Origin of the sequence: Actinoplanes palleronii, assembly GCF_016862315.1 — a bacterium.
GTDB classification, from domain to species: Bacteria; Actinomycetota; Actinomycetes; order Mycobacteriales; family Micromonosporaceae; genus Actinoplanes; species Actinoplanes palleronii.
Genome location: NZ_BOMS01000110.1, coordinates 53,432 through 105,780 on the forward strand (window position 1 = coordinate 53,432; position 52,349 = coordinate 105,780).

General features: G+C 70.8%; 70 protein-coding genes and 1 pseudogene. 12 read left to right on the top strand and 59 right to left on the bottom strand.

Features of this window, described 5'->3' with window-relative positions; translation table 11 throughout:
* Positions 1–268: 268 nt before the first annotated feature.
* The 37 genes from Apa02nite_RS34175 to Apa02nite_RS34355 all read right to left on the bottom strand — a co-directional run bounded on the left by Apa02nite_RS34175 (position 269) and on the right by Apa02nite_RS34355 (position 15,487).
* Positions 269–595: a DUF6221 family protein gene (locus Apa02nite_RS34175; RefSeq protein ID WP_203828748.1), complete on the bottom strand. Its 327-nt coding sequence runs from the start codon at positions 593–595 to the stop codon at positions 269–271.
* 5 nt (positions 596–600) lie between these two features.
* Positions 601–804 carry a hypothetical protein gene (locus tag Apa02nite_RS34180; protein WP_203828749.1) on the bottom strand — a complete coding sequence of 68 codons (204 nt, stop codon included), beginning with the start codon at positions 802–804 and terminating at the stop codon, positions 601–603.
* 4 nt (positions 805–808) lie between these two features.
* Complete coding sequence (locus tag Apa02nite_RS34185) at positions 809–1,756, bottom strand: hypothetical protein (protein ID WP_203828750.1); 948 nt, start codon at positions 1,754–1,756, stop codon at positions 809–811.
* A gap of 2 nt (positions 1,757–1,758) precedes the next feature.
* On the bottom strand, positions 1,759–2,046 hold the full coding sequence (locus Apa02nite_RS34190; protein WP_203828751.1) for a hypothetical protein: 288 nt from the start codon (positions 2,044–2,046) through the stop codon (positions 1,759–1,761).
* Positions 2,043–2,288: a helix-turn-helix domain-containing protein gene (locus Apa02nite_RS34195; protein ID WP_203828752.1), complete on the bottom strand. Its 246-nt coding sequence runs from the start codon at positions 2,286–2,288 to the stop codon at positions 2,043–2,045. The genes Apa02nite_RS34190 and Apa02nite_RS34195 overlap by 4 nt, the downstream gene beginning before the upstream one ends.
* On the bottom strand, positions 2,285–2,512 hold the full coding sequence (locus Apa02nite_RS34200; RefSeq protein WP_203828753.1) for a helix-turn-helix domain-containing protein: 228 nt from the start codon (positions 2,510–2,512) through the stop codon (positions 2,285–2,287). The genes Apa02nite_RS34195 and Apa02nite_RS34200 overlap by 4 nt, the downstream gene beginning before the upstream one ends.
* On the bottom strand, positions 2,509–2,973 hold the full coding sequence (locus Apa02nite_RS34205) for a helix-turn-helix domain-containing protein (protein ID WP_203828754.1): 465 nt from the start codon (positions 2,971–2,973) through the stop codon (positions 2,509–2,511). Before Apa02nite_RS34205 ends, Apa02nite_RS34200 begins: the two co-directional genes overlap by 4 nt.
* Positions 2,970–3,413, bottom strand: a complete 444-nt coding sequence (locus Apa02nite_RS34210) for a hypothetical protein (RefSeq protein ID WP_203828755.1) — start codon at positions 3,411–3,413, stop codon at positions 2,970–2,972. Before Apa02nite_RS34210 ends, Apa02nite_RS34205 begins: the two co-directional genes overlap by 4 nt.
* Complete coding sequence (locus Apa02nite_RS34215; RefSeq protein ID WP_203828756.1) at positions 3,410–4,309, bottom strand: hypothetical protein; 900 nt, start codon at positions 4,307–4,309, stop codon at positions 3,410–3,412. Before Apa02nite_RS34215 ends, Apa02nite_RS34210 begins: the two co-directional genes overlap by 4 nt.
* 2 nt (positions 4,310–4,311) lie before the next feature.
* Entirely contained in the window at positions 4,312–4,536 is a 225-nt protein-coding gene (locus Apa02nite_RS34220; protein ID WP_203828757.1) for a hypothetical protein, read from the bottom strand.
* Complete coding sequence (locus Apa02nite_RS34225; RefSeq protein ID WP_203828758.1) at positions 4,533–5,153, bottom strand: DUF6248 family natural product biosynthesis protein; 621 nt, start codon at positions 5,151–5,153, stop codon at positions 4,533–4,535. Before Apa02nite_RS34225 ends, Apa02nite_RS34220 begins: the two co-directional genes overlap by 4 nt.
* Positions 5,150–5,335: a hypothetical protein gene (locus Apa02nite_RS34230; protein ID WP_203828759.1), complete on the bottom strand. Its 186-nt coding sequence runs from the start codon at positions 5,333–5,335 to the stop codon at positions 5,150–5,152. Before Apa02nite_RS34230 ends, Apa02nite_RS34225 begins: the two co-directional genes overlap by 4 nt.
* The gene (locus tag Apa02nite_RS34235; RefSeq protein WP_203828760.1) at positions 5,328–5,597 is read right to left on the bottom strand and encodes a hypothetical protein; all 270 of its coding nucleotides are present in this window, start codon (positions 5,595–5,597) and stop codon (positions 5,328–5,330) included. Before Apa02nite_RS34235 ends, Apa02nite_RS34230 begins: the two co-directional genes overlap by 8 nt.
* Positions 5,597–5,854: a hypothetical protein gene (locus Apa02nite_RS34240; RefSeq protein WP_203828761.1), complete on the bottom strand. Its 258-nt coding sequence runs from the start codon at positions 5,852–5,854 to the stop codon at positions 5,597–5,599. Before Apa02nite_RS34240 ends, Apa02nite_RS34235 begins: the two co-directional genes overlap by 1 nt.
* On the bottom strand, positions 5,851–6,273 hold the full coding sequence (locus tag Apa02nite_RS34245; protein WP_203828762.1) for a hypothetical protein: 423 nt from the start codon (positions 6,271–6,273) through the stop codon (positions 5,851–5,853). Before Apa02nite_RS34245 ends, Apa02nite_RS34240 begins: the two co-directional genes overlap by 4 nt.
* Entirely contained in the window at positions 6,270–6,488 is a 219-nt protein-coding gene (locus Apa02nite_RS34250) for a hypothetical protein (RefSeq protein ID WP_203828763.1), read from the bottom strand. The genes Apa02nite_RS34245 and Apa02nite_RS34250 overlap by 4 nt, the downstream gene beginning before the upstream one ends.
* A complete protein-coding gene (locus Apa02nite_RS34255) occupies positions 6,488–7,093 on the bottom strand; it encodes a hypothetical protein (protein ID WP_203828764.1) in 606 nt (201 codons plus the stop codon). Before Apa02nite_RS34255 ends, Apa02nite_RS34250 begins: the two co-directional genes overlap by 1 nt.
* A gap of 66 nt (positions 7,094–7,159) precedes the next feature.
* The gene (locus tag Apa02nite_RS34260) at positions 7,160–7,585 is read right to left on the bottom strand and encodes a hypothetical protein (protein ID WP_203828765.1); all 426 of its coding nucleotides are present in this window, start codon (positions 7,583–7,585) and stop codon (positions 7,160–7,162) included.
* Complete coding sequence (locus tag Apa02nite_RS34265; RefSeq protein WP_203828766.1) at positions 7,582–7,848, bottom strand: hypothetical protein; 267 nt, start codon at positions 7,846–7,848, stop codon at positions 7,582–7,584. Before Apa02nite_RS34265 ends, Apa02nite_RS34260 begins: the two co-directional genes overlap by 4 nt.
* Positions 7,845–8,198, bottom strand: coding sequence for a hypothetical protein (locus Apa02nite_RS34270; RefSeq protein WP_203828767.1), 354 nt, complete (start codon positions 8,196–8,198; stop codon positions 7,845–7,847). Before Apa02nite_RS34270 ends, Apa02nite_RS34265 begins: the two co-directional genes overlap by 4 nt.
* Positions 8,198–8,368 carry a hypothetical protein gene (locus tag Apa02nite_RS34275; protein ID WP_203828768.1) on the bottom strand — a complete coding sequence of 57 codons (171 nt, stop codon included), beginning with the start codon at positions 8,366–8,368 and terminating at the stop codon, positions 8,198–8,200. The genes Apa02nite_RS34270 and Apa02nite_RS34275 overlap by 1 nt, the downstream gene beginning before the upstream one ends.
* Positions 8,365–8,604 (bottom strand): hypothetical protein, encoded by a 240-nt coding sequence (locus Apa02nite_RS34280; RefSeq protein ID WP_203828769.1) that lies wholly within the window; start codon positions 8,602–8,604, stop codon positions 8,365–8,367. The genes Apa02nite_RS34275 and Apa02nite_RS34280 overlap by 4 nt, the downstream gene beginning before the upstream one ends.
* Positions 8,601–8,966 (bottom strand): ArsR/SmtB family transcription factor, encoded by a 366-nt coding sequence (locus Apa02nite_RS34285; RefSeq protein ID WP_203828770.1) that lies wholly within the window; start codon positions 8,964–8,966, stop codon positions 8,601–8,603. The genes Apa02nite_RS34280 and Apa02nite_RS34285 overlap by 4 nt, the downstream gene beginning before the upstream one ends.
* Positions 8,963–9,826: a hypothetical protein gene (locus tag Apa02nite_RS34290; protein WP_203828771.1), complete on the bottom strand. Its 864-nt coding sequence runs from the start codon at positions 9,824–9,826 to the stop codon at positions 8,963–8,965. Before Apa02nite_RS34290 ends, Apa02nite_RS34285 begins: the two co-directional genes overlap by 4 nt.
* A complete protein-coding gene (locus tag Apa02nite_RS34295) occupies positions 9,819–10,043 on the bottom strand; it encodes a hypothetical protein (protein WP_203828772.1) in 225 nt (74 codons plus the stop codon). Before Apa02nite_RS34295 ends, Apa02nite_RS34290 begins: the two co-directional genes overlap by 8 nt.
* Positions 10,043–10,264, bottom strand: a complete 222-nt coding sequence (locus Apa02nite_RS34300) for a hypothetical protein (RefSeq protein WP_203828773.1) — start codon at positions 10,262–10,264, stop codon at positions 10,043–10,045. Before Apa02nite_RS34300 ends, Apa02nite_RS34295 begins: the two co-directional genes overlap by 1 nt.
* Positions 10,264–10,767, bottom strand: a complete 504-nt coding sequence (locus Apa02nite_RS34305; protein ID WP_203828774.1) for an AP2 domain-containing protein — start codon at positions 10,765–10,767, stop codon at positions 10,264–10,266. The genes Apa02nite_RS34300 and Apa02nite_RS34305 overlap by 1 nt, the downstream gene beginning before the upstream one ends.
* Positions 10,767–11,612 carry a PD-(D/E)XK nuclease-like domain-containing protein gene (locus Apa02nite_RS34310; RefSeq protein WP_203828775.1) on the bottom strand — a complete coding sequence of 282 codons (846 nt, stop codon included), beginning with the start codon at positions 11,610–11,612 and terminating at the stop codon, positions 10,767–10,769. Before Apa02nite_RS34310 ends, Apa02nite_RS34305 begins: the two co-directional genes overlap by 1 nt.
* A complete protein-coding gene (locus Apa02nite_RS34315) occupies positions 11,609–12,049 on the bottom strand; it encodes a hypothetical protein (RefSeq protein ID WP_203828776.1) in 441 nt (146 codons plus the stop codon). The genes Apa02nite_RS34310 and Apa02nite_RS34315 overlap by 4 nt, the downstream gene beginning before the upstream one ends.
* Positions 12,050–12,248: 199 nt before the next feature.
* Positions 12,249–12,614, bottom strand: a complete 366-nt coding sequence (locus Apa02nite_RS34320) for a hypothetical protein (protein ID WP_203828777.1) — start codon at positions 12,612–12,614, stop codon at positions 12,249–12,251.
* Positions 12,611–12,829 carry a hypothetical protein gene (locus tag Apa02nite_RS34325; RefSeq protein ID WP_203828778.1) on the bottom strand — a complete coding sequence of 73 codons (219 nt, stop codon included), beginning with the start codon at positions 12,827–12,829 and terminating at the stop codon, positions 12,611–12,613. Before Apa02nite_RS34325 ends, Apa02nite_RS34320 begins: the two co-directional genes overlap by 4 nt.
* Positions 12,829–13,176: a hypothetical protein gene (locus tag Apa02nite_RS34330; protein ID WP_203828779.1), complete on the bottom strand. Its 348-nt coding sequence runs from the start codon at positions 13,174–13,176 to the stop codon at positions 12,829–12,831. The genes Apa02nite_RS34325 and Apa02nite_RS34330 overlap by 1 nt, the downstream gene beginning before the upstream one ends.
* Positions 13,177–13,297: 121 nt before the next feature.
* Complete coding sequence (locus Apa02nite_RS34335) at positions 13,298–13,552, bottom strand: hypothetical protein (RefSeq protein WP_203828780.1); 255 nt, start codon at positions 13,550–13,552, stop codon at positions 13,298–13,300.
* Positions 13,552–14,106 (bottom strand): hypothetical protein, encoded by a 555-nt coding sequence (locus Apa02nite_RS34340; protein WP_203828781.1) that lies wholly within the window; start codon positions 14,104–14,106, stop codon positions 13,552–13,554. The genes Apa02nite_RS34335 and Apa02nite_RS34340 overlap by 1 nt, the downstream gene beginning before the upstream one ends.
* A 72-nt stretch (positions 14,107–14,178) precedes the next feature.
* The gene (locus Apa02nite_RS34345; protein ID WP_203828782.1) at positions 14,179–14,961 is read right to left on the bottom strand and encodes a phage antirepressor N-terminal domain-containing protein; all 783 of its coding nucleotides are present in this window, start codon (positions 14,959–14,961) and stop codon (positions 14,179–14,181) included.
* Positions 14,958–15,230 carry a hypothetical protein gene (locus tag Apa02nite_RS34350; protein WP_203828783.1) on the bottom strand — a complete coding sequence of 91 codons (273 nt, stop codon included), beginning with the start codon at positions 15,228–15,230 and terminating at the stop codon, positions 14,958–14,960. Before Apa02nite_RS34350 ends, Apa02nite_RS34345 begins: the two co-directional genes overlap by 4 nt.
* Entirely contained in the window at positions 15,230–15,487 is a 258-nt protein-coding gene (locus Apa02nite_RS34355; protein ID WP_203828784.1) for a helix-turn-helix domain-containing protein, read from the bottom strand. Before Apa02nite_RS34355 ends, Apa02nite_RS34350 begins: the two co-directional genes overlap by 1 nt.
* Before the next feature lie 144 nt (positions 15,488–15,631).
* On the opposite strand from Apa02nite_RS34355, the gene Apa02nite_RS34360 reads away from it, so the two are divergent.
* Positions 15,632–16,084, top strand: coding sequence for a helix-turn-helix domain-containing protein (locus tag Apa02nite_RS34360; protein ID WP_203828785.1), 453 nt, complete (start codon positions 15,632–15,634; stop codon positions 16,082–16,084).
* Positions 16,085–16,464: 380 nt separating this feature from the next.
* Here the strand turns inward: Apa02nite_RS34360 and rlmB are convergent, their stop codons facing one another.
* The 5 genes and pseudogenes from rlmB to Apa02nite_RS51335 all read right to left on the bottom strand — a co-directional run.
* A complete protein-coding gene (gene rlmB / locus Apa02nite_RS34365) occupies positions 16,465–17,592 on the bottom strand; it encodes a 23S rRNA (guanosine(2251)-2'-O)-methyltransferase RlmB (RefSeq protein ID WP_067700197.1) in 1,128 nt (375 codons plus the stop codon).
* Positions 17,592–19,001 carry a cysteine--tRNA ligase gene (gene cysS / locus Apa02nite_RS34370; protein ID WP_203828786.1) on the bottom strand — a complete coding sequence of 470 codons (1,410 nt, stop codon included), beginning with the start codon at positions 18,999–19,001 and terminating at the stop codon, positions 17,592–17,594. Before cysS ends, rlmB begins: the two co-directional genes overlap by 1 nt.
* Positions 19,002–19,071: 70 nt before the next feature.
* On the bottom strand, positions 19,072–20,724 hold the full coding sequence (locus tag Apa02nite_RS34375; protein WP_203828787.1) for a S8 family serine peptidase: 1,653 nt from the start codon (positions 20,722–20,724) through the stop codon (positions 19,072–19,074).
* A gap of 80 nt (positions 20,725–20,804) precedes the next feature.
* Positions 20,805–22,160 carry a class II fumarate hydratase gene (locus tag Apa02nite_RS34380; RefSeq protein WP_239164752.1) on the bottom strand — a complete coding sequence of 452 codons (1,356 nt, stop codon included), beginning with the start codon at positions 22,158–22,160 and terminating at the stop codon, positions 20,805–20,807.
* 489 nt (positions 22,161–22,649) lie between these two features.
* Positions 22,650–23,429: pseudogene (locus Apa02nite_RS51335) on the bottom strand (AfsR/SARP family transcriptional regulator); the annotation flags it as partial.
* A gap of 156 nt (positions 23,430–23,585) precedes the next feature.
* On the opposite strand from Apa02nite_RS51335, the gene Apa02nite_RS34390 reads away from it, so the two are divergent.
* Positions 23,586–24,089 (top strand): hypothetical protein, encoded by a 504-nt coding sequence (locus tag Apa02nite_RS34390; RefSeq protein WP_203828788.1) that lies wholly within the window; start codon positions 23,586–23,588, stop codon positions 24,087–24,089.
* Positions 24,090–24,125: 36 nt separating this feature from the next.
* Here Apa02nite_RS34390 and Apa02nite_RS34395 read toward each other — a convergent pair whose 3' ends face one another.
* From Apa02nite_RS34395 to Apa02nite_RS34405, 3 genes are all read right to left on the bottom strand, one after another.
* Positions 24,126–25,799: a fumarate hydratase gene (locus Apa02nite_RS34395; RefSeq protein ID WP_067700270.1), complete on the bottom strand. Its 1,674-nt coding sequence runs from the start codon at positions 25,797–25,799 to the stop codon at positions 24,126–24,128.
* A gap of 71 nt (positions 25,800–25,870) precedes the next feature.
* Positions 25,871–27,151, bottom strand: a complete 1,281-nt coding sequence (locus Apa02nite_RS34400; RefSeq protein ID WP_203828789.1) for a PQQ-binding-like beta-propeller repeat protein — start codon at positions 27,149–27,151, stop codon at positions 25,871–25,873.
* 62 nt (positions 27,152–27,213) lie between these two features.
* Positions 27,214–27,699 carry an Lrp/AsnC family transcriptional regulator gene (locus Apa02nite_RS34405; protein ID WP_203828790.1) on the bottom strand — a complete coding sequence of 162 codons (486 nt, stop codon included), beginning with the start codon at positions 27,697–27,699 and terminating at the stop codon, positions 27,214–27,216.
* Positions 27,700–27,833: 134 nt separating this feature from the next.
* On the opposite strand from Apa02nite_RS34405, the gene hppD reads away from it, so the two are divergent.
* Genes hppD through hisC form a run of 3 tightly spaced genes read left to right on the top strand, consistent with a single transcriptional unit; the run spans position 27,834 to position 31,149 of the window.
* Positions 27,834–28,952: a 4-hydroxyphenylpyruvate dioxygenase gene (gene hppD, locus Apa02nite_RS34410; RefSeq protein WP_157441799.1), complete on the top strand. Its 1,119-nt coding sequence runs from the start codon at positions 27,834–27,836 to the stop codon at positions 28,950–28,952.
* A 50-nt stretch (positions 28,953–29,002) separates the two neighbouring features.
* On the top strand, positions 29,003–30,070 hold the full coding sequence (locus Apa02nite_RS34415) for an RDD family protein (protein ID WP_203828791.1): 1,068 nt from the start codon (positions 29,003–29,005) through the stop codon (positions 30,068–30,070).
* A complete protein-coding gene (hisC, locus tag Apa02nite_RS34420; RefSeq protein ID WP_203828792.1) occupies positions 30,067–31,149 on the top strand; it encodes a histidinol-phosphate transaminase in 1,083 nt (360 codons plus the stop codon). The genes Apa02nite_RS34415 and hisC overlap by 4 nt, the downstream gene beginning before the upstream one ends.
* A 94-nt stretch (positions 31,150–31,243) precedes the next feature.
* On the opposite strand, the gene Apa02nite_RS34425 is transcribed toward hisC, so the two are convergent.
* Positions 31,244–32,464, bottom strand: coding sequence for an MFS transporter (locus Apa02nite_RS34425; RefSeq protein ID WP_239164750.1), 1,221 nt, complete (start codon positions 32,462–32,464; stop codon positions 31,244–31,246).
* A 46-nt stretch (positions 32,465–32,510) separates the two neighbouring features.
* Between Apa02nite_RS34425 and Apa02nite_RS34430 the strand changes: the two genes are divergently transcribed.
* A complete protein-coding gene (locus tag Apa02nite_RS34430) occupies positions 32,511–33,650 on the top strand; it encodes an ROK family protein (protein WP_203828794.1) in 1,140 nt (379 codons plus the stop codon).
* 6 nt (positions 33,651–33,656) lie between these two features.
* On the opposite strand, the gene Apa02nite_RS34435 is transcribed toward Apa02nite_RS34430, so the two are convergent.
* From Apa02nite_RS34435 to Apa02nite_RS34460, 6 genes are all read right to left on the bottom strand, one after another.
* Positions 33,657–34,805 (bottom strand): outer membrane protein assembly factor BamB family protein, encoded by a 1,149-nt coding sequence (locus Apa02nite_RS34435; RefSeq protein ID WP_203828795.1) that lies wholly within the window; start codon positions 34,803–34,805, stop codon positions 33,657–33,659.
* 33 nt (positions 34,806–34,838) lie between these two features.
* Complete coding sequence (locus Apa02nite_RS34440; RefSeq protein WP_203828796.1) at positions 34,839–35,777, bottom strand: hypothetical protein; 939 nt, start codon at positions 35,775–35,777, stop codon at positions 34,839–34,841.
* Between the two features lie 238 nt (positions 35,778–36,015).
* Positions 36,016–37,146 carry a tetratricopeptide repeat protein gene (locus Apa02nite_RS34445; RefSeq protein ID WP_239164751.1) on the bottom strand — a complete coding sequence of 377 codons (1,131 nt, stop codon included), beginning with the start codon at positions 37,144–37,146 and terminating at the stop codon, positions 36,016–36,018.
* 336 nt (positions 37,147–37,482) lie between these two features.
* A complete protein-coding gene (gene ispF, locus Apa02nite_RS34450; protein ID WP_067700156.1) occupies positions 37,483–37,971 on the bottom strand; it encodes a 2-C-methyl-D-erythritol 2,4-cyclodiphosphate synthase in 489 nt (162 codons plus the stop codon).
* A gap of 937 nt (positions 37,972–38,908) precedes the next feature.
* A complete protein-coding gene (gene ispD, locus Apa02nite_RS34455) occupies positions 38,909–39,613 on the bottom strand; it encodes a 2-C-methyl-D-erythritol 4-phosphate cytidylyltransferase (RefSeq protein ID WP_203828797.1) in 705 nt (234 codons plus the stop codon).
* Between the two features lie 46 nt (positions 39,614–39,659).
* Positions 39,660–40,145, bottom strand: coding sequence for a CarD family transcriptional regulator (locus Apa02nite_RS34460; protein ID WP_014447856.1), 486 nt, complete (start codon positions 40,143–40,145; stop codon positions 39,660–39,662).
* A gap of 335 nt (positions 40,146–40,480) precedes the next feature.
* Here Apa02nite_RS34460 and Apa02nite_RS34465 point away from each other — a divergent pair, with 335 nt between their 5' ends.
* Positions 40,481–41,254: a hypothetical protein gene (locus Apa02nite_RS34465; protein ID WP_067700153.1), complete on the top strand. Its 774-nt coding sequence runs from the start codon at positions 40,481–40,483 to the stop codon at positions 41,252–41,254.
* A 157-nt stretch (positions 41,255–41,411) separates the two neighbouring features.
* On the opposite strand, the gene Apa02nite_RS34470 is transcribed toward Apa02nite_RS34465, so the two are convergent.
* The 3 genes from Apa02nite_RS34470 to Apa02nite_RS34480 are packed head-to-tail and all read right to left on the bottom strand — an operon-like array spanning position 41,412 to position 43,695.
* Positions 41,412–41,867, bottom strand: a complete 456-nt coding sequence (locus Apa02nite_RS34470; protein WP_203828798.1) for a DUF6023 family protein — start codon at positions 41,865–41,867, stop codon at positions 41,412–41,414.
* Entirely contained in the window at positions 41,864–42,934 is a 1,071-nt protein-coding gene (locus tag Apa02nite_RS34475; RefSeq protein ID WP_203828799.1) for a type III polyketide synthase, read from the bottom strand. Before Apa02nite_RS34475 ends, Apa02nite_RS34470 begins: the two co-directional genes overlap by 4 nt.
* Before the next feature lie 8 nt (positions 42,935–42,942).
* Entirely contained in the window at positions 42,943–43,695 is a 753-nt protein-coding gene (locus Apa02nite_RS34480; RefSeq protein WP_203828800.1) for a methyltransferase domain-containing protein, read from the bottom strand.
* Between the two features lie 122 nt (positions 43,696–43,817).
* On the opposite strand from Apa02nite_RS34480, the gene Apa02nite_RS34485 reads away from it, so the two are divergent.
* The 5 genes from Apa02nite_RS34485 (at position 43,818) to Apa02nite_RS34505 (ending at position 49,553) form a co-directional block, all read left to right on the top strand.
* Positions 43,818–44,645, top strand: a complete 828-nt coding sequence (locus Apa02nite_RS34485) for a UbiA family prenyltransferase (RefSeq protein ID WP_203828801.1) — start codon at positions 43,818–43,820, stop codon at positions 44,643–44,645.
* 103 nt (positions 44,646–44,748) lie between these two features.
* Positions 44,749–45,429: a hypothetical protein gene (locus Apa02nite_RS34490; RefSeq protein ID WP_203828802.1), complete on the top strand. Its 681-nt coding sequence runs from the start codon at positions 44,749–44,751 to the stop codon at positions 45,427–45,429.
* Positions 45,430–45,462: 33 nt separating this feature from the next.
* Positions 45,463–46,881: a DNA repair protein RadA gene (gene radA / locus Apa02nite_RS34495; RefSeq protein ID WP_067700136.1), complete on the top strand. Its 1,419-nt coding sequence runs from the start codon at positions 45,463–45,465 to the stop codon at positions 46,879–46,881.
* Positions 46,882–47,045: 164 nt separating this feature from the next.
* Positions 47,046–48,146 (top strand): DNA integrity scanning diadenylate cyclase DisA, encoded by a 1,101-nt coding sequence (disA, locus tag Apa02nite_RS34500; RefSeq protein ID WP_373873075.1) that lies wholly within the window; start codon positions 47,046–47,048, stop codon positions 48,144–48,146.
* Between the two features lie 336 nt (positions 48,147–48,482).
* The gene (locus tag Apa02nite_RS34505) at positions 48,483–49,553 is read left to right on the top strand and encodes a hypothetical protein (protein ID WP_203828803.1); all 1,071 of its coding nucleotides are present in this window, start codon (positions 48,483–48,485) and stop codon (positions 49,551–49,553) included.
* A 450-nt stretch (positions 49,554–50,003) separates the two neighbouring features.
* Here Apa02nite_RS34505 and Apa02nite_RS34510 read toward each other — a convergent pair whose 3' ends face one another.
* From Apa02nite_RS34510 to Apa02nite_RS34525, 4 genes are all read right to left on the bottom strand, one after another.
* A complete protein-coding gene (locus tag Apa02nite_RS34510) occupies positions 50,004–50,513 on the bottom strand; it encodes a 2'-5' RNA ligase family protein (RefSeq protein ID WP_067700127.1) in 510 nt (169 codons plus the stop codon).
* A 3-nt stretch (positions 50,514–50,516) separates the two neighbouring features.
* The gene (locus Apa02nite_RS34515) at positions 50,517–51,263 is read right to left on the bottom strand and encodes an adhesin (RefSeq protein ID WP_203828804.1); all 747 of its coding nucleotides are present in this window, start codon (positions 51,261–51,263) and stop codon (positions 50,517–50,519) included.
* Positions 51,264–51,346: 83 nt separating this feature from the next.
* Positions 51,347–51,853, bottom strand: a complete 507-nt coding sequence (def, locus tag Apa02nite_RS34520; protein ID WP_203828813.1) for a peptide deformylase — start codon at positions 51,851–51,853, stop codon at positions 51,347–51,349.
* Positions 51,838–52,341 (bottom strand): glycine cleavage system transcriptional repressor, encoded by a 504-nt coding sequence (locus Apa02nite_RS34525; RefSeq protein WP_203828805.1) that lies wholly within the window; start codon positions 52,339–52,341, stop codon positions 51,838–51,840. Before Apa02nite_RS34525 ends, def begins: the two co-directional genes overlap by 16 nt.
* Positions 52,342–52,349 lie beyond the last annotated feature (8 nt).

Sequence of the window (52,349 nt, forward strand, 5' to 3'; positions counted from 1 at the left end):
TGGATGGGGCAGCGCCTCTCGGCCTGCACCTCGGGGCACCCTGGCTCAGCACACACGTGCTGCCTGGCCATGGCCACCTCCGCGGTGTGCCGGGGCGCAGCGCAGGAGCCACCCGTCCACGCCCCGGCGTTCCCCCACCGACCGGTCGCAGCACCGGGTCTGGATACGAAGAAGGCCCCCGCTTTCGCAGGGGCCCTTCGTGGTCTAGGCGGACTGAGTCCGTTGGCAAAGGATCATTGCAGCCCTTGACGCAGCTCGTCAAGCAGGGCTACGGCCGCCACTTCTCGCGGTAGTCCGGGTGGCTGGCGTACGGCAGGGCGAGCATCTTGATCGCCTTCCCCATCACCACCCAGGCATCGGCCGAGATGGTGGGGTCCTCGGTTGCATCATGGAGTTGGAGGATCCGCCGCTTGGCCTCAACCTCGGCCCGCCACCGCTTGGAGCTCACGAAGATGTCCACACCCGCAAGCCAGTTCGGCGGATGGCTTTGGAAAATCGGCGCGGTCTGGACCCGACGTTCCTCGCGCTCCATGGCCGCGATCTTGCGCTCGTCCTCGTCCAGCCGGGCGCGCACGAACGCGATCAGGTCATCCAAGTCGCTCACTCCCAGATCGCAACGTCGCGAAACTTGCCGTCGCCGTCGAAGTCGAACCGGACGTGGAAGTCGTTGTAGCCCTGGACGCCGCCGTACTGGGCGGCCAGCACCACCTCGGTCTCACGGGGCCCGTCGACAGGTCCCTGGCCGGCATACGGCTCCAGCCCGAATCGGGCGAGCAGCTGTTCCAGAGCCTCACGGTCGGTCATCTCGTCATGCTCCCATCTCGGCAGTCTCGCGGACCGCGCGCTTCGCCTCGTTCTCAGCCCGCCGTGCCGCCGCCTCAGCGGCCAGGTCGAACACGTCACCGAGCAGGTATCGGGGCCTGCCGAGCAGGTCGTAGTCGTGCGCCTGCAGCTTTGCCGGGCGGGCCTGCTGGATCACCACGCCGTTCTCCGCGCGCTTCTCGGGCCGCTCGAGCGCCCAGCTCCGGATGGTGTTGACGTTGATCCGGTACGCGTCGGCAATGTGGGCGGCCCGGAACGCCTTGTCGCGCACCTGGTCATCCAGCCACGCCCTGCGTTTGGCCTGGTCCACCTGCGCCCCGCACGTCCGGCAGGTGCCGCGCTGCCCGCCCTGCGGCCCGTAGACGTCGCCCTCGCAGCGGGGCATGTCGGCCAGGCCCTCGGCGAACTCGGCGTTCCGGTCGGCTCCGCACGGTCCGAGGTACCGCTGAGCAGCCGGCCCGCGAGCAATCCCCCGGATCACCCGCGCGCACGCCTCCACATCGGTCAGGAACTCGTCGACCTCCGGCCGGTGCCGCATCCACTCGCAATGCCGCGCCAGCCACTCCGCAGACGCCCTGAGATCATCCCTGTCGGCCTGGGGGTGTCCGGTACCCCCGGTAGAGCCTCCTGACGCGCCAGGGTTGATCTCAGCGGCCGGGCCGCGCTCCTCAGCGATCATCCGGACCCACGTCGACAGCTGGTTCTGCACCGCGTCGAGCCGCGCGGTCGCCCCGAGGTCGATCGGCAGCGACGAGCCGGGCTTCCCGCTCGCCCCTCCCCCGGTGCCGTACCGGGCCTGCCGCTGGGCGACGTCGCGGGCGGCCTGGGTCATGTCGGCGATCTCGGCGAGCCAGGCGGCGGCCAGCCGGGAGCACGGATGACAGGCATAGCCGTCCGGGGTGGGGCGGTCGCAGCGCACGCAGATGGGAATCATGATCAGCCCTTCGCGCGGGGTCGAGCTGGCGCATCGTGCGCTCGGGTCATCTGGTTGTCGTTCGGCGTCAGGGCGGCCGGGATGTCGAGGCGAGCCCGGATGCGAATGACGGACCGGCGCCGAAAGCCCAGCCGAACCGCGATCTGGCCGTCCGAGTAGCCCTGCCTTGCCGGCCGCCTGGTGGCTTCGCCCGCATCGGCAGCACGGATCGGCTCGCCGGGGTGCCGTCCTGCGACCAGGCGGCCGACCACCACCTCGTCGAAGTCCATGTAGTCGGTGGGCCGGTTCACGCGTCCTCCTTCGGGATCAGCGCCAGGTCGTAGCCCAGCGCGCCGGCCAGGTCGAACAGCCGCTGGGCCGCGGGCTTCCGCTTGCCGAGCAGCCACAGCGACACCTCGGTCCGCCCGGCCTTCACGGTCGCGGCGAGCTTGCTGATGCTGATCTGGCGGCTCTCCCGGTTGGCGTTGAGGGCGGCGATGGCGTGGTCGTAGTCGCGCAGCCGGTAGACGCGCTTCGGCTCCTGGCCGGTCATGACCGCCTCCGGGGCACCAGCGCCAGGTCGTAGCCCAGCGCGTTGACGATCCGGATCAAGCTCGGCAGGCCGGGGCGGAACCGGTTGGACTCCCAGTCGGCAATCTGGCTCTGGCTGAACGCGCCATCGGTCTCGTCGACCAGGCCGCGTTGGGTGAGCCCGAACATCCCGCGCAGGCCGGCGAGGGCCGGGCCGAAGGCGTCGGCATCTCGGATGACGATCATGCGGCCCTCCGCTCGGCCACGGCGGCCCGAGGCACGGCGATCAGGTCGTAGCCCAGAGCGTCGAGGGTCTCGGTCAGCGCGGTGACGCTCATGGCCCGCTCGTTGGTCTCGCGGTTGCCGAGGCCGCTCTTGGTGATGCCGAGTGCGGCGGCCAGGTCGCCGAGGCTGAGGCCGGCCCGCCGGCGCAGGTCGCGGATCAGCTGGCCGAGGTCGCGTCGGGAGTTGACTGCCAGGTGCCCGGTGGTGACCGTGCCGCGCGGCAGCAGGTGGACTTCCATTCCGAACTCGGCGGCGGTGGCGTGCAGGGTCTCGACGGAGATCGTGAACTGGCCCAGCTCGCGTTTCTGCAGGGTCTTGTAGCTGATGAACAGCCGCTTGGCGAGGTGGCCGCGTGGGATCTCGGCAGCGGTGCGCATGGTGCGCAGGATCTGGCTGGCCTGCTGGCTGGTGGTGATCTTCACGAGGCCCTCCGGGTGCGCTCTGCCTGGGCGCGGGCGATGGCTCGCATGCGGATTTCGTCGGATGCGGTGGGTTCTTCGGCGGGCGCGCTGGGCACGGCCCGCTTGGCGGCGATCTGCGCCATGACGGCCGAGAGCCGGGCCTTGTTGCGGGCGATCCGTTCGGCGCGGTCGGGGTCGTCCTGGGTCTTGCCGGGCGGCAGTGCCGTGACGACGGAGCTGGCCCGGCGCTCGTCGCGGATGATCCGGACCAGGCGGCGGATGTGGGCCGGCATGAGCCGGTCGGTGCTCTCGCGGAAGTGGCGGCCGAGGGCGGCGCGGGCGTCGCTGAAGTCGAGGTCACCCAGGTCTTCGTGCCATGCGAGGACGTCGGCGTCACCGATGGTGCGCTGGTCCCGGGCTGCGGCGGCGCCGAGCAGCAGGGCGATTTCGGAGCGGGTCATGCGAGGTCCTCCTCGGCGTACTTCGCGGCGAGTTCGAGTGCGGTGCCGACGCGCTGGTCGGTGGTGGACGGTCGCTGCTGGAGGCGGCCGCCGATCGCGACGACGTTGGACGGCTGCGCGTTCATCACCTGGTTGACAAAGCTCGGCAGGGTGCGCGGGTTGGATCCGCGGGCCTGCCAGAGCTGGATGCCGCGTTCGATGTCGGTGGCCGGCACGTCGTCCTGGAGCATTTCGGCGACGAGTTGCCCGACGTCGTTGATCACGTGCCGGGACGGTCGGCGGTTGCAGGAGCTGATCCACGCGGTGACGAGTTGCTCGGCCGGGCCGGGGGTGCCGTCGGGCGTCTCCTGCATCGCGATCACGCCTGCGCGTCCGTTAGTTACGGGAACACCGGGAGAACAGAACTTCTCCCCTTCTCCCCTTCTCCCCTTCTCCCCTTCTCCAGTCGATGGGGTCTCGCGAGACTCTCGCGAGGGTTCATCGGGAGATCCACTCGCGGGCACGGGATGGGGGGCGTTTTCCCTGCCCTCGGGCGGTGTGGGCGCAGCTCCCGCGCTCTCCGGAGCCGGGTATCGCGCCTTGCCGGGCCGGTCGACCTTCTGGTGCTCGCTCCAGTTGGTGACGGCGAAATAGCGCTTCCCGTCGACGGTGTATCGAGTGATGCGCCCGGCATCCGCGAGACTCGCGAGACTCTCGCGAAGGTCTCGCGAGACCTTCGCGAAGTCCTCTTCGAGGGGGAACAGTTCGGCCGCGATCAGCCGCCAGTTGTCGATGCCCACGCCGTTGTCGTCGACGTAGTTCCACAGCCCGATGAAGGCGAGCCGGGTGAAGAAGTCGTGGCATGCGATCGCCTCGGACTTCCAGAACTCGGGGCGGATGGAGCGGATGCGAGGCATGTTCAGTTGTTCCTGTTCTCTGACGCGGTGGAGCGGTGGGTCAGGTCTTCGCCGGCTGCCCGGCTCCGTGCGTCCGGAGCGGGCTCCGGCATGGAGTGGTGTGCGTCCCCGGACCGGCCGACCAGGCTGCAGCGGACGCACACCTCGGCGCCGCTGACGGGGTCGGCCGGTGTCTCCGGGTCGGCTAGGAACGGGTGCGGGGTGACGGCGCTCTTCGGCTTGCTCACGACGCACCTGCGGCCAGCGCGAACAGGTCCATCTGCTCGAACACGGGTTCCGGCTCCGGCTCCGGGATGGCCTGCACCGGCACGGGTGCCGGACAGCCGCACGAGCAGCGCCAGGCGCACGCCTTGCCGGACAGCCACACCTCGGCCAGCGCGCCGCCCGTGCGGCCGACGACGTACGTCTCGCCGCCACGCCGGGCACCGTGCACGTGCGTGGTGCACTGCTCGTGCCGGTCGGTGCCGCAGTGTCCGCACCGCCCGTACTGGCACCGGCAGCGCCGGACGGCGGCCGGACCAAGCTGCAGATCGTCCTGACCCTTGCCGCGAGCCTCTGCGCCGACTGATCGCCGGTAGGTCTGGGTGAGCACCTCGCGGTAGATCCAGTCCGCGGCGTCCTCGGTCATCGGGGCGAGCGCACCGCGGTCCAGCTCGACCAGCAGCCGGCATCCGGCCGGGGTGGCGGTGACGTACATCGGGCTGGTCCGGTGGGTGCAGTCCCGCACCAGCCCGGCTGCGGCGAGCACGTTGCGTGCGGCGCCCAGCTCGGTCGCGGTGAGGTCTGCCCGGCGTCCGGCGGCATACGCCCGGAGGGCCAGCAGGTCGCGCGGTGAGAGGTTCACAGCACCTCCCCCGCCACCCGGATCGTCTCGACCCGAGGCAGCTCGCACGCGCCCCAGCAGTCCGGGTTGCCGCACGCCAGGCACGCGTCGGCACCGTCCTCGTACCGGCAGCCGAGCCGCCCGTCGCACTCGCAGTCGGTCGGCCCGTTGTCGGAGCGGTCGAGCGTGCAGCGGTCAGTCACGGCGCTCACCGCCGTCCGGCAGCCAGGCGTCCTTGACTGCGTCGATCCAGGCCTGCCCGCGCAGGTCGGCCAGCGCGTACCGCTGGCTGGCGATCACCCGGTGCCGGTAGCGCTCGGCGAGCCACCGGTCCCGGGCCCGGGAGAGGCCGCGCGGGGAGCAGATGTCGTACCACTCGGTGTTGGCCAGAGCCAGCTTCCGGAGGTGATCGTCGTACCGCTCCCAGCGGAGCAGGCGGCGGTGGAGCTTCGTCAGGCTGGCCATCAGTGCACCCCCGCCCGCTTCGCCTCGACGAGGCGCTCGGTGGCCACACGGCACCCGGCGGTCCGGCGGCACGCGCCGAGCTTGGACAGCGGATGCCCGAGCGCGCAGACCGTGGGCCGGGCGGGCTCGTCGACCAGGCCGAGCATTTGGAGCAGGTCGGCGTTGCCGCTGCGCTCCAGGTACCGGCTGGCGGCGGCCCGGGTGTCGGGGTGCTGGTGGTACGTCTGGTCCAGGTCGGTGGTCAGGTTGTCGGTCATCGCGCACCGTCCTCGTGCCATTCGTCGCCGCACCACTCCGGCCCGTCGCCCTGGTCGATCGCGTTGCGGCCGGAGTTCTCGCCGTCGCGCGTGGTCGACTCGCAGGTGGGGCACTGGTCGGCCTCCCACTTCACGCAGTGAACAATCGGGCCTGGCTTGATGCCGTGCTCGGGCTGCCCGGCGAGGCTGACTCCCGCCGCGCACGACTCGTCGCCGCCCGTGCAGCCCACGCAGCCACCGGGCGCGTCGCAGGTGTCGTCCCACGGCTCCTGGTAGTGCTTGCAGGTCTTGCACCCACGCGCTTCGGGGTTCTTCCAGCACCGGCCGATGTGGTCGCGGACGCGGGCCTTACTCGCTCCAGAGCGTGGGCAGTGGGTGCACCTATAGCGGGTGGTCCGGAAGGAAATCGGCTGGTTCATCGCGCACCGCCTTCCGCGCCGGGCCGCAGCTTGAGCCGCCGGTCGAGCCAGAAGTCGATCGCGCCGAGGATGGTCTCGGTGCGCGGCCGGGCGGCGAGCTTGGCCAGCTCGATGTCGACGTGGCGCAGGCGGATGGTCAGCGGCGAGGGCGTGAGCGCGGGATGGCCGGGCTGGTGGTCGAGGTGGACAGTGGGGCGGCTGCGGTTGAGGAACATCAGGCGTCCACCGCCTCGGCGGTCCGCGTCTTCGCCTTGTCGTACGCCTTGATCCCAGCGACGATCGCGTTCAGGCAGTACAGGAAGTGCCAGTCCCAGTCGCGGAGGTCCCACTCCCACGTGCCCGACCACAGTCCGGCCTGCTCGCCGTCGCGCAGGATCTCGCGCGCCCCGTCTTCGCAGTCGCCCTCGCCGTCGTTGACCCGCTCTTTGATCTCGTCACGGGTCTCGCGCTGCTCGTCGGTCAGGTCGGCGTCGGCCAGGTCGTCGAGGTGCTCCGTGACGAGCTGCTTGAACATGTCCTCGGAGTAGGACGAGGTCCGCTTGTGGTCGTCCTTGACCTTCTCGGCCCAGTACGTCGGGTTGACCTCGTGCCCCCGGAAGAAGGCGAACATGTCCTGGATGCGGGCGAAGACGTAGCTGTCCAGGTCGCCGCTGATGGCGAGGTGGCCGGGCCAGGTGATCAGCTCGTAGCGGTAGAGGCCGGTGCCCGGCTTGGCCATGAGGATGTGCCGGTAGAGGCCGTCGTCGTGCAGGACGGTCAGCTCGTGCTCGACGGTGTTCAGCTCGAACATCTTGGCGACGCGCGCCTGGGTGTCGGTCATCAGGTGCTCCTAGGTCTGTGCCTCGCGGGCCGCCGGCGCAGGGGTCACGGCGGCCCGCGAGGGGGTCTACGGGGTGGTGGTGAGGATCTCGGCGGCGGTCATGCCGTGGATGGAGAGCTTCGGGAGCGCCTTGCGGGCCAGCCGCAGCGCCTCGTCCAGTTCGAACCGGTGCGCCTTTAGCCACCTGTCGGTCCGGCTTGACGGCAGCGGCTCGTAGTCCCAGACGCCGCGGCGGTTGATGCAGTAGCTGCGCCAGATGACGGCCCACTTGCCGCGCCCCCGGTAGGCCACCTTGACCTGGAAGAGGCTGGCTTCGGGGTGTTCCTCGGGCAGCGCGGAGAGCGTGTACTCGGTGGCCTGCGCCTGGTCGCGCTCGACGATGGCGAGCACGTCTTCGACGGCCGCCTCCGTCCACGGGTCCAGCCGGTCGCCGTCGGCAACGCCCATGCGGCGCTTCACGGCGGTCCGCATCTCGTCGGTCAGCTCGATCACGAGGAGGCTCCGTCCTGGTCGGCGGGGAAAAGGGCGGCCAGCCGGTCCCGGGCCGCGCACTCGGCGCACGGCCGGTTGGCGGCGTGGTCCGGGCTCAGGGCGATGTGGACGGGCATGTTGTGCCGGTTGAGCACCAGGCGTACGTCGTCGGCGATCGTGCCGAGGGCGGCCGCAAGGCCCACCCGGATCGCGTGCGCATCGGTCGCGGTGATCTCGGGCTCGCCAGCGAAGGCGTAGATCATCTCGTCAGTCGGCTCGATCACGACGCACCGTCCGCCGGGTAGGTGAACGTGAGGTCGTCAGCGCGATGGTGTGCCCAGGTTTCGATGCGACCGGTAGCGCTGATCTCGATCTCGACATCCCAGCCCTGCTCATGCCATTCGATCTGGGTACCGCCGTCGGTCATCGGCATGACCTGCGGAGCCAGCCTGGTCGGGTACATCAAAGTGAGCCCGCGCACCACCGCCAGCACCTGCCGGGTGGCTTCAACGCCCTCCTGGGTGGGTGCCGGGGCGTCGTCAATCCATCCGGGCTCAAGGGCAGCCAGCTCGTCAAGGCGGGCCATTCGCTCGTTCCACCAGTCCGGATTAGTCAGGTGGGCCGGGGCGGTCATTACGACGCCACCGCGGCGACGAACCGCTTGCAGTCGCACAGCGACGACGAGCACCCGGTGCGCTCTCCCGACGTGGACAGGTTGTGCAGCACGTCCAGGTCGCCGCAGGTGCAGCGGACCGGCTCGGTCGGTACCAGGCCGTCAGTGCGGCCCTGATCGCGGGGGCTCATCGCACACCCGCCTGGTTCCAGCGCATGATCTGCTCGCTGGTCGGCTCGATCCAGTACGTGGTGCCATGCGGACACTCGTAGCCGTTCGCGCCGTACGGGCTCGTGACGAGCGGCGGGGCGGTGCTGACCGTGATCTCGCAGCCCTCGCCGGTCTCGCCGCCAATCCTGGCCATCTGGTCGATCAGCAACTGGGCGCACTCGGTACGTCCGAGCGCGGTTGTCGGGCAGGCGCTCACGCGATCACCTCGGCGACCTGCGGGGCCACATCAACGGTCGTTGCGGCCGGACCGTTGTCGCCCGGGTCGATCATCCGGGACAGCCGGGCCACCGCATCAACGTCGATCTCGCGCAGCCCGGCATCCGTGGTGCGGATCAGTCCCGACTGGCCGAGCACCTTCAGGTGGTGCGACACGTTCGGCTGCTTCATGCCGGTCCGGGCCACCAGATCCGAAACGGTCGTTGGTCCGTGGCGGCGGAGCAGGCCGAGGATGCGCAGCCGGGCCGGGTCCGCGATGACCTTCAGCGCGTCGGCGAGACGGGCGGCATCAGCGGCCGTGAACGCGCCGTACGGCCGGAACGGGGAGGAGAAGGCGCTCATCGGTCGCCGCCCTGCTGCTGGTCGCGCTTCTCGATCAGCGCGCTGATGATCCGATCGGCCTCGGCCCGGGTCAGATCAGCGCTGGTTTCGAGCGATTCCAGCCCGAGGATTCGGGCGGTCACCGTGAGTCGGGCGTCCCGGTTCTCGTCGCCGGCGTAGCCCAGCTCGCCCCACAGCGCGAACATCTGGCCGCGCTGGCCGGACGTCATCGGCTCGTCGACGGGGGCCGCATCAATGGCGACCGGGTCGTCCAGGTCGGCCATCGTCAGTCGCCGGGCCGGCGCCGGGGACGGGGCGAGTGCGGGCTGGTCGCCGATTTCCTCGGCGGCATACGGCATCCCCATGATCGCGTCGCTGGCGATCCAGCGGCACATCTCGGCGGTGGCGCGGGCGACAAGCATGGCCTGCGGCTGTTTCTGCCACTGATCCTTCTTCAGCAGGTCCATCGCCCGAGCCCGGTCGATGTCCCAGACCGAGGTCTGCCAGTCACCCAGCCCGTCGCGGCGGCCGCGGACCACGGCCCGGGTCGGCGTGGACTCGACGATCTCGACGGCGTGGCCGGCGCCCTGGACGACGGCGCGCAGCGTGATCGCCTTCGGGGCCGGGATGCCCTGGATGTTGTCGAAGGCCCGGAGGCTGGCCATCGGGTCGAAGCCCAGCTCGGCGCCGGCCAGCATGGCGGCGGCGGCCTCGTCGGGCTTCCCGCGGTAGGCGGCCGGGGCGAACGAGGTGCTGCACACCTTCTGCGCGATGGCGAAGACGGCGTCGGCCTGCTGGAGCCAGCGGCCGAGGCGGTCCACGGCGTTGTCGGTGTAGACGGCGACGGCGTTCTGCTCGTCGCGCATGGCGATCTCAGACATGGTTGTCCTCCGGGAGGGCACGCAGGGTCTTGGTCAGGAGAGCGCGCACGGTTGCGGCGTCTCGGATCCCGCCGCCCACCTCGACGGCGAGGTTGAATTCGTCGCCCGGCAGGTCCTTGGCGACGATGAACGCCCATGGCTCGCCATTGGCTAGGTGGTCGAGCATGTCCAACCGGGCGTCGCCGTCGGGTGCCTTGGACTCCTTGTATTCGGTCATCAGAACGGGCACCTTTCCTGGCGTTCCTTGCGGATCTTGCGGATGTGCTTCATGGCCGCCACGGCCTGCATCTGGGCGATCTCCAGGGACTCCGTGGATTCGTCCCAATCGGCGGCGGGCGGAATGACGACCGAGACCTGGACGTGCAGCCCGGTCGGGTCGGTGATCGTGGCCTCATGCACCCACGGCGTGCGGCCGTACTCATCGCGTTCGAGTTCCATCACCACTCCTCCGTCCGGACCGTCGGGAAGTTGAGGTGGGCGAACTCGCCATGCAGTTCGCGTGCTGCGGCGTCGTACGCCCTTGCCGCGTCGTCCTGGCTGTCGAAATAGCCCAGGTAGAAGTACCTGCGGTCCTTCTTGATCTGCGCCAACCACGGACGGCTCTTCCGACGAGAAATCAGCGAGACGCCCTTGTGTTGCGACGACGCCGTGCGCATCGATCCCTTGTTGCAGTTGTTTTGGGAATGCGTCGCGGGGCGCAGATTGGCGCGACGGTTGTCCATGCCATCGCCGTTGATGTGATCCACCAACGACCAGCCAGTAAGGAAGCTGTGCAGGCGCTGCTTGCGGTACCGGCCGTCCTCGCGCCACCGCCGTCCGACGTAGTTCTTGTCCTTGCTTGCCGGAGTCAGGTGCCAACGAAGGCCGGGGGCAGTCACGAGCGGCAGGTCGGCATCATCGACCAGCGCGATGTGCCCCGAGGGCAGGATCAATTCCGCCACTACCACTCCTCAGTTCGAATCCAGCCGGGCAGATCGGTGTCGGTGATCTCGTCCAGCGGGTAGCCCGGCCAGGCGCCGGATGCGGTGCAGTCGCGGTAGATCTCCAGGGCCTCGGCCACCTTCCGGTCGCCGTGGGCCATGGCCCGTTCGGTGAGCTGGTGGACGTGCACCAGGTACGGCGGGCTCTTCTCGACCGCGGCGAACACGAAGAACGGCTCGGCGGCAAGCTGGCGCAGCTCGCGGAATCCGCGCAGGTAGAACGCGGCCTGGATGTAGTAGCCGTGGTTGTACGTCGCCTTCGACAGCGCCTCGGCATCGGCAGACTCGGCGGTCTTCAGGTCGACGATGCCGTCGGGCCGCAGCCAGTCGGCCTTGGCGCGGCACATCACGCCGGTTGTCGGGTCGCGCCAGATCAGCGCCTGCTCCGGCTCGCCGGCGTAGAACAGCTTCGCGGCGACTGGGTGGTTCCGGACGGCGCTGGCCATCGCCCACGCGGCGGCAAAGTCGGTCGGCCGCAGCGGGACCTTGCCCTCGGCACGCAGCTTGGCCACCGCGGCCTTGTCGTCTTCCTTCTGCCACGCCTCCGGGTTCTTGCCGGTGCCGGGGAAGAGCACCGGCTCGGGCCCGGAGCCGAGCACCAGGGTGTGGACGGCGTGGCCGAGGTCGTACTCCCGCTTGACCACCGCGGTGCCGGTGTCGAGCTGGTGGCGGAACCGGGCCGGGCCGCCGGGCGCGAGCAGGGTCTTCGCGCCGGTGCTGCTCAGCGTGGTGCTGGCCAGCGCCGGGGCGAAGTACTCCTCGTCGGTCAGCGGGAAGATGCCGGCGGCCGGCTCGACGGCGGTCACTCGGCCACCTCCGCCACGTGGCCGTCGATGCGCGACATCCAGGCGTCGCCGTAGACATGCACCCACCGGTCGCCCCAGAACTGGTGGCCGGTCGCGAAGCGGAGCAGCTGCTTGCACTTCACGCAGCGCCCGTACCGCTCGTCGCGCACCTCGGCCAGCTCGGTCGGGACCAGGCCCAGGACGGCGAGCACACGCAGGACGGTGCCCCCGTCGTCGAAGTAGGCGTGGTTGATGCTCGCGCCCACGGTCTCGAACGTGAGTTCAGCCGGGTCGCCCCCGGAAACGAAGTCGACGTAGACCGACTCCTCGCCCGCTGTCCAGGTGAAGAGGATCTGACCCGCGTCGTCGAGGCGGGTGCGCTCGAACTGGACGCGGTCCTGCTGCCTCGCCCAGCGCATCGCACGGCCCACGCTGCGCCAGCCGGTGAAGGTGTTCATCGACGCTCACCTGCCGTCGCTGGCCAGGAGGCGAACATCTTGCCGTCCGCGTTGCCCGCCTCGTGACGGTCGTCGTGGCCCGCCAGGCGAGTGCACGCCCAACCGGCTTCGGGGTGGATTGCTCGGCAGACGTACTGCCCACGCCCGGGCCGGTCCGTCATCTTCGGATACGGACGCCCGTATCGGGTCACCTTGGCCATCAGCGCACCTCCCAGCGCACCGAGCCGACGATCCGCGCGAACTCCTGCATCACGTGCCGGTGACCGGCGTCGGAGCAGGCGCACAGCGGCGTCACGCACACCCGGCCCTGCTCGTCCTGGCGCACCGTCACCGGCAGGCCCTCGCGGCGCAGCCGGTCGGCGGCCCACTCCAGGCGCAGCTCCAGCGACGGGACGCACAGCACCTGCGCGATGCCCGAGTCGATCTGGGCGCCGGCTCGGGTCCAGGTGGAACCGGCGGCCAGGACGAGGCCGCCGATGCCGTCGGTGACCTCCCACTCCCAGCGGCCGAGGCGGGTCTGCCAGACGTGGCGGTGCGGGGCACGGCGGTAGGTCGGGGCGGTCATGCGGCACCGCCTCGGTGTAGGCGGATGGCCAAAGCGGCGGCCGACGCCGCGAGTTGGCTCAGGCCGAGGTTGGCCAACAACTCGTTCGTCAGGTCGACGTTGGCCTCGATGATGTCCTTGCCGTCGTGCAGGGCGGCCTTCTCGAGCAGTCCGTCGATCGCGCCGTTCAGCTCGCGGTCGAGATGTGCACGCAGGGCGGGATTGATGTTGGTCATCAGGCACCTGCCCGCGTGATGTTGATGCCGACCGTGGCCAGCAGGCGAACCAGCAGGCCGGGCTGCACAGCGCTGCGGTGGCGGCCGGGCACCTGCCGGAGAGCGACCGGGCGCTGGCGGGCGGCGTACGCGGCGAATGGCGGCAGCGAGTCCGTGACGAGCGGCTCGTCGACGATGCCGATCGTGCGCGGGATCCGGAGCCGGGTCTCACCGACCGCATCCGGGCGGCGGGGCGGCGGGACGAGCCGCTGGGTGGCCTCGGCGACGGGCGAGATGTTGAAGGTGACGGTGTCGTTCAGGTCGAGCGCGATGGGCCTGCCGTACGCGCCGTAGATCATGCTGGTCATCGGTGCTATCTCCTGCGAAGTGAGTGCGAAGTCGGTGGGGGTGGCCCGGGACGCAGCGGGCGACGTGCGCCCCGGGCCGGGAGCGGACCGGAGACCCGCTAAATTGCCTCCGGGCCGCAGGTCAGGTGACGGGCTCGCGGACCAGGTGGCCGCCGAGCCGGTGGCAGGCGACCAGCGAGTGCCACAGGCAGAGGGGCTCGCCGACGTGCAGGCCGACCGTGACCTGGCGAGTGGCCCGCTCGAAGCACGGGTGGAGCACCGCGTGCTGCCGGAACCTCAGCGGGATGATCTGCGCGATCAGCTCCGGGAACCTGCACCGGCTGATCGGCGGGGTCAGCGGCGCCGGGGCCTCCAGGACCGGGGTGTGGCGGGCCATCAGCGGGACTCGCTGACCGGGGAGACGGCCTCGTGGTTGTGCCAGGTGTTGCCGATGTGCCGCCACTCGCCGGTCGGGCCGTCCCGCCAGATGCCGACTCCGCACCGGCGGCGCAGGGTGTTCCCGTCGCCGGTGTCGTACACACAGACCGGATTCGGGTAGGGCTCGTCGACCAGGCCGACGCCCGACCGGAGCGCGGCCACCTCGGCGCGCAGGCGCTCCAGCTCGGCGTCGCGCTCGTCGAGCTGACCGGGCCGGCCGTTCTCGTGCCAGACCAGCAGCCGGTATTCGAACTTGCCGACATTTGCGGTCATCCGGGTCCGGTCGTTCATGCCCTTGCCGACCTCGATGCCGAGGCGGTCGGCGACCGACTCCAGCACGTCCAGGTTCTTCCGCTGCTCCTCGGCGCTCTGGCCGGTGCCGTTCAGGTGCTTGGAGGCGTCGACGAGGTCCGGGGTCGGAATCCAGGGGTTCTGCTCCAGCCAGTCGGCGAACGCTCGGATGTCGGCGATGCGCTCGGCGCGCTGCTCATCAGGTACGGTCGTGTCGTTCATCGGATCGTTCCTTCCTTGGTTGGTTCCGATGGGCTGCGCGCCGCCTGTTCGCCCAGGTGGCGCGCTTCTGTTTCAGGAGGTCGCGGCGCTGCGCGACCGGGTGGTTGCCGACAGGGCGGACCAGGCCTGCTCGAACAGCGGGCGGTCGGCCTCGGTGTAGGCGAAGACGGAGCGCAGAGCGCCGTCGATGAAGCGGTCGACCTTGGCCGGCATCCGGCCGTGCTCGCCGATGTAGAAGCCCTTGAGCCGGCCGCCGAGCTTGCTGGACACCGAGCGTCGCTCGGCAGCCGTCAGGCCCTTGTCCTCGAGGAACTCGCCGACGGTCAGCGGCCGGCTCATCGGGTCGAGTTCCGGCTCTTCGCCGAGCGCCCGGGCCGCGACGTGCCGTGCCTTGGCCTCCAGCCACGACGGGTCGACGATGCCGCGCATCACGGCCAGGACGTCCATCTGAGCCTTGGACTGCGAGATGATCGCGGCCAGCTGATCCTCGGTGGCGCGGGAATTGATAGCGCCGCCCTTGGTCCAGTACGCCTCGATCGCGTCGGCGACCTCGGACTGGTAGGCGACTAGCACCGGCCGGGCTTCTTCGCTGACGCGGTTCTCGTCGATCGTGGCGAGCAGCATCAGGAATGTGCGGACGTCGACCGTGACCATCCCGCGGGTCTTGCCATCCTCGGCAACCGTGGACTTGGTGACCACGGTTGCCCACGACTTGCCCTTGAGCTTGCGGAGCTGCCGGGAGTAATCGATGCCGAGCTGCTCGACTGCCGGACGGAGAACGACGTGCGGCTTGCCGCTGATGTCGACGGCCAGGACCTCGCCACCGTTGAACGGGATGCGGACGATGTCGGTCATGCCGCCCTCCGGCCGGACCGGGCCTGCGCCGAGCGCAGCGCCATCAGCGAGTAGTGCGCCTTCTTGAGCCGGGTGACCGCTTCGGCCAGTTCGTCGGGCGTCATCCGGCCCTCGGGGTCGGCCTTCTGCTCCCAGCTCTTCTTGCGGCCCTCGGTCGCGGCGGCCGTGGCGGCTTGCCGCTCGGCCCTGGTCGTCTGCGCCCAGCGGGTGTTTGCGGCGATCGATCCGACCAGCGAGCGCTGTGCGGGCGGCAGGTGGTTGGCGGCCATCAGGCTGCCGCCCTCATCGCGTCGGGCATCAGGTCGGCAGGCTTGCAGTCGAGGGCGTGAGCGACTCGGACCAGCGAGCGCGGCGACGGGCTGTGCCGTCCGTTCTCGTAGCCGGACAGGGTGCTCAGGTTCATGCCCGAGCGCTCGGCCAGCGCGGTCAAGGTCAGCCCAGCGGCGAAGCGCAGGCGACGCAATTTCGCCGGGTCATGATCGAGAGGTCGCTTTGAGCGACTTCGCTCCGTCTTTGCGTTGGACATGCCAAGACACTAGCGCTTCTTTGGATTTCTTTGCAAGAGGTTGGCAACCTGTTCGAGTTCTTCGCACGCAGTCGATCGACGTTCGTCAAATTCATTCACGCCCTACCTGCAAAGATCTGCGAAGTTTGGCCATAGACTGCACGCATGTCGAAGAACCTCACGCCACTTGGGGACCTTCTGGAGAAGGCGCGCAGCGAGGTTCTACGCATCTCCGTGCGCGAGGCGGCCCGACGCGCACGCATCAGCGACACCCGCTGGCATCAGGTCGTAACGGGCAAACAGCGCAAGGCCGGGGCGGACGTGCCGGTCAACCCGACCGACCGGACGGTCATTGCGATGGCCAGCGCCGTCGGCGTCGACCCCGGCGACGCCCTGGAGGCCGCCGGCTTCATCCGACTGAGTGACGAGCATGTCGCCGCGATCCTGCGCGAGACCGAGGAACCAAAGCCCTCTGTCGCAGATGCTTCTCGCAGCCTGGTCGACGAGATCGAACGAATCCGGAACCTGAGGGGCGTCTCCCCGGACGACAAGATCCGAATGATCAGGGCACTTGTCGATCTTCACGAGGAGCGCGCAGCGGCGACAGAAGCGCGTTAAGCCTGTCTATCTATTCAGCACCCGTCTAGCAGAATCGTCTAGATCACGGATCAACGCTTGAGCAGGTCATCGGGCCAGCAGTTACGACGCTAAGACCTACCCTCCTTGTAAACGGGAGGTCGTCGGTTCGATCCCGACCGGGGGCTCAAGGGCGGGGTCCCCTGTCCGCGGAAAGCGCGGACCGGGGCCTCTCGCATGCTGATCCGGGGGGCCGAGCCCCCCGGACCCCCGCGTTACGGGCGTTGCGAATGCGGGTTTGTTGCGGTGGTTTGGCCCGTGGCGCTTCTCAGCGCTTCTTGGCGCTTCTCGGCGCTTCGCAGCCATTAAATGTGTCGCCGTCGGCGAGCTTTCCGCTCGCCGACGGCGCTTTTTGTGTGCTTTTAGCTGGTGAGGCGGCGGCGGGAGACTTCGGCCAGGGTTACCGCGGCGGCGACGCTGGCGTTGAGGGACTCGACGTCGGAGTGCATGGGGATGCTGACCCGGAGGTCGCAGGTTTCGCCGACCAGGCGGGACATTCCCCGGCCCTCGGAGCCGACCACGACGATCAGGGGGCCGATCGCGGCTTCCAGCGAATACAGGTCGGTTTCGCCGTCGGCGTCCAGGCCGATGGCGGTGAAGCCGGCCTTCTGAGCTTCCTTGATCGCCCGGGTCAGGTTGACGACCTGGGAGACCGGGACACGGGCGGCCGCGCCGGCGCTGGTGCGCCAGGCGGTCGCGGTGATGCCGGCGGCACGGCGTTCGGTCATGAAGACGCCGTGGCCACCGAACGCGGCCACCGAGCGGATCACCGCGCCGACGTTGCGCGGGTCGGTGATGCCGTCCAGCGCGACGAGCAGCGGAGCGGTCTGCTCCAGGGCCGCGGCGATCAGGTCGTCGAAGTTCTCGTACGCGAACGGCGGCACCTGCAGGCCGACGCCCTGGTGCAGCACCCCGCCGGTCATCCGGTCCAGCTCGTTGCGGCCGATCTCCAGGATCGGGATGCCGCGGTCGCCGGCGGTACGGACGATCTCGGTGATCCGGTCGTCGATGTCGATGCCCTGCGCGATGTAGAGCGCCGTGGCCGGGATCAGCGCGCGCAGCGCCTCGACCACCGGGTTGCGGCCGAGCAGCAGCTCGGGACCTTCCTTGGTGGGGTTGGACCGACGGCCCGGTGCGACCCGGGGACCGCGCGGACCGGCCGCCCGGCCGCCGCCGCCACGGACCGTGGGACGGCTGACGCCGGCGCCACGGCCGCCGCCACGACCCCAGGTGGTGTCCTTCGAGCCGGGGAGGCCGATCTTGGGCGCGCGGCCCTCGGACGCCGCCGCCTGGCGTTCCTTGTTCTGCTTGCGGGCGGTCTTCTCGGGCAGCTTCTCGGTGCCCGAGTAGCCCTTGTGCCAGGGGCGCTCGTCGGCCGGCAGGGTCTTGCCCCGGCCCTTGAGGCTGGCCCGGTTCTTGCCGCCCGAACCGCCGGCGGCACCCTTCTTCGAGGTGGACCGCTTGCTCGCGTTGAATGAATTACCCGGCATCAGTGCTGCTCTCCTACCGTCCATCGCGGCCCGGCCGGAGTGTCCTCCACCTGAATACCCGCGTTCTTGAGCTGGTCGCGCACCTGGTCGGCGGCCGCCCAGTCCTTCCGTGCACGGGCCTGCGCCCGTTGTTCCAGAGCCAGTGCGACGAGTCCGTCGACCACCGGCTTCAAGTCGTTGCCACCCTCGGCGCCGGCCCAGAACGTGTCCAGCGGGTCGAGGCCGAGCACTCCCAGCATGGCCCGGACCGCGGTCAGCGCGCCACGGATGGCCGGCTCGTCCCCGGCGGCCAGGGCGGTGTTGCCCTCCCGGATCGTGTCGTGCACGATCGCCAGCGCCGCCGAGGTGTTCAGATCGTCGTTCATCGCGTCGGCGAACGCCGGCGGCACCGCCTTGGGCCGACCCTTGCCGACCACCTCGGCGGCGCGGTGCACGAAGCCCTCGATCCGCTTGTACGCCACGGCGGCCTCGCGCAGCGCGTCGTCGGTGTAGTCGATCCGCGAGCGGTAGTGCGGGCTGCCCAGGTAATAGCGCAGCTCGACCGGGCGGATCCCGGCCTCCACCAGCGACGGCAGGTCGATCACGTTGCCCAGCGACTTGCTCATCTTGGAGTCACCCAGGTTGAGCAGCGCGTGGTGCACCCAGAACCGGGAGAAGCCGAGCCCGGCCGCCTTGGACTGGGCGACCTCGTTCTCGTGGTGCGGGAAGGTCAGGTCGAGGCCGCCGCCGTGGATGTCGAACTCGTCACCCAGGTAGCGCCGGGCCATCGCGGAGCACTCGATGTGCCAGCCGGGACGGCCCCGGCCCCACGGGGACGGCCAGTACGCGTCCTGCGGCTCGTCGGCCTTGACGCCCTTCCACAGGGCGAAGTCACGGGCGTCGCGCTTGTCCCGCTCCGGGGCGTCGCCGGCCGACCGCATGTCGTCCGGCTTCTGGCCGGAGAGCGCGCCGTACGCCGCATACGACCGCACGTCGAAGTAGACGTCGCCGTTGCCGGACGCGTACGCATGACCGCGCTCGATCAGCGACGTGATCATGTCGTGCATCTCGGTGATGTGCCCGGTGGCCAGCGGCTCGTAGGTGGGCGGCAGCACGTTGAGGGTGCGGTAGTCGCGCTCCAGCAGCAGGCGGTTCTCGTAGGCGATCGCCCAGTACGGCCGGTGCTGCTCCAGCGACTTCTGCAGGATCTTGTCGTCCACGTCGGTGACGTTCCGGACGAAGGTCACCTCGAGCCCGGAGTGCAGCAGCCAACGGCGTAGCACGTCGTAATTGACCGCGGACCGGAGGTGACCGATATGTGGGGAAGACTGCACGGTGACCCCACACAGGTAGATCCCCGCCTGACCGGGGGTCATCGGGACGAAGTCCCGGACCGATCGGGTCGCGGTGTCGTACAAGCGCAGAGTCACCGTACAAGGGTACCGACCGATGCGATCGGATTACCGCCCCGCCCGTACGACACGGACGGGGCGGTACCACTCAGCGTCCGCCGACCGCCGCGTACGCGTCGACAACGCCGTATCCGTAGAACCCGTTGAAGTTCTTTCCGCCCTCACAGAGCGCGTCGAACTCGGCCGAGCGGCCCTCGTTCGTGTAGCTCTGCAGGCGCGGCGTCGGGCAGGCCTTCTCGTCGGCAGTGCGGTACAGGATCTGCTCGACCAGCGACGGCAGCAGCGTCTTGCCGCCCCGCTTGAAGTCCGGCACGCCGTACCGGCTGACGATCAGGGCGCCGACCCCGGCCGCGTGCGGCGAGGCCATCGAGGTGCCCTGCAGGTACGTGTAGTAGCCGCACTTGCCGGCCTTGGTGCAGTCCTTCAGGACCGAGGCCTGACCGGCCGTGGTGATCTCGCCGGCCGCGTCGACGAGGCCCTCTTCCTGCAGCACCTTGAGCGGGTAGCTGGAGAGGATCTCGTTGCCCACGGTCTGGAACGTGTCGGTGCCGAAGCCGTCGCGGTACCAGCCGCCCGGCGCCGAGACCGAGATCTGCTCGGTGCCGTAGTTGGAGAAGTCCGACTTCTTGCCGGACGGGCCGAGCGAGGAGACCCCGATCACGTGCGGGCCCTCGACCGGCAGGTCCCAGCAGGACGCGTTGTCGACCGGGCGGTCGTACGGGTCGCTGCCGTAGTCCGGGCTGGAGATGTCGGTGCGCGGCTTGCCCAGGTCCTCGTGGTTGTTGCCGAGCGCGCCGAAGAGCGTGACGCCCTTGGCGTGCGCGTAGTTGAGGGCCCGCTTCATGCCGGTGATGATCGCCCGCTGCTCGGCCTGGTCCTCGGCGCTGTCCGCCGGGTTGGCCGTGCAGTTGTAGAGCCACGGGTCGACGTAGAACGACATGTTGACCACGTCGATGCCCTTGTCACCGGCGTAGGTCAGCGCGTTGACCACCGGGTCGAGGAAGAAGTAGCCGGAGTCCTGGCCACCCTTGAGCTCGACCAGGGAGACGTTCGGCGCGACACCGGAGACGCCGGAGCCGTTCAGCGCGGCGCCGATCGTGCCGGCCACGTGGGTGCCGTGCCCGCCGTCGTCGGTGCCGATCGGGTCGAGGCAGCCCGCCACCTCGCACTCGCCGTCGATGGCGGCGATGTCCGGGGCGAAGTTGCGCGACAGCTTGGTGCTGAAGTTCGCCGCGAGGTCCGGGTTCGACGCGTCCAGGCCGGTGTCCAGGACGCCGACCGTGACGCCCTTGTCACCCTTCTCGATCTTGCGAGCCTTGTCGGCCTTGACCATGGTCAGGCCCCAGAGCTTGTCGTCCAGCGGGTCGGCCTTGGCCGGGCCGTGGCCCTTGCCGCCGCGCGACTTCAGGTTGGACTCGACCTTCTCGATGCCGTTCGGCGCGTGGCCGATGGCCTTGCGCTCGCTCGCCCCGATCAGCGCGGGGGACGCGGTGGCCTTGCTGTCGAACTTGGCGTCGGTCGACGTCACGCGGTAGACGCCGACGGCGTCGTTACCGCTCACGACGGTGCCACCGGCGGCCTTGATCGCAGCTACCGCGGCGGTCGCGGAGACCCCGTCCGCGGCCACGACCGTGTAATCGACCGCGGCCGTCGGTTCCGCAACGGCGGAACCGGGGACAGCGGTCAGGAACGCCAGACCCGTCAAGGTGATGACGGCTCCGACGGTGAGGCGTCTTCTCATGGAATGCGCTCCTCCTGAGAGTTGGTTCCCCGCATCCCATCGGCAAAGATCGTTCGGCGCAAGGTCAGAGACTGTCTATTTCACGGCCTTGTCATCTTCAGAACATCGAGCGCCTCGTCGAGCTGTGCCTCGGTTAAGGTGCCCGCGCTCACGTGCCCTCGCTCGATCACCACCTCCCGGATCGTACGACCGGTGGCCAGCGCCTGCTTCGCGATCGCGGCGGCCTCGTCATAACCGAGGACCCGGTTGAGCGGGGTGACGATCGACGGGGAGCCCTCGGCGTACCCGCGGGCGATCTCCTCGTTCGCCTCCAGCCCGGCCACGCAGCGGTCGGCGAACTGGTGCGCGACGGCGGCCAGCAGCCGGATCGACTCCAGCAGGTTGCGGGCCATCACCGGGAGCATCACGTTCAGCTCGAAGTCGCCCTGGGTGCCGGCGAAGGCCACCGTCGCGTCGTTGCCGATCACCTGGGCGCAGACCTGGCGGACCGCCTCGGGCACCACCGGGTTCACCTTGCCCGGCATGATCGACGAACCCGGCTGCAGGTCGGGCAGCCGCAGCTCGCGCAGCCCGGCCCGGGGCCCGGAGCCCATCCAGCGGATGTCGTTGGCGATCTTGTAGAGGCCGACGGCCACCACCCGGAGCTGGCCGGACGCCTCGACCAACGCGTCCCGGGCGCCCTGCGCCTCGAAGTGGTCGCGGGCCTCGGTCAGCGGCAGGCCGGTCTCCTCGGCCAGCAGCGTGATCACCGCGGGCGCGAACCCGGGCGGGGTGTTCACCCCGGTGCCCACCGCGGTCCCGCCCAGCGGCAGCTCGCCGAGCCGGGGCAGGGTGGCCCGCAGCCGCTCGACGCCGTTGCTGACCTGCTGGGCATAGCCGGAGAACTCCTGGCCCAGGGTGACCGGGGTGGCGTCCATCAGGTGGGTGCGGCCGCTCTTCACCACGCCGGACCAGGCCTGCGACTTCACCCGCAGGGTGCCGGCCAGGTGCTCCAGGGCCGGGATCAGGTTGGCGCTGATCGCGTCGGTGGCGGCCAGGTGGATCGAGGACGGGAACACGTCGTTGCTGGACTGGGACGCGTTCACGTGGTCGTTCGGGTGCACCGGCCGGTCCAGGGCGCGCGACGCCAGGGTGGCGATCACCTCGTTGGCGTTCATGTTCGACGAGGTGCCCGAGCCGGTCTGGAAGACGTCCACCGGGAACTGGTCGTCGTATCCGCCCGCGGCGACCTGCCCGGCCGCCGCCGCGATCGCCTCGGCCAGGTCCTTGTCCAGCACGCCGAGGTCGGCGTTGGCCCGCGCCGCGGCGCCCTTGATCCGGGCCAGCGCCCGGATGTGCACCGGCTCCAGGCCGCGGCCGGAGATCGGGAAGTTCTCCACGGCGCGCTGGGTCTGCGCCCGCCACAGGGCGTCCGCGGGGACCCGCACCTCGCCCATCGTGTCGCGTTCGATCCGGAAGCCACTCTGCTCAGTCGTCACCGGACAATCCTCTCTCGGCCGCCCCGGACCATCTCGTGATCCACGAGACAGGACCAGGTCATCCGGCCGGGTTCTCCGCGGCCGCGAACTGCTCCGGGATGCCCATCCGCTCGAAGAGCTCCCGGGCCCGCGCGCGCAGGCGCTCGGCCTCCGGGTCACCGTGGTCCAGGCAGGCGGCCAGACCGGCCTGGACCCGGGCGATCGAGTACAGGTTCCGGCTGACCCGGGCCCGAGCAGCCCGGCCACGTGCAGGGCCAGCGTCGTCTTGCCGCTGCCGGCCATCCCGTCGATCACCGCGACGAGCGGGCCGGTGGACCCGGCGATCTCGGCGAGCAACCTGCCGACCTGGGCGCCCCGGCCGGTGAAGTCGCCGACCGTACGCGGAAGGCACCGTGCCGCAGTGACAACCCGATGCCCGGAAGCGGTCTCGCCGGAAAGGATCTCGCGGTGCCGTTCCTGCAGCTCCTCGCCGGGTTCGATGCCCAGCTCGTCGGCGAGCAGCTGCCGCGCGCGGCGGAACTCGGCCAGCGCGTCGGCCTGCCGCCCCGAGCGGGCCAGCGCCAGCATCAGCTGACCGCGCAGCCGCTCCCGCAGCGGGAACCGCTCGACCAGCGCGCCCAGCTCACCAGCGAGTTCGCGTTCCCGGCCGGCGGCCAGCTCCAGCTCGGCCCAGTCCTCGACGGCGAGGGCATACCGCTCGTCCAGCACCGCGGCGGCCTGCCGGATCGCCGGGGCGTCCAGCTCGGCGCAGGCCGGACCACGCCACAGCGCCAGCGCCTGGCGCAGCGCCACCCGGTCGCCGGTCGCCCGGGCCCGGTCCACCGATCGGACGAACAGCGTGGCGTCCAGCTCGTCCGTTCCGACCCGGATGCCATAACCTGCCCGATCGGTGAGTATCACCCCGGGTGGGAGGATCCGTCGCAAACGCGATATACATGACTGCAACTGGCCGCGGGCGGTCACCGGCGGCGCGTCGATCCAGAGCGCGTCGAACAGTTCGCCCGCGCCGATGATCCGGTCGGGATTCAAGAGCAGCATGGCGAGCACGACTCGGTCACGCCCAGCCGTCACAGCCACGTTCTGTCCGGCGACGGTGACAGACAGTGGCCCCAGAATGCGGTAGCGCATGGCAGCCACCCGTCCCCCCGTGCCAGCCATCGAGGTTAGCCGACACGCGAGAGTGGATCGACAGCGGAACGAGAGCGCTGTCCGGCACAGTCGCCACATCACCGCCACAGCTTTGATCACGGGGGCGATCAGCCCGTCCACACGGTCAGGTGTGGGCGGGCTGTTCGTATCTTGACGATCACTCTCGGTTGGACGCGGGCCGAAACGGAACGTACCGTCGGGCGGAGTTTTCCCCCCGACGAAGAGGATTCACTGATGCGACCCGCCATCCTGGCCGTGCTCGCCGGCGGCGTGCTGCTGACCGGCGCCGCCTGTGAAAGCGATGCGAAGGTTTCCAGCAGCGGGACGCCGGTGACGGTCCGCACCTCGGCCACCATCCCGCCCCCGCCGGACTACTCGGCGAACACCACGAAGGTGTGCGAACGCCTCGACAAGGTGTTCACCGGCGAGCTCGACGACTTCGGCGCCGCGATCGGCAAGATGATCGCGTACAAGGAGGCGAAGCAGGCCGACAACGCGGAGAAGGCGGAGAAGGCCGCGGCGGCGGAGTTGCAGTCGGCCGGCAGCCAGATCCGCAAGGAGACCGTCGCGGCGGAGAGCCCGGAGCTGAAGGCCGCCGGCGAGACGTCGGCGCGCAAGCTTGAGGCCAGCGCGAAGACCCGGGCGTACCTCAAAAAGATCAAGACCACCGCGGACCTGGACAAGACCCTGAAGCCGCAGCTGGCCGAGTGGTTGAGCCCGGTCTCCGGCTTCTGCTGAGCCAGCGGGCGGTCCGGACACGGACCGCCCGGTGACTCATCGCTTGCCGATGCTCAGGATCGGTTTGGGTTTGGTGACCTCGGCGAAGAAGTCCTCGCCCTTGTCGTCGACCACGATGAAGGCCGGGAAGTCCTCCACCTCGATCTTCCAGACCGCCTCCATGCCGAGCTCCGGGAACTCGAGCACCTCGACGTGCCGGATGCAGTCCTGGGCCAGTCGCGCCGCCGGGCCGCCGATCGAGCCGAGATAGAACCCGCCGTGTTCCTTGCAGGCGTTGGTGACCTGCTGGGACCGGTTGCCCTTGGCCAGCATCACCAGCGAGCCGCCGGCCGCCTGGAACTTCTCCACGTACGAGTCCATCCGGCCGGCCGTGGTCGGCCCGAACGAGCCGGACGCGTAGCCCTCCGGGGTCTTCGCCGGGCCGGCGTAGTAGACCGCGTGGTCGCGCAGGTACTGCGGCATCGGCTCGCCGGCGTCCATCCGCTCGGCGATCTTGGCGTGCGCGATGTCCCGGGCCACCACCAGCGGGCCGGTCAGCGACAGCCGGGTCTTCACCGGGTACCGGCTCAGCTCGGCGCGGATCTCGGCCATCGGCCGGTTCAGGTCGATCTTGACGACCTGCTCCGTCTCGAGGTGATCCTCGGTGACCTCCGGCAGGAAGCGCGCCGGGTCGGTCTCCAGCCGCTCCAGCCACACCCCGGACGGGGTGATCTTGGCGACCGCCTGGCGGTCGGCCGAGCAGGAGACCGCGATCGCCACCGGGCAGGACGCGCCGTGCCGGGGCAGCCGGATCACCCGGACGTCGTGGCAGAAGTACCGGCCGCCGAACTGCGCGCCGATCCCGAAGTCGCGGGTCAGCTCGAGCACCGCGGCCTCCAGCTCGACGTCCCGGAAGCCGTGCGCCAGCATCGAGCCCGCGGTGGGCAGGTTGTCCAGGTACTTCGCGCTGGCCAGCTTCGCCGTCTTGAGCGCGTGCTCGCCGCTGGTGCCGCCGATCACCACGGCCAGGTGGTACGGCGGGCAGGCCGACGTGCCGATCAGGCGCAGCTTCTCGTCCAGGAACTGCATCATCCGCTGCGGGTTGAGCAGCGCCTTCGTCTCCTGGTAGAGGTACGACTTGTTGGCCGAGCCGCCGCCCTTGGCCATGAAGAGGAACTTGTACGCGTCCGGCTGCCCGTTCGGGTCCTCGGCGTACAGCTCGATCTGGGCCGGCAGGTTGGAGCCGGTGTTCTTCTCGTCCCACATGGTCAGCGGCGCGAGCTGCGAGTAGCGCAGGTTCAGCCGGGTGTACGCCTGGTACACGCCGAGCGCGATGGCTTCCTCGTCGAGCCCGTCGGTCAGCACGTGCCGGCCACGCTTGCCCATCACGATCGCGGTGCCGGTGTCCTGGCACATCGGCAGCACCCCGCCGGCCGCGATGTTCGCGTTGCGCAGCAGGTCGAGCGCCACGAACCGGTCGTTCGGCGACGCCTTCGGGTCATCGATGATCGCCCGCAGCTGCGCCAGGTGCGCCGGGCGCAGGTAGTGCGCGATGTCGTGCATCGCCTCGGCGGTGAGCTGGGTCAGCGCGGATGGCTCCACGGTCAGGAATCGGCGGCCACCCGGGCCCTCGACGACATCCACACCCTCGTCCGTGACCAGGCGGTACTCAGTCAGGTCGTCGCCGGTCGGCAAGAGCGGCGAGTAGGTGAAAGCGGCGCCTCTGCTCATGAGCGGCAAGCCTAGGCCAGCGGGGCGGGGCGATGCGAACCCACCTCCCGGCACGCCCGGATGTCGGCATGTCAGCGGTACGGCAAATAGGCCATGTCCCGGCCGGAAACCAAGATCAAACCACCGGGGGCGGCGGTGAAGACCTTCGCATCAGTGCGCACATCGGCACGTATCGCCCCATTCGCTGGCGCCAGCGCTGTCACCCGTCCGGGAGAGACCACGATCACCGCGTACGGGGTGATCGCCGCGCCCGCCTTGGCCGGCCCGTTCTGCCGCCACGCCACCTTGCCCTTGCCGAACGACCAGCCCCGGATCGTGTCGCCGGCTCGGATCACCGCGTACCGGTCGTCCACCGCGAGCACCTCGGAGGTCTTGTCGCCGTACCAGAGGATCCGCCCGTCCGAGCCGCTGATCAGTTCCTGCCGGCCGTACGGATCGACGCCGAGCAGCACGTCGTACCCACCGGCCGGGTCGCGGTCCTGTTTGCAGTCGCTCTCCGCAGTGCGCAGGTTGAGGCCGTCCCGCTTCCACACCGTCCGGTTCCCCGGCGGCGTGGTGGCCACCACGCCGTAGTAGCAGGTGCCGTCCTTGGCCGTGCCGGTGATCGTGAGCAGCCGGCCGCCGACCACCGCGACCCGCTGGTCCGGTCCGGTCTGCACGGTCTGCACCAGGTGCCCGTTCGCGGTGTCGATCACCCGCACCCGGCCGTTGTCCGGCAGCCCGATCAGGCCGGGCATCACGGCCGGCCCGGCTGCGTCGTCGTCCACGTCACCGCTGCCGAGCCGGCGGGCGTCCGGCAGGTCCGGGTTCGCGGCGTGCAGCACGAAGCCGATGCCGCCGGTCTCCACCGACCAGAGCTGGGTGCCGGCCCGCGGGTCCCAGGCGGTCAACCGGCACTGATTCCCACCCTCGCAATGCAGATCGACAATCCCGTTCTGGTACGTCCAGACCGCGCTGGCCTCGGTGTCCGCCCGGCGTACGGTCCCGGAGCGCGGGTCGAGCACCTGATAACCCTTGGTCAGCAGCCGCCCGGTGACCACCACGGCGTCGGCGCCCTGCCCGGCGAGCGCGGCCCAGTCCGCGTCGGTGCTCCACAGCTTCACCGCCGTGGTCAGGTTGTACGCCTCCACCGACGTGCGGTACTCGACGACGACGGCGTCACCGGCCACCGAGACGCTCTGCGGGGTGCCGCCGAGCCGCTGCTGCCACTGCGTGCCCGGGGCCACCGGCCCGCTCGTGCTGATCCAGTCCCAGACCTGCGGGAACGGATTCCACACTCCGGTCGAGGCCAGCACGGTGACCGTGATGGCGGCGACCAGTGTCAATCCCTTCCACGTGCCCGAGGACGCCATGCCGGAACATTAATGATCCTGATCCACTTCCGGGGCGAGCGTAGAAAGCCCGTGTCGCGGGCTTATATCCGAGTTGCCGCTTTGGTCAGGGGCACCGTCCGGTACGGGATCAGCTCGGCCAGCGCGATGATCGTGTGCGCCCGCCGGATGCCCTCGTAGCCGACGATCTTGTCGATCACCCGCTGCAGGTCGGCGTTGGAGCGGGCCACGATCCGGCACAGGATGTCGCCGCCGCCGGTGGTGGTGTGCGCCTCGAGGACCTCGGGGATCTCGGCCAGGTGGCTCGTCACCGCGTCGTGCCCGTACCGCTGGCTGATCTCCAGGGTCACGAAGCTCATCACCCCGAAGCCGATCGCGGCCGGCGACACCTCCGGCCCGAAGCCCCGGATCGCACCCCGGGCGGTCAGCTTGTCCAGCCGGGCCTGCACCGTGCCGCGGGCCACCGCGAGCCGCCGGGACAGCTCCAGCATCCCGATCCGCGGCTCGTCGTGCAGCAGCGTGATCAGTCGTGCGTCGAGCTCGTCGAGCTGGACAGTCTGCTCAGTCATCCCCGGGCTCTCCTCTACTTATTGCACAGATTGACCAGCTGTTCGGTCGACTCTTGCCCACCGCTGTGACCTGGGTCAACCTCGCCACAGGACGTGCCGCTCACGAGGCGGCCGCTGTGAACCGGAGGGACGCGATGGAACCCGAGAAGAGCCGTGCCGATGTCTTCCCCGTCAAGGGGGTCGACCACCTGCGTTTCCTGGTCGGGAACGCCCGGCAGGCCGCGCACTACTACTCCACCGCGTTCGGGATGAAGTGTGTCGCCTACCGCGGTCCCGAGCAGGGTTTCCGCGACCACGCCGAGTACGTGCTGGTCAGCGGCGGCGCCCGGTTCGTGCTGACCGGCATGGTGCACGCCGGCGCGCCCGGTGCCGAGCACGTGACCAAGCACGGTGACGGCATCTCGGACATCGCCATCGAGGTCCCGGACGTGGACGCGGCGTACCTGCACGCGACCGAGTCCGGCGCGACCGGGGTGACCGAGCCGCACGACCTCAAGGACGAGCACGGCACGGTCCGGCTCGCGTCGATCGCCACCTACGGCGACACCGTGCACACCCTGATCGACCGCTCCGGCTACGACGGCCCGTTCCTGCCCGGCTTCGTGGCCCGCGAGCCGATCGTGTCGGTCCGGCCGAAGCGCTTCTTCCAGGCCGTCGACCACGTGGTCGGCAACGTCGAACTGGGCAAGATGGACGAGTGGGTGGAGTTCTACGCCCGGGTCATGGGCTTCACCAACATGGCCGAGTTCATCGGGGACGACATCGCCACCGACTACTCCGCACTGATGTCCAAGGTCGTCGCGGACGGCACCCGCAAGGTCAAGTTCCCGCTGAACGAGCCGGCCGTCTCGGCCCGCAAGTCGCAGATCGACGAGTACCTCGAGTTCTACGGCGGCCCCGGCGCCCAGCACGTCGCGCTGGCCACCAACGACATCCTGAACACCGTCGACGCGATGCGCGGCGCCGGCGTGGAGTTCCTCGACACTCCGGACTCGTACTACGACGACCCGGAGCTGCGGGCCCGGATCGGCAACGTGCGCGCGCCGATCGAGGAGCTGAAGCGCCGCAAGATCCTGGTCGACCGGGACGAGGACGGATACCTGCTGCAGATCTTCACGAAGCCCGTGCAGGACCGGCCCACCGTATTCTTCGAGTTGATCGAGCGGCACGGCTCCCTCGGGTTCGGCAAGGGCAACTTCAAGGCGCTCTTCGAGGCCATCGAGCGGGAGCAGGAGCTGCGCGGCAACCTGTGACGCCACCACCGCGCAGGGAACCGTCAGGCATACGTGGTAAAGGTTTGCGCATGAGTTCCCTTCCCGCGGGTTGGTACAAGGACCCGGCCGACCCCATCACCCAGCGCTACTGGGACGGTGAGGGCTGGCTGGGCAAGGCCATCCCGGCCGACGCGGTCCCGCCCGACGGGCCACCCGCGGTCGAGGCGGAACCCGAGGCGGCGGCACCCGAGGTGACGCCGCCCGGGGTGGCGCCGGCGCCCTACGCGGCTCCCCCGCAGCCCGGTCAGCCGAGCTACGGTCCGCCGCCCGGCTACGGTCCGCAGCCAGGCCCGCCGCCCGGCTACGGTCCACCGCCAGGCCCGCCGCAGGGCTACGGTCCGCCCCCTGGTTACGGACCGCCGCCTGGTTACGGACCGCCGCCCGGGTACGGTCCGCCGCCCGGCTGGGTCCCGCCGCCCGGCTGGCAGCCGCCGCCCGGAACACCACCTCCGCCGGGTTGGAAGAACGCGCAGCCGCCGCACGCCTACCTCTATCCCACACCCGAGGCTCGCCCGCACGGTTTGCCGCTCGCCGGGCTGGGCCAGCGCCTGGTCGCCCGGCTGATCGACATCTTCGCCGTGCTGGTGCTCAACGTCGTCGTCAACGGCTGGTTCGCCTACCAGTGGTGGCAGGACTTCCGGCCGATCTTCAACACGTACTACGACCAGGTCCTCGCGGACATGAAGCCGGACATGGTCCAGCCGACCGCCAAGATGCAGACGCTCCAGCTGGCCATCTTCCTGCTCGCCACCCTGCTCTGGCTGGTCTACGAGGCCCCGGCGACCAGCAGCCGCGGCCAGACCCTCGGCAAGCGGATCATGGGCATCAAGGTGGTCGGGCTGGACAGCACCGAACCGATCGGGTTCCGCCGCGCGTTCGCCCGGTGGGCGCCGATCGGCATGTGGACACTGTTCTGGTGGTGCCTGGTCGGGTTCGTGGCCCAGCTCCTGTACCTGGTGTCCCCCATGTTCGATTCGCGCCTGCGGCAGGGCTGGCACGACAAGGCGGCTCGCACCGTCGTCGTCGCGCTGCCGCCGCGCGCTCAGCAGACCGTCGAGGCCGCGCCACGCGGCGACATCCCAGGAGGATCCGAATGACCCGGCTGACCCGCGCCGACCTGGACGCGCTGCCCGCGTACGTACCCGGTCGCAACGTCGCCGACCTGGCCCGTGACCTGGGCATCGAAGAGGCGATCAAGCTGGCCAGCAACGAGGTGCCGTACGGCCCGCTGCCCGGCGTGGTCGAGGCGGTCACCGAGGCCGCCCGGCAGATGCACCGGTACCCGGACATGGGTGTGCTCGCGCTGCGCGACGCCCTCGCCGAGCGTTTCGGGGTGGCCGCCGAGCGGGTGGTCACCGGCTGCGGCTCGGTCGCGCTGGCCGAGATCCTGGTCAAGGCGACCTGCCTGCCCGGTGACGAGGTGCTCTACTCGTGGCGGTCGTTCGAGGCGTACCCGATCATCGCGGCCGGGGCCGGCGCCACCAGCGTCCGGGTGCCGAGCACGCCGACCCACGGGCACGACCTCCCGGCGATGGCCGCGGCGATCACCGACCGGACGCGCCTGATCTTCGTCTGCAACCCGAACAACCCGACCGGGACAGCGCTGCACAAGCCGGAGCTCGACCGGTTCCTCGCCGCGGTGCCGTCGGACGTGCTGGTGGTGCTCGACGAGGCGTACCGCGAACTCGTCACCGACCCGGAGGTGCCGGACGGCCTGGACACCTACGGCGACCGCGCCAACGTCGTGGTGCTGCGCACCATGAGCAAGGCGTGGGGCCTGGCCGGCATGCGGATGGGTTACCTGGTCGCCCAGCCCGAGGTGGCCGCGGCCATCCGCAAGGTGCTCACCCCGTTCTCCACCAGCCTGGTCGCGCAGGCCGCGGCACTCGCCGCGCTGCGCCAGGAGGCCGAGGTGGTCCGCCGCTGCGCCCTGGTCACCGCGGAACGCGAGCGGGTCACCGAGGCGCTCCGCAAGCTCTCCTTCGACGTGCCGGACAGCCAGGCCAACTTCGTCTGGCTGCCGATCGGCGACCGCACCGCGTCGTTCGCGTCGGCCTGCGAGACCCGCGGCGTCATCGTCCGCGGCTTCCACCCGGACGGCGTCCGCGTCACGATCGGCACCCAGGAGGAGAACGACGCCTTCCTGGCCGCCGCCGAAGCCGCCCTCACGGTCTGATTCCGCCCCAGACCACAACAAAGACCCGATTTGGTACGAGTAAGGAGCGCTCGTAGCCTACGGACGAGCGCTCCTTACTCGTACCAAATGGGGGTTAATGGGGTGCGGCGGCCTCGGCGGACGTGCGGTGGTGATCCTCGGCGCTGAGCCGGAACGGGAAAACCGACCGGGACGTGAAGACCAGGATCCCGGCCACCACCGCGAGCAACGCCGCCAGCAGCGGCAACGCACCCAGCTGGCCGTTCGTCACGAAGCGCTCCCCCACGAACGCCCCGCCACCGATGCCGATCTGGAACGCCACCACGTAGACCGCCGACGCCGCGTCCCGGGCGGTCGGCGCGACCCGCATCGGCGCCGCGCCCAGGAAGACCGGGATCGCGGTGAACGCCCCGCCCCAGACCAGCGCGGCCAGGATCGTCGGCACGGTGCCGAGGACCGGGGCGAGCAGCGCCACCGACACCGCCTGGGCGCCCAGCAGGATCAGCAGCAGCTGGCCCGGGTTACGGTCGACGTAGCGGCCGACCAGGAACGTGGTGAGCAACCCGACCGCGCCGTAGCCGAGCAGCAGCACGCTGAGCCCGGCGCCGTCCAGCCCGGCGTCCCGGCGGACCAGCGGGGCGATGTAGGTGTACGCCGCGAAGTGCCCGATCACCAGCACCGCGGTCAGCAGGCAGAGCCGCGCCACCCGGCCGTCCCGCAGGATCAGCACGGCGTTGCGGAGTCGTTCCGCCGAGCCGGCCGCCATGTCCCGGGGCAGCGGCGGCAGCTTCGGCAGCACCGCGAGCAGCAGCAGCACGCAGACCGCCCCGCCGACCGCCATCATCCCGACCGCGAAGCGCCAGCCCAGCCACTGCCCGACCGCGGTGCCGATCGGCACGCCGAGCACGATGGCCAGCGAGTTGCCCAGGAACGTCAGCGCGGTGGCCCGCCCGATCTGGTCCGGCGGGGCCATCCGGGCGATGATCGGCCCGATCACCGACCAGAACACCCCGTGCGCGAGCGCGCAGATCAGCCGGGACAGCGCGAGGACCAGGAACGTCGGCGCGAACGTCGCGGCCGCCTGCGAGACGACAAAAATCGCTACCGTGGCGGCGATCAGGGTGTGCCGGGGGACCCGCATGGTGAGCGCGGTGAGCGGGATGGTGCTCAGCGCGGCGACCACGGCATAGCTGGTCAGCAGCAGGCCCACCTGCGCCTCGGTGACGTGCAGGCCGGCCGAGATCTGCGGCAGCAGGCCGACTGGCAGGGTTTCGGCGGTGACGTAGAAGAACGCGGAGGCGCCGAGAACGACCAGCGCGGGGCGGTTGAAGCTCACTCCCGCACAATAAGCTTCACTGAAGAGTAAAAGAAGGGGATCGGCTGTGACGACGCGCTCCACCGAACTGCTCCGGGTGGTGCACCGGAGCCCCGGCGTGACCCGCGCCGACGCCGCCCGGCTGCTCGGCATCGGCACCGGCGCGGCCACCGAGCTGGTCACCAAGCTGAGCCGGGCGGAGCTGCTGGTGCAGGGCCCGGCCGCGCCGAGCGGCAGCCGGGGCCGGCCGACAACGGTGCTGCTGCCACACCCGGCCGGCCCGCTCGCCCTGGCCGTCGCGATCACCCATGAGACCTGGCGGGTCGAGGCGGTCGAGCTGGGCGGCGCCCGCACCGCCGCGCTGGGCGGAGGGCACGCCGGCGCCGCCTGGGCCGAGGTCCGCGACGCGGTCCGGGCCGCGATCGAGGAACTTCGTCTTCGGTACGGATCACGTCTGCGCGCGATCGGCGTCGCCGCTCCCGGTACGGTCTCCCGCGACCGGCGCCTGGACGCCACCACGGCCGGCTGGCTCGACGTCGACCTGACCACGCTCTGCCCGGACGCCGAGGTGTTCGTGGCCGGCAACGACGCCACCCTGGCCGCCACCGCCGAGTCCCGCCGGGGTGCCGCCACCGGCGCCGCCGTCGCGCTGTACCTGCAGATCGAGGCGGGCCTGGGCGGCGCCGTGGTGGAGGACGGCCGCCCGGTGATCGGCGCGCGGGGTGCGGCCGGCGAGTTCGGGCACATGCCGTTCGGCGACCCGGCGATCCGCTGCCCGTGCGGCGCCCGCGGCTGCTGGGGCATCGCGGTGGACGGGCACGCGCTGGCCCGGTCACTCGGCGAGCCGGTCCCGGTCGACCCGATCACGTACGCCCGACGGGTGATCACCACGGCGGCCCGGGCGCTGGCCGCCGCCCCGCCGTACCCGCCGGAGGTCGACGCGGTCCGGGCGGTCGCCGCGACCCTGGGCCGGGGCATCGCCGGACTGGTCAACGGGCTGGACGCGGACCTGGTCGCGCTCGGGGGCCTGGGCGCCGACCTGCTGGCCACGGTCCCCGCCGAGATCGACGCGGCGTACCGGGACGGCCTCATGTCGATCCACCGCGACGCGCCGCCACCGATCGTGCCGGCCGCGCTCGGCGACGACGGCCCGATCGCGGGCGCCGCCGAGGAGGCCTGGACCGCCCTGCTGCCCCGGCTGGCCTGAGAACGCCTAGTAGGCGGCCATCAGCACGGTGTCGGTGCTGTAGTAGTAGATCGGCGACTCCGGGTCGGTCGGGCCGTCCTTGCGCAGCCGCTCAACCGCCATGTAGTGCTCCGCGATCATGAGGCCGCCGATGTCCCACTCGTCGTCCTCCTTGCCGAACGCCAGGTGGTACCGGAACCGCTCGGCGCCGGTCTGCACGTCCAACCCGACCAGCCAGTGCTCCGGCGTCAGCAGCAGCACCGTCGTCGACGTGCCGCCCAGCACCCGCGCCTGACCGGCCCAGCTCCACGCCGGTGCGGTCCCGTCCGCCGACGCGGTCACCGTGCCGGCGCCGGCCGACACCACCAGGCCGGCCGCGACGGTGGCGTCCGGGCTGTCCAGGGCGGTCGCGCGGCGCAGGGCCGGCCCGAGCAGCCAGCCCTGCCCGGCCGCGTCCCGCAGGCCGGCACAGTTCGAGTGCGCCACCTGGCAGCCGAGCGGGGTGAACGGACCGGCCGGCCAGTTCGCCACGGACTGCCCGGTGGCCAGGTCGTAGGCGCCGGTCGCGCAGACGTACGCGCCGCCGGTGGTGGTGAACGCGTCAGCGCAGCCGGCGGGGAGCGTCACGCGGAAGCGCTGCGCGCCGGTGCTCAGGTCGTACCCCAGCAGGTTTTGATCCTCGGTGACCGCGACGATCCCGGCGGCGATCCGCAGACCCGGCGGATTCCAGACCACCGCGGCGCCGGTCCGGTGTCCGGCGAAATCCGGCGCGTCCGGGCCGTCCGCCCGCCAGAGGACCTTTCCGGTACGACCGTCGAGCGCGATCACCTGACCGTCGTTCCACCGGCTGACCACCGTGGTGCCCTCGGCCACCACCCCGCTCAGCTGCTCCGGCCAGCGGCGCAGCGACCAACGGGTGGTGTAGACGGCCTTGCCGTAGACCGGCTCGTCGGCGCGCACCTGGTTCTTGGCGGCGTAGACCCGGAGCCGGTCGTCGACGATCAGCGGCGCCACCGGGATCCGCCCGGTCACCCCGGGCGCGGTGACCACCTCCAGCGGGTACGCCGCGGTCGTGGTGTCCAGCACCTCGGCCGGGCGCAGGATCCGCCAACCGACCAGAACCGTGGACAGCAGCAAGAGCGCTGCCGCTGAAGCTCGCAGCAGCACCCGGGTCACGGCCGGAAGTATTCCAGGTTCAGTCCAGCCCGATCACTCGTACCCACCGTTGATCAGTCCGAGGCGGACCAACTCGGTGAGCGGCTCCACCACGTTCGCCGCGCCGAACCCGGCGAACAGCGGCCGGACCGTGTCCCGATGGGACCGGACCGGCTCGACGAGCGGGACCGGATGGGTGGCGGCCAGCGCCTCGGCCACGTCGGCCACCTCCCCGCCGTCCACCGCGACGAGCGTGGCGACCAGAACGTTGAGGAATCCGTGGTGGGTGAACCCCGTCTCCGGGTCGGTGTGCCGGGTGGCGTGCCGCAGCCCGGCGGCCAGTTTGAAGGGCAGCTCCCGGTCGCGGCACGCGCAGATCACGGCGGCCAGCTCGACCGGGGTCGGGAACAGCTCGGCGGCCAGCCCGCCGACCCGGAACTTGGGGCCGATCGACAGGCCTGCGGCACGGGCCTCGGCGACGGTGTCCAGGGCGCCGAGCAGCCCCCAGCTGAGCGGGATCTCGGCCCAGATCCTTATGCCGGTGTGGGCAGCGGCTTCTCCCGCGGCTTGTCCAGCGGCTTCGTCAGCAGCTTCTCGGGCGGCCTCGTCGGCGGCTTCTCCCGCTGCTTCTCGGGCGGCTTCTCCGGCGGCGAAGGCTTGCAGCCTGGCCAGGCCGGGCTGGGGGTCCTCGCCGCGGCGGGCCACCGCGGCCTCGACGTGCTTGATCACCATGCCCGCGGCCCGCAGCTTCTCCACGGTCGCCGGCAGCACCCCGATCGGCAGGTCGGCGATCAGCCCGGCGGCCAGCCCGGGCAGCGGTTCGGAGCCGACCAGCGAGGCCGGGACCAGCAGAGCGCCGATCAGGCCCGCATACCACGCCCCGGCGTGCTCACGGAACTTCGCCTCGGCGTCGGCGAGGCCGGTCGGGCTTGGTGGTAGCAGGGACGCGTCATCGACGATCCCGGCATACAGCGGAGGCACCAGCGTCGCCACGATTTCGAACCTAACGGACCATACGTGAACCGGACAACACTCCGGCTCGGCTTTCCCTCGCGGCCCGCGTTTCCCGTGCTGTGCCTTGCGTCCCGGCCTTCTCGTGCTTTTCCTGCGGCCTGGCCCTTGGCGTGCTCTCCTTGCGGCCCGGCCTGCGCATGCTCTTCTTGCGGGCCGGCCTTCGCGTGCTCTTCATTCGGGCCAGCCTTCGCGTGCGGCTGGCTTTCTCTTGCGCCGGTCAGCGGCGGCCGATCAACACCACGGCTTCGGCTATCGCGGCCAGGGCCATGCAGGCCAGCAGCGTGGGCAGGCCACCGACCGCGGCATACGCCACCAGGAACAGCGGCGCGGCGAACGTCAGGTAGAGCGCGGCAGCCAGCCACCGATCCCCGGACCGCAGCCGGGACAGCACCCGGCCGACCGGCTCGGACAGCCGGCTGCGGAACCAGAGCACCACGGCCACGAAGACCAGCACGCCGATCAGCCCCGCCCAGACCCGCGAGATACCCGCGCTGACCAGCGTCATCGAGGCGGTGATCACGGCGGCCACCAGGGTGCCGTTGGCGCCGTACCGAATCGTCTCGAGGACCGCGTCACCCGAGGCCGCGGAGACGTCGAGCACCGGCTTGCGCGGGCGGCTGACCGCCGGTGGCTCGGACCACTTCGGCGGGACCGGCTTGGCCGTCTGCTCGACCGGATAGCCCTCCGGCGCCGACGCGTCCGGCGGCGGGGCGGCACCCAGCGACGCCTCCTCGGCCAGCTCCTCCAGCGCCCGGGCCCAGCGGCGGCGCTCCAACCGGACCACACCCACGTCCAGCCCGGCGTCACCGATCGCCGAGTCCAGGTCGAGCGCCTCCGCGTACGCCCGCTGCGCCAGGTCGAACAACCGCAGCCGGGCCGCGACCACGGCCAGCACCAGGTGCGCCTCGGCCTCGGCCGGCGCCACCCGGACGCCGTTCCACGCGGCGTTCAGCGCCTCCTGACCGTTGCGCGACTCACTGAGCAGCGCGGCTCCGGTCCTTTGCGCGTACGCATCCTCGGGCCACGTCCGCAGGATCTCGCCGGCGATCCCCGCCGCCTCGCCGAACCGCCTGCTGTCGGTGAGCGCCATCGCCCGCACCACGAGAGCGGGCAGCGTCCCCGGTTCCGCACCGGCGGCACGATCGGCGGCGGCCAGCGCCTCAACCGGCTGCTCGGCGGCCAGGTGGATGCGGGCCAGCGTGGCCAGCAGAGCGGACTCGTCGGGCGCGGCACTCAGCCCGGCCGCGATCTCCTCGGTGGCCTCGTCGTAACGTCCGAGGTCGGCGAGCAAGAGCGCACGCTGGCGGTGTTCCTCCGGCGTGGTGTCGGACTCCATAGGGGCGGGCACAGTCGGAGCGTAGGCGGTCTAGCTGTAAATCACATGGACCGGGGTCAGGCAGCCCCCACCCGCACCATTTCCGGACCGTCGCTGGTCCAGCCCCCGTTCCCATACTTGCGCCAGAGCTCACCGACGAGGTCAAGCCTTACCACCAGCCATCGCCGCAGCCAGACAGCGCGTCTCGCCACCAACCATCACCGCAGCCAGACGGCGAGCCCTCCGCCCAGCATCGCGGCAACCAGAAGCCGGGCCTCGCCACCAGCCATCACCGCAGCCAGGTGCCGAGCCTTTCGCCCAGCATCGCGGCAACCAGAGGCCGGGCCTCGCCACCCGGCATCGCCGCGGCTAGTTGGCTGCTGGGGCCTCGTTGTAGATCAGTGCCACCGCGATGCCGGCCAGTCCCTCGCCCCGCCCGGTGAGTCCCAGCCCGTCGGCGGTGGTCCCGGAGACCGTGACCGGCGCGCCGATCGCGGCGGACAGCACCTTCTCCGCCTCCGCCCGCCGTTTGCCGACCTTCGGCCGGTTCCCCACCACCTGCACCGAGACGTTCCCGATCGCATACCCAGCGGCACGCACCAGCCGAGCCGCCTCACCCAGCAGCGTCACCCCGGCTGCCCCGGCCCACTCCGGCCGGCTGGTCCCGAAGTTGCTGCCCAGGTCACCGAGCCCGGCCGCGGAAAGAAGGGCGTCACAGGCAGCATGCGCCACCACATCCGCATCCGAGTGCCCAGCGAGTCCCGGCTCACCGGGCCACTCCAAACCGGCCACCCAGCAGGGCCGCTCAGCATCAAAAGCGTGCACGTCAGTGCCAACACCCACCCGCGGAATGATCACCCAGCCACCCTAGCCACCCACCCTGCCAGCCATCCGAGGTCCCGTGCCCGCTCCACGTTCACAACCGTGCGTGGGCGCTCGTTCAGCCTCCCGGGGAGTACTCGTTTACCGCCGGCGAGGTGGTGGGGCCCGCGATCGGTGCTGGCGGGGCGACGGCAGCACGCGATCGGGTTCTGCGGACCCCCACCACGTGCTGTGGCGGGGCGGCGGCGGCACGCGATCGGGTTCTGCGGACTCTCAACGCCCACCTGGGGGCGGCAGACGTCCGCGAACGGGCATCGCGTCCCCACATCGCCCCTGCGACGGCCGGGACGACCAGCCCCACCTACTCGAGCAGCACGACGACTTCGCCCGCGGCCACTGAAACCCACTGCGCGTAAGGCGCACACCACCTCGCGAGACGACCACAACCGCATTCGCACTGGTGAAGGCACTCGTCAACACCAACATGGCCAGTTCACGGTGCACGGCCGCCCAACCGCGCCACCGCAGGCTGCAGCGCGCCCAACCCCAGCTGGTTCTGGGAGGTGCCTTCGAGGCTTCAAGACACCCCTGAGGGCCAGCCGAAATGCGGGAGGCGCGTCGCTCACCGCGCGTGGCTGCCCGCCGCGCTACACCGGTTACACCCCCGGCCGCAACGCGCCACCAGGCCCCGGCTGGCGTTGGCAGCTGTCTCCCCGCCGCCAAGACCAGCTGCGATGTCCGGCCTCCGACTGGCGGCATCCGGCTGGCGGTGACGGCTGTCCCGGGTTTCTTGAGGCGACCGTCAACGCCAGCAGGGCCCGGGGTCAGCGTGCAACGCGCGGTCGCCGGACGCGCGGCGCGGAGGTCCGGGATCAGCGTGCAACGCACGGTCGCCGGACGAACGGCGCGGGGGTCCGGGATCAGCGTGCAACGCGCGGTTGCCGGGCGCGCGGCGCTGGGGCCGGGGTCAGGGTCAGGCGTCCGGGTCGGGGAGGGTGAGGAGGTGGGTGGCGAGGGCCAGGTCGATCGGGCGGGTGATCTTCAGGGCCAGATCGGAGCCGGGGACGCAGTGGACCGGGATGCCGAGTTTTTCGACGGCGCCGGCGTCGTCGGTGTGTGCGTCGGCGGCAGCGGCGTGCGCGGCGCGCAGCACCGAAGCGCGGAAGCCCTGCGGGGTCTGCACCGCCCGGAGCACCGAGCGGTCGACGGTGCCCAGCACCGTGTCGTCGGCCGCGACTTCCTTGATCGTGTCGACCACCGGGAGGACCGGGATCACCGCGTCGGCGCCGGCCCGGACGGCCGCGGCCACCCGTTCGACCACCGAGGGCGGGGTGAGGCAGCGAGCCGCGTCGTGGACCAGCACGATCGCGACCTCGTCGGGTACCACGGCGAGTGCCGCGGCCACCGACTCCTGCCGTTCGGCGCCACCCGCCACCACGGTGACCGGAGCAACCGGGCTGAGCAGGGAGTGCACCGCCTCGACATCGGCGGGCGGAGCGGCGATGACGATCATCCGGACCGAGGGTGCCGCGGCGAGCCGGCGCACGGTGTGCACGAGCAACGGCTCGCCGTCGAGCAGACGCAGCGCCTTCGGGCCACCCGGACCGAGCCGGAGACCGGCACCAGCAGCAGGAACGACGACCGCGACGTCACCGCGAGCATTAAGCTGCGCGGTCACGTCGCGGTCGTCGTTTTTCACGTGCTGTGAGGGATGCGTCGCTGGATCAGGCCTCGGTGAGGACCTTGTCGAGCAGGACCTCAGCCTCGTCCTTGGTGCTCTTCTCAGCAAGTGCCACCTCGCCGACCAGGATGTCGCGGGCCTTGGCGAGCATGCGCTTCTCGCCGGCCGACAGACCGCGCTCGCGCTCGCGACGCCAGAGGTCACGAACAACCTCGGCGACCTTGAGCGGGTTACCGGAGGCGAGCTTCTCCAGGTTGGCCTTGTAGCGCCGCGACCAGTTGGTCGGTTCCTCGGTGTGCGGGGCACGGAGGACATCGAAGACCTTGCCCAGGCCTTCCTCGCCGACCACTTCGCGCACGCCGACTTCTTCGGCATTCTCAGCGGGCACCCGAACCGTCAGATCGCCCTGGGCGACACGCAGAACGAGATACTGCCTTTCAACGCCCTTGATGACCCTAGTCTCGATTGCCTCGATGAGTGCGGCCCCGTGGTGGGGGTAAACAACGGTCTCGCCGACACTGAAAACCATAGGTTCGAAACCCCTTTCGCTGTGTCTAGGGTAACACGCTCAGGCGACGGTGTCTCGCCCTGACGGTCACTGTTAGTGCAGCTCAGAGGCCCTGTGACGGGGCTTTCTACCGCTTGACACCAGGGCGGGAAGCTGCCTTAGTAACACAAAGTGACCAGGACGTCACGAGTCGAACCACTGAGTCGGAAATTCCGGACCTGATGGCTTTGCGAGATCAAGCGTATCGCTGAGGTCCACACTGCCCCAGCACTGGCGATGCGGCGTAGCGTGCGAGACGCTGGACGGAAGTTCCCCGACCGAAGCACGATCTGGTCGGCCAGGGGGGAGGTTGAGTCATGGCAGGCGCGAGCGACAACGGCGGCTGGCCGCCCGACGGCGGGTCGTCGGACGAATTGCCCGACCTCCCTGAGGAGTGGGGCGTCATCGTCATCCCGGACGATCTGTCCGAGCTGTCTGACGAGGTCGAAGCCGTGCGCGCGGAGTTGCACCTGGCTCCGCCGCCCAACGGCTGGCAGCGTTTCGCGCGCCGGCCCGCGGTGCGCCGGCTGCGCAAGGCGGGCACCCTGATGCTGCGTGCGCCGGTCCTGATCATCTCGATGGCGATCATGGTTACCGTGGCCAGCCTGTTCGCGTCGGCGTGGCCCGGGCCGGGGCGCCAGCCGTCCTCTCAGCGCACCTCTGCGGCCACCGCGGCGCCCACCGACAAGCTGCCCGCGCTCGAACTGGTCGCCGCCGACGGGCGGACGGTGCCGCTGCTCGGGCAATTACCCGTGGTAGTCATCATCACGGACGGCTGCGACTGCGAGGGGCTGGTCGCCGACACGATCGCCGTGGTTCGAGCCGACATCGCGGTGGTCGTCGTGTCGACCACGGTGCCCTCGATCGCGGCCTCGCAGACTCGGCTCACCACCGCGCAGGCACCCCGGTCCGACGGTAAAAACGTGCGCTATCTGCAGGATCCGGCCGGCGCCCTGCGCGACCACCTGCATCTGACGGCGCAGGACGGCACCGGCGCCGCCATCCTGGTCAACGGGACCGGTCGCATCCTGCGCACCTTCACGCACGTCCTCTCGGTCACCACGATCCAGCCCGACCTCGCCCGCCTCTGACCCAGCCCGATCTTGAGGACTTGCGTCCTCAAGACGACCCGAACTCGCCAAGATCGCGGCCGAAAACGAAGCAGCCGCGGCAAGCGAGGCAGCAGCGACAAGCGAGGCAGCGGCGGCAAGCGAGGCAGGCGAGGCGGCCGCGGCAGAACCAGGCGGGTCAGCCGATCTCGTTGCGCTGCAGCGTGTAGCGGAAGATGACCGGGCCGACCTGGTCGACCACCACCCGCAGATGCAGCTCGGTGCCCACCCCGACGCTGAACACCTCCGGCGTCCGCGAACCGGAGCACCGCAGCCCGCGCCCCGAGTCGTCATCCCCGAGGCTGACCCGGACCCGGCTGTCGTCTGGTCCGGCGCACACCACCGAGACCAGGAACGCGCCGCCGTCCAGCGCGGCGACCTCGTCGTACTCGCCCTCCGCGGCCAGCGCCAGGGTGTCCGACTTCTCCTGGTCCTCGGTTTCCGGGAGCAGTTGCTCGGCGGCGAGCCGCCAGGTCAGCAGCCGCGGGTCGGACTCCACGGCGGGTTCCGCACGCCACCACCAGATCCCGCCCGCGACGACCAGCAGGACCGCCAGGCCATGCAGGATCACGCCGCGTCCCCGTTCGCCGCTCACGCTGCGACTGTAGAGAACTCGAGCAGCGCGCCGTAGAGCGTCAGTCCGGGGCCGAACGCGAGCATGACGATCCGGCGCGGTGGCTGCGCCCTACGGCGCAGCGCGTCCACCACCAGGAGCACTGTGGGTGACGAACAATTTCCGTACGCCGAGAGCACACCCCGTGACGCCGCCAACGCCTCGTCGTCAAGCCCCAGGTGCTCCTGTACGACGTCGAGGATCTTCGGCCCGCCCGGGTGCACCGCCCAGCCGTCCACCTCCCCGATGGTCAGCCCGTGCCGTCCGAGCAGGTCCTCGACCAGCCGGCGCACGTGTACGGAGAGCACCGCGGGCACCTCCGGCGACAGCCCCATCCGGAAGCCCAGGTCGGTGACCTCCCAGGTCATGTGCCCGGCCGTGGTGGTGTCGGTGACCGCGGCGACCTCTCGTACGGCGTATCCGGCGCCGGGTCCCGGGCCTGGCGTGAGCACTGCCGCGGCCGCCGCGTCGGAGAACAGCGCGTGCGAGACGATCTGCTGCACGTCCGCGGCGCCGGTACCGGCCGGCTGCATGTGCAGGCTGGTCAGCTCGGTGCAGAGCAGCAGCGCGGGGCGTCCCCGGGCGACCACGAAGTCACTCACCGCACCCAACCCCGGCAACGCGGCGTAACAGCCCATGTGCCCGACGAAGAGCCGTTGTACGTTCGGTGACATGCCCAGATCCCGGGCGAGCAGGATGTCCAGCCCGGGCGTGGCGTAGCCGGTGCACGAGCAGACCGCGAAAAGTCCCAAGTCGGACGCGGCGCGTCCGGCGTCGGCCAGCGCCCGCTCGGCGGCGGCGCGGCCCAGCGGCACCGCCTCGTCCTGGTACCGGCGCATCCGGCGCTCGGTGGACCAGCCGGACACGTCCTCGAGCAGCGGACTCACCGCTGCCTGCCGGGTGATCACCCCGGAGTTCGCGAAGATCCGCCGGGCCAGCCCGGAGCGGCCGCCCGCGTAGTGCTGCGCGAAGAACCCCTCCCACAGGTCGTCCTGCACCGCGGACGGCGGCAGCGCCACACCCAGCCCGGTGATCACCGCTGCCGGCACGCCGTCACCTACCACTGTGCACGCGAGGCGAGCGGCGCCGGGCGAGCGGCGGCCTTGCGGCCGACACCCTGGTAGAGGACCGCGGTGGAGAAGGTGGTCACCATCCGGCCGAGAGGGCGGCCGTTCGGCGTACGTCGTAGGGCAAGCCACCGCACCAACCCGCCGGCGCTCGGCCGCAGCCCGCGCACCGCCAGCCGCACCCCGTGCCGCGCGAACTCCGCCCGCACCCGGCGAGGCGTCACGAACAGCGCCGGATCGTGCAACCCGACCGGTGCCACCCCGGACCACTCGCCCAGGGTCACCGTGATGAACCGGCTGAGCGCGGTGTCGTTCACGGTGTCCAGCACGACGAGACCGCCGGGCCGGAGCACCCGGCACAGCTCGGCCACCGTGCCGCTCAGGTCGGTGACGTGCTCCAGGATCTCGCCGGCCACCACCACGTCGGCGATGTCGTCGGCGAACGGCAGCACCGACACGTCCGCCACCACTGGCAGCACACCCCGCTCACCGGCCAGGGCCAGCCCGGACCGGCGCAGGTCGACGCCGACGTGCCGATAGCCCAGGTGCCGCACGTGCGGGGCGAGCAGGCCACCGCCGCACCCGGCGTCCAGCAGGATCCGGCCCGGCGCGGCGGAGGGCGGGATCAGCTCGGCCCGGGCGGCGGCGAGCCAGTGCAGCAGCTCGAACCCGCCGCCGGGACGCCACCACTCGCCGGCCAGGTCGTCGTACTGGCACGGATCGTTACGCCGCATCGACAGCATGTGATCGAGACTGACACGGTTGGCGCGCGACCACCACCGGAGAGCGCCTGGCTGTGCGAAACCGGACGATCACCGGGTGCACCCCGTGGCACGAAAGCCCGGTCACCCGCAGACTGCAGGGCATGTCCCGTGCGCTCGCCCTGCTGCGCTCGTCGCACCCGGAACCCGGCGCGGCCGTCACCGCGGCGATGACGCTGCTCGCCTTCGGCGCCGGGCACCGCGGATGGCGGCTGCTCTGCGTGGGTCTGGCGGTGGCCGCCACCCAGCTCGCGGTCGGCTGGGTCAACGACTGGCTGGACGCCGACCGGGACCGTCGTACCGGAAGGCTCGACAAGCCGATCGCGAGTGGCGCGGTGTCCGGTCGTACCGTGGGAATCTCGGGTTTGATCGCGGCCGTGGCCGCGCCGGTGGTGGCACTGCCGCTCGGCGCGCTGCCGGCCGTGACCATCGCCGTCGCCGCGGTCGTCGGCCTGCTCTACGACTGGCCGCTGAAGTCGACGGCCCTCTCGGTGCTGCCCTACCTGGTGGCTTTCGGTCTGTTGCCGGCGTTCGTGGTGGTCGCGCTGCCCGGGCATCCCGCGCCGCCGGCCTGGCTGGTCGCGGCGGCCGCGCTGCTCGGCGCCGGAGCGCACTTCGCCAACGTGCTGCCCGACCTGGACGACGACGCGGCGACCGGGATCCGCGGCCTGCCGCACCGGATCGGCGCGGGCGCCTCCCGGCTGGCCGCCGCCGTCCTGTTGCTGGCCGCGACCGGCACGCTGGTCTTCGGACCGCCCGGAGCGCCGTCGTGGTCCGGGTGGGCGGGCGCCGCAGCCGCCACCGTGGTCCTGCCGATCGGTTGGTACGCGGCTCGGCGCGCCCGTGGCCGCCCGGTCGCGTTGTTCCGTGCGGTGCTGGTGGTGGCGCTGATCGACGTCGTCCTGCTGATCTTCAGCGGGCCGGTGGTGTGAACCCCGGCGAACGGCGGGACCGGATGGATGGGTCGGCGCACACGGCCGTTTGCCGCCCACTAGGCTGATCTCACACCTTGGTGTCGCTATTTGGAGGATCGTGATGCGCTCGCTGGGAACCCGTCGCGCCGCCCTGGTCGCGGGTGTCGCCACGACCGGGATCATCGCGCTGGCCGGTTGTTCGGCCGGCCAGGTCGCCGAGACCGCCATCCTTAACACGCCGATTGCCGGGGTGAACGCGGAATCCGCCGATGGCAGCGTGTTCGTGCGCAACGCCCAGGTGGAGTACAACGGCATCGCCGGCTACAAGAGCGGGGCCAACGCGCCGCTCGAGCTGAGCCTGTTCAACCAGACCGAGAAAGAGGTCACGGTCTCGATCACGAGCGCCGCGATCGAGCAGCCGCAGGTCGTCTCGGCGGCTCAGGTCGGCTTCGTGACCGAGGCTCCGCCGGTCAGTGCCCCGGCCGTCTCGACCTCCACCTCGGTCTCCGCCTCGCTCGAGCCGTCCGCTCCGGCGCTGCCCACCAGCACGCCGACGCCGACGGTCACCGCCGCGCAGATCAAGATCGCTCCGCTCGGCTCTGCGGTGTACCAGCCCGATGACGCCGCCAAGCTGCAGCTGATCAAGCTGAGCGACGACCTCAAGCCGGGTGAGAAGGTCAACCTGGTCTTCTCGTTCAGCAACGGCGCGGCCGACCTGACCATCCAGGCGCCGGTCGCGGTTCCCGGCACCCCGGCCTCCCGTGGGCCCGCCGCTGAGGGTGAGAACACCGAGCACGAGTGACGTTGTGTCGTACCGGGCGGCTAACTTGGCCGGGTGACCACACGCACCAGTGCCAAAGCAGCCCGGCCGGCCTACGTCTGCGATGCCTGCGGCCACCAGCCACCCAAATGGCTGGGCCGCTGTTCGGAGTGCGGTGAGTGGGGCTCGATCATCGAGTCCACGGTCACCGTCGGCGCTACCGGCCGGGTGGTCAGTTCCCGGATGCCGTCCGAGCCGGCCCGCCCGATCTCACAGATCAGCGCCGCCCCGGCAAAAGCCGTGCCGACCGGTGTCAGCGAGCTCGACCGGGTGCTCGGCGGTGGCCTGGTGCCCGGCGCGGTGGTCCTGCTCGCCGGTGAGCCCGGCGTCGGCAAGTCGACCCTGCTGCTCGACGTCGCCCAGCAGTGGGCCAGCGGCGCCGGCACCCCCTCGCTGGTGGTCAGCGGCGAGGAGTCGGTGAGCCAGGTCCGGCTGCGGGCCGAGCGGCTCGGCGCCTTGCACGAGCGCCTCTACCTCGCCGCCGAAAACGACTTGGGTACGGTGATCGGCCACCTCGACGCGGTCAAACCCGGCCTGCTGGTGCTCGACTCGGTGCAGACCGTGTCAGCGCCCGGCACCGAGGGCGTCCCTGGCGGGGTGACCCAGGTCCGCGCGGTGACCGCCACGCTCGTCGCGATCGCCAAGGAGCGCGGCCTCGCCGTCGTCCTGGTCGGCCACGTCACGAAGGACGGTCAGGTGGCCGGCCCGCGCGTGCTGGAGCACCTGGTCGACGTGGTGCTGCACTTCGAGGGCGACAAGCACTCCTCGCTGCGCCTGGTCCGCGGGGTGAAGAACCGGTTCGGCGCGGCCGACGAGGTGGGCTGCTTCGAGATGCACGAGGGCGGCATCACCAGCCTGCCCGACCCGTCCGGGCTGTTCCTCACCCGCTATCAGGAGCCGGTGCCGGGCACCTGCGTCACGGTCGCGATGGAGGGCCGGCGGGCGCTGGTCACCGAGGTGCAAGCGCTGATCGGCGCCGAGGTGCAGGGCTCGCCCCGGCGCACGGTGTCCGGCCTGGACAGCGCCCGGCTGGCCATGGTCCTGGCGGTGCTGGAGCGGCGCACCAAGCAGCTCAAGCTCTACAACCGTGAGGTGTTCGCGGCCACCGTCGGCGGCATCCGGCTGACCGAGCCCTCCGCGGACCTGGCGATGGCCCTCGCGGTCGCGTCCGGTGGGCTGGACCTGGCGATGGCGCCGACCCTGGTGGCGATCGGCGAGGTCGGGCTGACCGGCGAGATCCGCCGGGTGGGCGCGGTCGGCCGACGGCTGGCCGAAGCGGCCCGGCTAGGTTTCAAGGTGGCCCTGGTGCCGCCGGGTTGCGGTGACGGCGCCGAGGGCGGCGCGCCCAAGGGCATGCGGGTGATCGAGGTCAGTGACCTGCGGTCGGCGCTGCAGAACGCGGCCAAGGCTTCAGCCAGCCACAGCACGAGGTGACCCAGAGTGACGAATCATCACGCTACGGAGCATTCATCGAACCATGCCTCGTTGCCCGGGAGGAAGGTTCGTAGACTGTACCGGTGCCGCTCGACCGCGATGGTTCCAAGTCCGCAGCCAGTTCAACGCCGCGCCCCGGCGTCAACGGCGCGGGCCACCGTGCGGTGGCCCCGTTGACCGGCGTCGGCCTCACCGGGGGCGCCAGTGATCCGATCCGGGCCAACCTCGCCCTGATGGCGCCCGGCACCGCCCTGCGCGACGGGCTGGAGCGGATCCTTCGTGGCCGCACCGGCGCGCTGATCGTGCTGGGCTATGACGCGGTCGTCGAGCAGATCTGCACCGGCGGCTTCCCGCTCGATGTGGAGTTCTCCGCCACCCGGCTGCGCGAGTTGTGCAAGATGGACGGCGCCGTGGTGCTCTCCAGCGACGGCACCCGGATCGTCCGGGCGGCCGTGCACCTGATGCCCGACCCGTCCATCCCGTCCGAGGAGTCCGGCACCCGGCACCGCACCGCCGAGCGGGTGGCCAAGCAGTCCAGCTACCCGGTCATCTCGGTGAGCCAGTCGATGCACATCATCGGGCTGTATGTGAACGGTCAGCGCCACGTCCTGGACGACTCGGCCGCCATCCTGTCCCGGGCCAACCAGGCACTGGCCACCCTGGAGCGCTACAAGGCCCGGCTCGACGAGGTGTCCGGCACACTCTCCGCCCTGGAGATCGAGGACCTGGTCACCGTCCGCGACGCGGTCGCGGTGGTCCAGCGACTGGAGATGGTCCGCCGGATCGCCGACGAGATCTCGGGGTATGTGGTCGAGCTGGGCACCGACGGCCGGCTGCTCGCCCTGCAGCTCGACGAGCTGATGGTCGGCGTCGACTCGGACCGCACCCTGGTCATCCGGGACTATCTGCCGACCGGCCGCAAGGCCCGCACGCTGGACGAGGCCCTGGTCGAGCTGGACCTGCTCACCGCGACCGAGATGATCGACCTGATCGCGGTGGCCAAGGCGATCGGATATCAGGGCGCCTCCGACGCGCTCGACTCGGCGGTGTCACCGCGCGGGTTCCGGCTGCTGGCCAAGGTGCCACGGCTGCCGGCCCAGATCGTGGACCGCCTGGTCGATCACTTCGGGAGTCTGCAGCGGCTGCTCGGCGCGACGGTGGAAGACCTGCAAGCCGTCGAGGGTGTCGGGGACGCCCGGGCGCGTGGCGTCCGGGAGGGGCTGTCCCGGCTGGCCGAGGCGTCGATCCTCGAGCGTTACGTCTGACCGAAGTCGGCATGACTCTGCGTCATCGCCGACTCGTTGAGGTGAATTCTGCTATCAATTTTTCGGACTTGATGACGGATAGATGCCACACACGGGACAAATCAGGCGCGTTTTCCCGACGGTCGACACTACTCACCGTTACAGCCCCTTCCCCCGCAGCCGGACGGCCCCTAACCTGGTGATCGCCGCGGACACATTTGTCGCGAGCACCCAGATATTGGGGAGATGGATCCGGGCCGAGCGTCAAATCGGTCACCGCTTGGCGGCCCGGGGAGTCAGTGGTGAGACCGCCCCCGACCCACTCTTTAGTTGGGGGCCACTGCCTTGCGCCGGTTCATGCTCATTCTCGGTGGCGCTGCCATCGCCACCACCGCCCTCGCCGGCATCGCACCGGCCGCCTACGCCGGCGGGACCGGCGAGTCGTGTGTCAGCGCCGCGGACGCCACGTATCGGCACACCTTCGACGGCCCGGCCGGCACCGCGACGATCACCGCGGTGAAGCCGCTCTGCGCGGGGGAGACTCAGGACTTCTCGCTGGTGTCATACACGGCGCCGAAGAAGACGTACGCGGTGCCGCAGTTCGTCTACGACACCGAGACCGCCCGGGTCGACGCCGGCCACCGCAGCGTCTCGCTCGACGTCCGAGTGCCCGGCTGCTTCACCCAGGTCGACACGATCTTCGGCTCCGCGGTGCTCGACGAGATCACCGGCAGCGGGACGGCCTACGGCAACACCAAGCTCGGCTCGCCGGCCGGCCTCGGCAGCCGGTCCAGTGGCGGCAGCGCCTGGTACAACGGCGGCGACGGGGTCTGCACGCCCCGCCCGGCGGTGACCTTCGGCAGTGACTGCGAGGGCGAGCTGCACATCAGGCTGGCGAACGGCGCGGACGCGACAGTGGACGCGGTCTTCGTCGTGGACGGCAAGCGGATCCGGGTCCGGCCCGGCCAGTCCGTCGAGCGCACCGCGGACGCCGGGAAGCCGGTGACGATCCGGGACAACAGCTTCCACACCAGCACCGGCACCTGGTCCAAGCCGGCCGGCTGCGACACGCCGCCGGTGCCGCCGACGACGGCTCCGACCACCACCCCGAGCTCCCCGTGCCCGTCGGTCACGCCCTCAGCGTCGGCCTCGGTCACCCCGTCTGCCTCGGTGACGCCGTCGTCGTCGGTCACGCCGTCGTCGTCGGTCACGCAGTCCGCGTCGGTGACTCCTTCCGCGTCGGCGAGTACCGGCAGCGCCGGCAGCACGCCGAGTGCCACCACGACCACCGGCACCCCGGACGCGTCCCTGCCGCTGACCGGCTCCAACCCGGCCGGGCTGGCCCTCTACGCGCTCGGTTTCCTGCTCGTCGGCGGCGGGATGGTCGCGGTCGGCCGCCAGGTCCGCAAGGGCCGCCCCACCGCCTGATCGGTTCCACGTGATGCGGAGGCCGTGGGACGGCCTCCGCATCCGCGCGTCCGGCGCACGGCCCGCACCCGAGAGGCCGCAGCGCGCCTCACGACCCCGGCTGGTGCTCAGGGGTGCCTCAACGCCCTGAAGGCACCCCTGAGCACCAGCCAGAGACAGTGCGCGACCCACACGCAAGACCCCGGCCACGCCCGGCCGCAGCGCGCCTCACGACCCCGGCAGTGCGCGACCTACACGCAAGACCCCGGCAACACCTGGCCGCTGGGCGACTCGCGAATTCGGCTGGTGCTCAGGGTTGCCTCAAAGCTCTCGAGACAACCCTGAGCACCAGCCGGCGAACGACGATTCGTAAATGATCAGCGCTATTGAAGTTGCCAATTGCTTTCAAACCGCCCACACGGCCAGAAAGCCCCACCACTAAATACCAATAAATCCGGCAGAGAGCCGCTCTCAAACCGGCTGCGCGATCCCGTTCACATGATCGGCAATCGCCGCACCGGTCACCGTCGCGGTAAGCGGGAGAATCTCCAGACAACGGCGAATAGCCGGCGCCATCATCGGGTTCGGCACCCGCATCGAGATCGTGCAGTGCGGCACCCACCGCCCCGGCTGATAGTGCTCCCACAGCTCGACCCCGCCGGCCGCCAGCCGCTCGTGCACCAGCCGGTGATGCTCCAGCAACTCCGCGGTCGCGGTCACCCCGAGCCACAGCACCCGGCCGACGAACTGCCCCACGAAGTCCATCCGCAGGGTCAGCCCGCGGCCGACCTCCAGCCCCTTCAGGGCCGCTGCCGCCGCGTACGGATCAATGGTCCTGGCGGCCGCGAGCGAGACGTGCGGCCGGTGTTTCTGATGCAGCTCCCCGAGGCTCGGGATGCCCTCGGCCTCGAGGGCGCGCCACAGCGTCCGGACCCGCCGCGTCGCGTCGACGTCCAGATAGAGCTCGAGTGCGGCGACCAACCGTCAGGACGTGATCGTCACGACGACCGGCGGGGCACTGATGATCCCGTCGAGCCGGCCGCGCAGCTGGTATTCCCCGGCGGCCGGCGCGGGGCCGGCCGGAGCCGCTCCGCTGCACGCCGTGGACTGGCGGCCGTTCCAGGTCACGTTGAAGGTCTTCTCGGCGCCCGGCGCGAACGTCGCCACGTCGCTGCCCTTTGTCGGGTTGCACTTGTCCGACGACCAGTACTTCTGCACGCCCTGCTCGAGGTAGAGCTCCTGCGGGTCGGCGCCGACGTCGCGGGTGCAGGTACGCGTACCGATGTTCTTGATCGTCAAAGTGATCGCGAGCGGGACACCGCGCTTGACCTTGGTGGCACCCGGCACCGGAGTCACCTGCATCTCGGCGTCGGTGCAGGCGTTCCCGGCCGCGTTGACGTCGGTGTTCACCCCCGGCGCGGTGGTCTGCAGCAGATCGCCGGGATCCGGGGCGGCCGACGACTTCACCGGATCGGGATCCGGGTACGCCTGGCCACCGGGCGGCGCCGAGTCGAGCAGCCCGTCGTCCGGTGTGGGCGAGGCCGACGCGCTGGACTTGCCCGGCTCCGGCGTCGGGAGCTGGGACGACGCGTTCTTGGTGTTGGGCTTGTCGTCGTCCCCGTGGGAACACGCGACAAACCACACGATGATGCCCAGCAGCAGGGCGCCGAGCACGACCACACGCCGCCGCCAGTAGACCGCGGGTGGGAGGGGACCAACCGTCGCACGCATGATGTGGCCCACCGTAAACCCGGACACCCGCGACGGCGGTGCGCGACGCGCCGGGCGACCGCCACCAACTCGCGGATCATTCGTTATAGGTAAACCTTGCGGACGTGAATCGCGTGCGCACCGGCCACGCGATCGAGGAACAACTTTCCGGCGCAGTGATCGATCTCATGCTGTAGGGCTCGTGCCTCGAACGCGTCGGTAGTGATCGTGATCGACTCGCCGGTGCCCGGCCGCAGCCCCTCGACCACCACCCGGGCGGCCCGTTTCACGTCGCCGGTCAGGTCGGGCACCGACATGCAGCCCTCCCGGCCGGGCCGCCAGCGGCTCGCCTCGACGACCTTGGCGTTGCAGAGCACAAACGCGCCGTGCGTGGTGACCGCTTTCGGATGCCCGGTCACGTCCACGCAGAACACCTGCGCGGACACGCCGACCTGCGGCGCGGCCAGGCCGACACAGCCGGGTGCGGCCCGCATCGTCGTGATCAGGTCCGCGGCCAGCCGGACGATCGCCGGGTCGGCCGGGTCGACCTCGTCGGCCGGCGTGCTGAGGATCGCCGCGGGGGCGGTCAGCACGTTCACAGCAGCTCCGATTCGGCCCGCCGCATGGTGATCTCGACGCCCAGCTCGGCGGCGGCCACCGCGAGCTGCTCGGCCAGTTCCTCGGCCCGCTCGGTCGCCAGGTCCACCTCGGCGACGAGCACGTAGAGCGGCCCGGTCAGCCGGGTGGTGAGGTCGGTGATGTTGCCACCGGCCCCGGCCACCACCCTGGTCACCGCGGCCACGATGCCGAGCCGGTCCGCGCCGTGCACGCTGACCAGGTAGGGCGCGCCGGGCGTGGCCTGGTCCGACGGCTCGACCTGCCGGACGGTGGCGAGCAGCCCGTCGCCCAGAACGGTGAGCGCCCCGGTGGCCTCGTCGGCGGACACGCCGGTGCAGACCAGGGTCATCGCGAAGTGGCCGCGCAGCCGGGTCATCGTCGAGTCGGTCAGGTTCGCGCCGACGTCGGCGAGCGCCTCGGCCACGTCGGCGACGATGCCGGTCCGGTCCGGGCCGATGACGGTGATGGCGAGCTCATGCACCCGCCTAC

Excerpts from the sequence above, each read along its gene's own strand:
- Apa02nite_RS34180 (WP_203828749.1), bottom strand. The coding sequence starts at position 804 with ATGACCGACCGTGAGGCTCTGGAACAGCTGCTCGCCCGATTCGGGCTG.
- Apa02nite_RS34185 (WP_203828750.1), bottom strand. The coding sequence starts at position 1,756 with ATGATTCCCATCTGCGTGCGCTGCGACCGCCCCACCCCGGACGGCTAT.
- Apa02nite_RS34195 (WP_203828752.1), bottom strand. The coding sequence starts at position 2,288 with ATGACCGGCCAGGAGCCGAAGCGCGTCTACCGGCTGCGCGACTACGAC.
- Apa02nite_RS34200 (WP_203828753.1), bottom strand. The coding sequence starts at position 2,512 with ATGATCGTCATCCGAGATGCCGACGCCTTCGGCCCGGCCCTCGCCGGC.
- Apa02nite_RS34210 (WP_203828755.1), bottom strand. The coding sequence starts at position 3,413 with ATGACCCGCTCCGAAATCGCCCTGCTGCTCGGCGCCGCCGCAGCCCGG.
- Apa02nite_RS34215 (WP_203828756.1), bottom strand. The coding sequence starts at position 4,309 with ATGCCTCGCATCCGCTCCATCCGCCCCGAGTTCTGGAAGTCCGAGGCG.
- Apa02nite_RS34235 (WP_203828760.1), bottom strand. The coding sequence starts at position 5,597 with ATGGCCAGCCTGACGAAGCTCCACCGCCGCCTGCTCCGCTGGGAGCGG.
- Apa02nite_RS34240 (WP_203828761.1), bottom strand. The coding sequence starts at position 5,854 with ATGACCGACAACCTGACCACCGACCTGGACCAGACGTACCACCAGCAC.
- Apa02nite_RS34245 (WP_203828762.1), bottom strand. The coding sequence starts at position 6,273 with ATGAACCAGCCGATTTCCTTCCGGACCACCCGCTATAGGTGCACCCAC.
- Apa02nite_RS34250 (WP_203828763.1), bottom strand. The coding sequence starts at position 6,488 with ATGTTCCTCAACCGCAGCCGCCCCACTGTCCACCTCGACCACCAGCCC.
- Apa02nite_RS34255 (WP_203828764.1), bottom strand. The coding sequence starts at position 7,093 with ATGACCGACACCCAGGCGCGCGTCGCCAAGATGTTCGAGCTGAACACC.
- Apa02nite_RS34270 (WP_203828767.1), bottom strand. The coding sequence starts at position 8,198 with ATGACCGCCCCGGCCCACCTGACTAATCCGGACTGGTGGAACGAGCGA.
- Apa02nite_RS34275 (WP_203828768.1), bottom strand. The coding sequence starts at position 8,368 with ATGAGCCCCCGCGATCAGGGCCGCACTGACGGCCTGGTACCGACCGAG.
- Apa02nite_RS34285 (WP_203828770.1), bottom strand. The coding sequence starts at position 8,966 with ATGAGCGCCTTCTCCTCCCCGTTCCGGCCGTACGGCGCGTTCACGGCC.
- Apa02nite_RS34290 (WP_203828771.1), bottom strand. The coding sequence starts at position 9,826 with ATGTCTGAGATCGCCATGCGCGACGAGCAGAACGCCGTCGCCGTCTAC.
- Apa02nite_RS34295 (WP_203828772.1), bottom strand. The coding sequence starts at position 10,043 with ATGACCGAATACAAGGAGTCCAAGGCACCCGACGGCGACGCCCGGTTG.
- Apa02nite_RS34300 (WP_203828773.1), bottom strand. The coding sequence starts at position 10,264 with ATGGAACTCGAACGCGATGAGTACGGCCGCACGCCGTGGGTGCATGAG.
- Apa02nite_RS34315 (WP_203828776.1), bottom strand. The coding sequence starts at position 12,049 with ATGAACACCTTCACCGGCTGGCGCAGCGTGGGCCGTGCGATGCGCTGG.
- Apa02nite_RS34320 (WP_203828777.1), bottom strand. The coding sequence starts at position 12,614 with ATGACCGCCCCGACCTACCGCCGTGCCCCGCACCGCCACGTCTGGCAG.
- Apa02nite_RS34325 (WP_203828778.1), bottom strand. The coding sequence starts at position 12,829 with ATGACCAACATCAATCCCGCCCTGCGTGCACATCTCGACCGCGAGCTG.
- Apa02nite_RS34330 (WP_203828779.1), bottom strand. The coding sequence starts at position 13,176 with ATGACCAGCATGATCTACGGCGCGTACGGCAGGCCCATCGCGCTCGAC.
- Apa02nite_RS34335 (WP_203828780.1), bottom strand. The coding sequence starts at position 13,552 with ATGGCCCGCCACACCCCGGTCCTGGAGGCCCCGGCGCCGCTGACCCCG.
- Apa02nite_RS34340 (WP_203828781.1), bottom strand. The coding sequence starts at position 14,106 with ATGAACGACACGACCGTACCTGATGAGCAGCGCGCCGAGCGCATCGCC.
- Apa02nite_RS34345 (WP_203828782.1), bottom strand. The coding sequence starts at position 14,961 with ATGACCGACATCGTCCGCATCCCGTTCAACGGTGGCGAGGTCCTGGCC.
- Apa02nite_RS34350 (WP_203828783.1), bottom strand. The coding sequence starts at position 15,230 with ATGGCCGCCAACCACCTGCCGCCCGCACAGCGCTCGCTGGTCGGATCG.
- Apa02nite_RS34355 (WP_203828784.1), bottom strand. The coding sequence starts at position 15,487 with ATGTCCAACGCAAAGACGGAGCGAAGTCGCTCAAAGCGACCTCTCGAT.
- Apa02nite_RS34360 (WP_203828785.1), top strand. The coding sequence starts at position 15,632 with ATGTCGAAGAACCTCACGCCACTTGGGGACCTTCTGGAGAAGGCGCGC.
- rlmB (WP_067700197.1), bottom strand. The coding sequence starts at position 17,592 with ATGCCGGGTAATTCATTCAACGCGAGCAAGCGGTCCACCTCGAAGAAG.
- Apa02nite_RS34375 (WP_203828787.1), bottom strand. The coding sequence starts at position 20,724 with ATGAGAAGACGCCTCACCGTCGGAGCCGTCATCACCTTGACGGGTCTG.
- Apa02nite_RS34380 (WP_239164752.1), bottom strand. The coding sequence starts at position 22,160 with ATGGGCGAGGTGCGGGTCCCCGCGGACGCCCTGTGGCGGGCGCAGACC.
- Apa02nite_RS34390 (WP_203828788.1), top strand. The coding sequence starts at position 23,586 with ATGCGACCCGCCATCCTGGCCGTGCTCGCCGGCGGCGTGCTGCTGACC.
- Apa02nite_RS34395 (WP_067700270.1), bottom strand. The coding sequence starts at position 25,799 with ATGAGCAGAGGCGCCGCTTTCACCTACTCGCCGCTCTTGCCGACCGGC.
- Apa02nite_RS34400 (WP_203828789.1), bottom strand. The coding sequence starts at position 27,151 with ATGGCGTCCTCGGGCACGTGGAAGGGATTGACACTGGTCGCCGCCATC.
- Apa02nite_RS34405 (WP_203828790.1), bottom strand. The coding sequence starts at position 27,699 with ATGACTGAGCAGACTGTCCAGCTCGACGAGCTCGACGCACGACTGATC.
- hppD (WP_157441799.1), top strand. The coding sequence starts at position 27,834 with ATGGAACCCGAGAAGAGCCGTGCCGATGTCTTCCCCGTCAAGGGGGTC.
- Apa02nite_RS34415 (WP_203828791.1), top strand. The coding sequence starts at position 29,003 with ATGAGTTCCCTTCCCGCGGGTTGGTACAAGGACCCGGCCGACCCCATC.
- hisC (WP_203828792.1), top strand. The coding sequence starts at position 30,067 with ATGACCCGGCTGACCCGCGCCGACCTGGACGCGCTGCCCGCGTACGTA.
- Apa02nite_RS34460 (WP_014447856.1), bottom strand. The coding sequence starts at position 40,145 with ATGGTTTTCAGTGTCGGCGAGACCGTTGTTTACCCCCACCACGGGGCC.
- Apa02nite_RS34465 (WP_067700153.1), top strand. The coding sequence starts at position 40,481 with ATGGCAGGCGCGAGCGACAACGGCGGCTGGCCGCCCGACGGCGGGTCG.
- Apa02nite_RS34480 (WP_203828800.1), bottom strand. The coding sequence starts at position 43,695 with ATGCTGTCGATGCGGCGTAACGATCCGTGCCAGTACGACGACCTGGCC.
- Apa02nite_RS34485 (WP_203828801.1), top strand. The coding sequence starts at position 43,818 with ATGTCCCGTGCGCTCGCCCTGCTGCGCTCGTCGCACCCGGAACCCGGC.
- Apa02nite_RS34490 (WP_203828802.1), top strand. The coding sequence starts at position 44,749 with ATGCGCTCGCTGGGAACCCGTCGCGCCGCCCTGGTCGCGGGTGTCGCC.
- Apa02nite_RS34505 (WP_203828803.1), top strand. The coding sequence starts at position 48,483 with ATGCTCATTCTCGGTGGCGCTGCCATCGCCACCACCGCCCTCGCCGGC.
- Apa02nite_RS34515 (WP_203828804.1), bottom strand. The coding sequence starts at position 51,263 with ATGCGTGCGACGGTTGGTCCCCTCCCACCCGCGGTCTACTGGCGGCGG.